The organism is Streptomyces halobius, assembly GCF_023277745.1.
GTDB classification, from domain to species: domain Bacteria; phylum Actinomycetota; class Actinomycetes; order Streptomycetales; family Streptomycetaceae; genus Streptomyces; species Streptomyces halobius.
The window spans coordinates 4,942,506-5,000,176 of record NZ_CP086322.1; the positions used below are offsets into that span (position 1 = coordinate 4,942,506).

48 protein-coding genes, 2 tRNA genes and 1 pseudogene (2 of these 51 cut by a window edge) are annotated in these 57,671 nt (G+C 68.7%); 33 read left to right on the forward strand and 18 right to left on the reverse strand.

Going from position 1 to position 57,671, the window contains the following annotated elements; translation table 11 throughout:
- Positions 1-2,040, reverse strand: the 5' portion of a protein-coding gene (locus K9S39_RS22445) for a transglycosylase domain-containing protein (RefSeq protein WP_248865138.1). 588 nt of this gene lie to the left of the window's left edge; the window shows 2,040 of its 2,628 coding nt (coding positions 1-2,040); the start codon lies at positions 2,038-2,040; its stop codon lies beyond the left edge, outside the window.
- Positions 2,041-2,400: 360 nt separating this feature from the next.
- Here K9S39_RS22445 and K9S39_RS22450 point away from each other — a divergent pair, with 360 nt between their 5' ends.
- The 4 genes from K9S39_RS22450 (at position 2,401) to K9S39_RS22465 (ending at position 6,227) form a co-directional block, all read left to right on the forward strand.
- Entirely contained in the window at positions 2,401-3,081 is a 681-nt protein-coding gene (locus K9S39_RS22450; protein ID WP_248865139.1) for a PadR family transcriptional regulator, read from the forward strand.
- Between the two features lie 46 nt (positions 3,082-3,127).
- Positions 3,128-4,210, forward strand: coding sequence for an inositol-3-phosphate synthase (locus K9S39_RS22455; RefSeq protein WP_248865140.1), 1,083 nt, complete (start codon positions 3,128-3,130; stop codon positions 4,208-4,210).
- A gap of 76 nt (positions 4,211-4,286) precedes the next feature.
- On the forward strand, positions 4,287-5,546 hold the full coding sequence (locus tag K9S39_RS22460; RefSeq protein ID WP_248865141.1) for an MFS transporter: 1,260 nt from the start codon (positions 4,287-4,289) through the stop codon (positions 5,544-5,546).
- Between the two features lie 360 nt (positions 5,547-5,906).
- Positions 5,907-6,227, forward strand: coding sequence for an LppU/SCO3897 family protein (locus K9S39_RS22465; protein ID WP_248865142.1), 321 nt, complete (start codon positions 5,907-5,909; stop codon positions 6,225-6,227).
- A 102-nt stretch (positions 6,228-6,329) separates the two neighbouring features.
- On the opposite strand, the gene K9S39_RS22470 is transcribed toward K9S39_RS22465, so the two are convergent.
- A complete protein-coding gene (locus K9S39_RS22470; RefSeq protein ID WP_248865143.1) occupies positions 6,330-7,805 on the reverse strand; it encodes a CCA tRNA nucleotidyltransferase in 1,476 nt (491 codons plus the stop codon).
- 240 nt (positions 7,806-8,045) lie between these two features.
- Between K9S39_RS22470 and K9S39_RS22475 the strand changes: the two genes are divergently transcribed.
- The 7 genes from K9S39_RS22475 (at position 8,046) to trxA (ending at position 17,645) form a co-directional block, all read left to right on the forward strand.
- Positions 8,046-10,301: a DUF6049 family protein gene (locus K9S39_RS22475; RefSeq protein ID WP_248865144.1), complete on the forward strand. Its 2,256-nt coding sequence runs from the start codon at positions 8,046-8,048 to the stop codon at positions 10,299-10,301.
- Positions 10,302-10,347: 46 nt separating this feature from the next.
- Positions 10,348-12,528 carry a murein biosynthesis integral membrane protein MurJ gene (gene murJ / locus K9S39_RS22480; RefSeq protein WP_248865145.1) on the forward strand — a complete coding sequence of 727 codons (2,181 nt, stop codon included), beginning with the start codon at positions 10,348-10,350 and terminating at the stop codon, positions 12,526-12,528.
- A gap of 107 nt (positions 12,529-12,635) precedes the next feature.
- Positions 12,636-14,351 carry a protein kinase family protein gene (locus K9S39_RS22485; RefSeq protein ID WP_248865146.1) on the forward strand — a complete coding sequence of 572 codons (1,716 nt, stop codon included), beginning with the start codon at positions 12,636-12,638 and terminating at the stop codon, positions 14,349-14,351.
- A gap of 204 nt (positions 14,352-14,555) precedes the next feature.
- Positions 14,556-15,254 (forward strand): RNA polymerase sigma factor SigM, encoded by a 699-nt coding sequence (sigM, locus tag K9S39_RS22490; RefSeq protein ID WP_248865147.1) that lies wholly within the window; start codon positions 14,556-14,558, stop codon positions 15,252-15,254.
- The gene (locus K9S39_RS22495) at positions 15,251-16,174 is read left to right on the forward strand and encodes an anti-sigma factor family protein (protein ID WP_248865148.1); all 924 of its coding nucleotides are present in this window, start codon (positions 15,251-15,253) and stop codon (positions 16,172-16,174) included. The genes sigM and K9S39_RS22495 overlap by 4 nt, the downstream gene beginning before the upstream one ends.
- 119 nt (positions 16,175-16,293) lie before the next feature.
- Positions 16,294-17,268, forward strand: a complete 975-nt coding sequence (gene trxB / locus K9S39_RS22500; protein ID WP_248865149.1) for a thioredoxin-disulfide reductase — start codon at positions 16,294-16,296, stop codon at positions 17,266-17,268.
- Positions 17,269-17,318: 50 nt separating this feature from the next.
- Positions 17,319-17,645, forward strand: coding sequence for a thioredoxin (gene trxA / locus K9S39_RS22505; protein WP_248865150.1), 327 nt, complete (start codon positions 17,319-17,321; stop codon positions 17,643-17,645).
- Positions 17,646-17,747: 102 nt separating this feature from the next.
- Here trxA and K9S39_RS22510 read toward each other — a convergent pair whose 3' ends face one another.
- The 9 genes and pseudogenes from K9S39_RS22510 to rpmH form a co-directional block, all read right to left on the reverse strand.
- Positions 17,748-18,365: a GNAT family N-acetyltransferase gene (locus K9S39_RS22510; RefSeq protein ID WP_248865151.1), complete on the reverse strand. Its 618-nt coding sequence runs from the start codon at positions 18,363-18,365 to the stop codon at positions 17,748-17,750.
- Positions 18,366-18,667: 302 nt separating this feature from the next.
- Complete coding sequence (locus K9S39_RS22515) at positions 18,668-19,768, reverse strand: ParB/RepB/Spo0J family partition protein (protein WP_248865152.1); 1,101 nt, start codon at positions 19,766-19,768, stop codon at positions 18,668-18,670.
- The gene (locus K9S39_RS22520; protein ID WP_283113532.1) at positions 19,765-20,835 is read right to left on the reverse strand and encodes an AAA family ATPase; all 1,071 of its coding nucleotides are present in this window, start codon (positions 20,833-20,835) and stop codon (positions 19,765-19,767) included. The genes K9S39_RS22515 and K9S39_RS22520 overlap by 4 nt, the downstream gene beginning before the upstream one ends.
- Before the next feature lie 307 nt (positions 20,836-21,142).
- Positions 21,143-21,868 carry a 16S rRNA (guanine(527)-N(7))-methyltransferase RsmG gene (rsmG, locus tag K9S39_RS22525; protein WP_248865153.1) on the reverse strand — a complete coding sequence of 242 codons (726 nt, stop codon included), beginning with the start codon at positions 21,866-21,868 and terminating at the stop codon, positions 21,143-21,145.
- 132 nt (positions 21,869-22,000) lie between these two features.
- Complete coding sequence (locus K9S39_RS22530) at positions 22,001-22,507, reverse strand: Jag family protein (protein ID WP_248865154.1); 507 nt, start codon at positions 22,505-22,507, stop codon at positions 22,001-22,003.
- A gap of 14 nt (positions 22,508-22,521) precedes the next feature.
- Positions 22,522-23,652 (reverse strand): membrane protein insertase YidC, encoded by a 1,131-nt coding sequence (gene yidC / locus K9S39_RS22535; RefSeq protein ID WP_248865155.1) that lies wholly within the window; start codon positions 23,650-23,652, stop codon positions 22,522-22,524.
- A gap of 3 nt (positions 23,653-23,655) precedes the next feature.
- The gene (gene yidD, locus K9S39_RS22540) at positions 23,656-23,973 is read right to left on the reverse strand and encodes a membrane protein insertion efficiency factor YidD (RefSeq protein ID WP_248865156.1); all 318 of its coding nucleotides are present in this window, start codon (positions 23,971-23,973) and stop codon (positions 23,656-23,658) included.
- A gap of 98 nt (positions 23,974-24,071) precedes the next feature.
- Positions 24,072-24,428: pseudogene (gene rnpA, locus K9S39_RS22545) on the reverse strand (ribonuclease P protein component); the annotation flags it as partial.
- A gap of 24 nt (positions 24,429-24,452) precedes the next feature.
- A complete protein-coding gene (gene rpmH, locus K9S39_RS22550) occupies positions 24,453-24,590 on the reverse strand; it encodes a 50S ribosomal protein L34 (RefSeq protein ID WP_003949374.1) in 138 nt (45 codons plus the stop codon).
- A 377-nt stretch (positions 24,591-24,967) separates the two neighbouring features.
- On the opposite strand from rpmH, the gene dnaA reads away from it, so the two are divergent.
- The 11 genes from dnaA to K9S39_RS22605 all read left to right on the forward strand — a co-directional run bounded on the left by dnaA (position 24,968) and on the right by K9S39_RS22605 (position 39,698).
- Complete coding sequence (dnaA, locus tag K9S39_RS22555) at positions 24,968-26,833, forward strand: chromosomal replication initiator protein DnaA (RefSeq protein ID WP_283112649.1); 1,866 nt, start codon at positions 24,968-24,970, stop codon at positions 26,831-26,833.
- Between the two features lie 907 nt (positions 26,834-27,740).
- Entirely contained in the window at positions 27,741-28,871 is a 1,131-nt protein-coding gene (dnaN, locus tag K9S39_RS22560) for a DNA polymerase III subunit beta (protein WP_248865158.1), read from the forward strand.
- A gap of 193 nt (positions 28,872-29,064) precedes the next feature.
- A complete protein-coding gene (gene gnd, locus K9S39_RS22565; RefSeq protein ID WP_248865159.1) occupies positions 29,065-29,943 on the forward strand; it encodes a phosphogluconate dehydrogenase (NAD(+)-dependent, decarboxylating) in 879 nt (292 codons plus the stop codon).
- Positions 29,944-30,020: 77 nt separating this feature from the next.
- On the forward strand, positions 30,021-31,202 hold the full coding sequence (gene recF / locus K9S39_RS22570; RefSeq protein ID WP_248865160.1) for a DNA replication/repair protein RecF: 1,182 nt from the start codon (positions 30,021-30,023) through the stop codon (positions 31,200-31,202).
- A 19-nt stretch (positions 31,203-31,221) separates the two neighbouring features.
- Positions 31,222-31,788 (forward strand): DUF721 domain-containing protein, encoded by a 567-nt coding sequence (locus K9S39_RS22575; protein WP_406707993.1) that lies wholly within the window; start codon positions 31,222-31,224, stop codon positions 31,786-31,788.
- A gap of 269 nt (positions 31,789-32,057) precedes the next feature.
- Positions 32,058-34,139: a DNA topoisomerase (ATP-hydrolyzing) subunit B gene (gene gyrB / locus K9S39_RS22580; protein ID WP_406707994.1), complete on the forward strand. Its 2,082-nt coding sequence runs from the start codon at positions 32,058-32,060 to the stop codon at positions 34,137-34,139.
- 50 nt (positions 34,140-34,189) lie between these two features.
- Positions 34,190-36,790 carry a DNA gyrase subunit A gene (gene gyrA / locus K9S39_RS22585; RefSeq protein WP_248865161.1) on the forward strand — a complete coding sequence of 867 codons (2,601 nt, stop codon included), beginning with the start codon at positions 34,190-34,192 and terminating at the stop codon, positions 36,788-36,790.
- 15 nt (positions 36,791-36,805) lie between these two features.
- Positions 36,806-37,471 (forward strand): DUF3566 domain-containing protein, encoded by a 666-nt coding sequence (locus K9S39_RS22590; RefSeq protein WP_248865162.1) that lies wholly within the window; start codon positions 36,806-36,808, stop codon positions 37,469-37,471.
- Positions 37,472-37,559: 88 nt separating this feature from the next.
- Positions 37,560-37,633 (forward strand) — tRNA-Ile (locus K9S39_RS22595).
- Between the two features lie 179 nt (positions 37,634-37,812).
- Complete coding sequence (locus K9S39_RS22600; RefSeq protein WP_003958712.1) at positions 37,813-37,947, forward strand: DLW-39 family protein; 135 nt, start codon at positions 37,813-37,815, stop codon at positions 37,945-37,947.
- A gap of 341 nt (positions 37,948-38,288) precedes the next feature.
- Positions 38,289-39,698 carry a hypothetical protein gene (locus K9S39_RS22605; protein WP_248865163.1) on the forward strand — a complete coding sequence of 470 codons (1,410 nt, stop codon included), beginning with the start codon at positions 38,289-38,291 and terminating at the stop codon, positions 39,696-39,698.
- 58 nt (positions 39,699-39,756) lie between these two features.
- Here K9S39_RS22605 and K9S39_RS22610 read toward each other — a convergent pair whose 3' ends face one another.
- The gene (locus K9S39_RS22610) at positions 39,757-41,214 is read right to left on the reverse strand and encodes a serine/threonine-protein kinase (protein WP_248865164.1); all 1,458 of its coding nucleotides are present in this window, start codon (positions 41,212-41,214) and stop codon (positions 39,757-39,759) included.
- Between the two features lie 84 nt (positions 41,215-41,298).
- Complete coding sequence (locus K9S39_RS22615; protein WP_248865165.1) at positions 41,299-41,847, reverse strand: helix-turn-helix domain-containing protein; 549 nt, start codon at positions 41,845-41,847, stop codon at positions 41,299-41,301.
- A gap of 129 nt (positions 41,848-41,976) precedes the next feature.
- Between K9S39_RS22615 and K9S39_RS22620 the strand changes: the two genes are divergently transcribed.
- From K9S39_RS22620 to K9S39_RS22630, 3 genes are all read left to right on the forward strand, one after another.
- Positions 41,977-42,049: transfer RNA gene (locus K9S39_RS22620), tRNA-Ala, on the forward strand.
- Between the two features lie 273 nt (positions 42,050-42,322).
- Positions 42,323-42,661: a thiamine pyrophosphate-dependent enzyme gene (locus tag K9S39_RS22625; protein ID WP_248865166.1), complete on the forward strand. Its 339-nt coding sequence runs from the start codon at positions 42,323-42,325 to the stop codon at positions 42,659-42,661.
- A gap of 286 nt (positions 42,662-42,947) precedes the next feature.
- Positions 42,948-44,636: an MFS transporter gene (locus tag K9S39_RS22630; protein ID WP_248865167.1), complete on the forward strand. Its 1,689-nt coding sequence runs from the start codon at positions 42,948-42,950 to the stop codon at positions 44,634-44,636.
- 437 nt (positions 44,637-45,073) lie between these two features.
- Here K9S39_RS22630 and K9S39_RS22635 read toward each other — a convergent pair whose 3' ends face one another.
- Both K9S39_RS22635 and K9S39_RS22640 read right to left on the reverse strand, forming a co-directional pair.
- On the reverse strand, positions 45,074-45,685 hold the full coding sequence (locus K9S39_RS22635; protein WP_248865168.1) for a LysM peptidoglycan-binding domain-containing protein: 612 nt from the start codon (positions 45,683-45,685) through the stop codon (positions 45,074-45,076).
- A 410-nt stretch (positions 45,686-46,095) separates the two neighbouring features.
- Entirely contained in the window at positions 46,096-46,815 is a 720-nt protein-coding gene (locus tag K9S39_RS22640; RefSeq protein WP_248865169.1) for a DUF5324 family protein, read from the reverse strand.
- 359 nt (positions 46,816-47,174) lie between these two features.
- Between K9S39_RS22640 and K9S39_RS22645 the strand changes: the two genes are divergently transcribed.
- Together K9S39_RS22645 and K9S39_RS22650 are read left to right on the forward strand one after the other, a co-directional pair.
- Complete coding sequence (locus K9S39_RS22645) at positions 47,175-47,708, forward strand: peptidylprolyl isomerase (RefSeq protein WP_248865170.1); 534 nt, start codon at positions 47,175-47,177, stop codon at positions 47,706-47,708.
- 180 nt (positions 47,709-47,888) lie between these two features.
- Positions 47,889-48,764, forward strand: coding sequence for a rhomboid family intramembrane serine protease (locus K9S39_RS22650; protein ID WP_248865171.1), 876 nt, complete (start codon positions 47,889-47,891; stop codon positions 48,762-48,764).
- A 291-nt stretch (positions 48,765-49,055) separates the two neighbouring features.
- Here the strand turns inward: K9S39_RS22650 and crgA are convergent, their stop codons facing one another.
- Complete coding sequence (crgA, locus tag K9S39_RS22655) at positions 49,056-49,310, reverse strand: cell division protein CrgA (protein WP_248865172.1); 255 nt, start codon at positions 49,308-49,310, stop codon at positions 49,056-49,058.
- Positions 49,311-49,491: 181 nt separating this feature from the next.
- Between crgA and K9S39_RS22660 the strand changes: the two genes are divergently transcribed.
- The 6 genes from K9S39_RS22660 to K9S39_RS22685 all read left to right on the forward strand — a co-directional run bounded on the left by K9S39_RS22660 (position 49,492) and on the right by K9S39_RS22685 (position 54,258).
- Positions 49,492-50,262 carry a DUF881 domain-containing protein gene (locus K9S39_RS22660; RefSeq protein ID WP_248865173.1) on the forward strand — a complete coding sequence of 257 codons (771 nt, stop codon included), beginning with the start codon at positions 49,492-49,494 and terminating at the stop codon, positions 50,260-50,262.
- A 37-nt stretch (positions 50,263-50,299) separates the two neighbouring features.
- On the forward strand, positions 50,300-50,992 hold the full coding sequence (locus tag K9S39_RS22665; protein ID WP_248865174.1) for a class E sortase: 693 nt from the start codon (positions 50,300-50,302) through the stop codon (positions 50,990-50,992).
- Positions 50,993-51,073: 81 nt separating this feature from the next.
- On the forward strand, positions 51,074-51,250 hold the full coding sequence (locus K9S39_RS22670; protein ID WP_248865175.1) for a hypothetical protein: 177 nt from the start codon (positions 51,074-51,076) through the stop codon (positions 51,248-51,250).
- Positions 51,247-51,885, forward strand: coding sequence for an aminodeoxychorismate/anthranilate synthase component II (locus K9S39_RS22675; RefSeq protein WP_248865176.1), 639 nt, complete (start codon positions 51,247-51,249; stop codon positions 51,883-51,885). Before K9S39_RS22670 ends, K9S39_RS22675 begins: the two co-directional genes overlap by 4 nt.
- Positions 51,882-53,492 carry a class E sortase gene (locus K9S39_RS22680; protein ID WP_248865177.1) on the forward strand — a complete coding sequence of 537 codons (1,611 nt, stop codon included), beginning with the start codon at positions 51,882-51,884 and terminating at the stop codon, positions 53,490-53,492. Before K9S39_RS22675 ends, K9S39_RS22680 begins: the two co-directional genes overlap by 4 nt.
- 25 nt (positions 53,493-53,517) lie before the next feature.
- Positions 53,518-54,258 (forward strand): class E sortase, encoded by a 741-nt coding sequence (locus K9S39_RS22685; RefSeq protein ID WP_248865178.1) that lies wholly within the window; start codon positions 53,518-53,520, stop codon positions 54,256-54,258.
- A 124-nt stretch (positions 54,259-54,382) separates the two neighbouring features.
- Here K9S39_RS22685 and pknB read toward each other — a convergent pair whose 3' ends face one another.
- Positions 54,383-56,404: a Stk1 family PASTA domain-containing Ser/Thr kinase gene (gene pknB / locus K9S39_RS22690; RefSeq protein WP_248865179.1), complete on the reverse strand. Its 2,022-nt coding sequence runs from the start codon at positions 56,402-56,404 to the stop codon at positions 54,383-54,385.
- Positions 56,405-56,550: 146 nt separating this feature from the next.
- Positions 56,551-57,671, reverse strand: partial view of a peptidoglycan D,D-transpeptidase FtsI family protein gene (locus K9S39_RS22695; protein WP_248865180.1) — the 3' portion only. Its footprint extends 352 nt past the window's final position; the window shows 1,121 of its 1,473 coding nt (coding positions 353-1,473); the start codon falls outside the window, past its right edge; its stop codon occupies positions 56,551-56,553.

Below are 57,671 nucleotides of genomic sequence, written 5' to 3' on the forward strand. Positions count from 1 at the left end.
GCCGTTCTGGATGACGTTCTCCAGGATCTCGGTCACCTTATTGGCGATGTCGCGGTCCATCGCCGTCTCCTGCTTGGGCTTCTCGAAGCCCTCCACTTCTTCACCACGGAACGTCACTTTGGTCACCGAATAGGGCTCAAGCTTCACGCCCTGGTTGGCGAAGGTCGCATAGGCATCGGCCATGCGAATCGCACTCGGTGTGGAGGTGCCCAGCGCGAAGGACGGGTTGAGGTGCTTGTCGAAGCTCTCCTCCGAGATCCCCGCGGCGTGCGCCATGTCCCGCACCTTGCTCATACCGACATCCATGCCGAGCTGAACGAACGGGGTGTTGACGGACTGCTCCATGGCCTTGGTCAGGGAGATATAGCCCCAGCGGTGATCACTCTCGTTCTCTTGGTAGAAGGGCGAGTTGTCCTTCTTCAGGACATAGTTGCCCTGCGCGTTCTTCACCTTGAGATGGTCGTTGCCGTTGTACCGGCTCTCCGGTGAGAGCGGACCATTGCTCTTGGCCGTCCCGTGCTCCATCGCCGCCGCGAGGACAAACGGCTTCCACGTCGAACCGACCGGCACACCGAAGGTGTCGGCGTTGTTCATGAAGTGCCCCTTGTTGTAGCCCTCACCGCCGTAAAGGGCGACGATCTTGCCATCTCCCGGGACCACGGACGCCGCTCCGAACTGGACGTATCTGTCCTTCGCGCGCTCCTCCGGGTCGATGTACCGCTTGTCGACCTTCTTCACCGCATCGCTGAGCTTGTCGACCTTCGACTTGTCGAAGGTCGTCCGGATCGTGTAGCCGCCCTTGTCGAACTGCCTCTCACTGAGCGACGAGTGCTTCAGCACATACTTCTTCGCGGTGTCCATCAGGTAGCCGATCTGGCCGGTCTTGCTGGCCACCGGCTTCGGCGGGTCGGGCATGGGGAACTTCTGGTACTTGGCCCGTTCCTTCTCCGTCATGAACCCCACCTCGAGCTCCCGGTCGAGGATCCACTTCCACCGTGCCTTGGCGCGCGCGGTGTTCTCCGCCTTGCTCGAATGCGGCCCCGAACCGCCGGCCGGGTCGTACAGGTCCGCACCCTTGAGCACGGTCGCCAGCATGGCGCTCTCGTCCGGCTTCAGATCGAAGGCGTCCTTCCCGTAGTACGCCTGGGCAGCTGCCTGGATCCCGTAGGCCCCGCGGCCGTAGTAGCTGGTGTTCAGATAGCCCTGCAGGATCTCGTTCTTGCTCATCTTCGAGTCGACCTTTATCGAGATGAACAGCTCTTTGATCTTGCGTTCGAGCGTCTGCTCCTGGGTCAGCATCGCGTTCTTGACGTACTGCTGAGTGATGGTCGATCCGCCCTGGGTTTCACCGCCCCTGGCCATGTTGAACAGCGCACGCGCGATACCCACGGGGTCCACACCCGAGTCCGACCTGAACGTCGCGTTCTCCGCGGCCATCGCCGCATTCTGCATCGAGGTCGGAATATCGGAGATGCTGACGTTCTGCCGGTTCGTCTTGCCGTCCCGGACCATGACTTTGCCATTGGACCAGAGGTAGACGTTGTTCTCCTGCCTGGCGGCCTCGCTCGGGTCGGGAACGGTCACCACGGCCAGCGCCACGCCGGCCGCTCCGACGATCAGGCCCATGAAGGTGATGGCCATACCGGTGACCTGTTTCCAGGACGGCACGAACCGGCGCCATCCGACACGGCCGACGCGCGGGTAGTCGATGAACCGCTTCTTGGCAGGCTGCCCACCGCCGCGACCGCGTCCTCCGTCGGGGCCGTGACCGCCACCGCCGGTGCGGCGCCCGCCACCACGTCGGCCACCACGGCCTCCGCCGGAGGCCATCGCCGCGTCCTCGGGCGCTCGCCGACGGGAGCCGCGTTGTGCGGCACGGCGCGCCTCGGCCCGCCCTCCGTACGGCCGCTCGGAGCCGGGAACAGGGCCGGCGGCGGAACCCCTCGCAGCACGGCGTCCTGTTTGCTGCTGCGCGGCGCGTCGTGCCGCTGCACGTCCGCCACCCTGCGGTTGTGGCGGTTTGCGACGGTGCTCGCTCATCGAACGGATACTCCTCGGGCAGGCGCGCTGTCACGTCGCCTGAAGGCGGCAGTTGTCTTCAGGTCCCCCGATGCACGACCCGCTCCTGACACGCGGGACGCACTACACCGAGGACGGGGACGCCACGTATCGGCCCACGGTTCCCGGCATTCTGCATGCCGCACAGACTACGCACGGCCAAAACCTGCTCAGTGTTGAAATTCACTCCAAATCAGTCAGGTTACGTCGCACGAATCGGTGATGTGACGCCGTTCACCGTCCCCCCGCTTGCCCCACCCAGGTCACCGTTCTATCGTCAGGATGTATCGAGTCGATACATCAGCACGGGATAAAGAACGCACGAGACCAAGGAGGCGGAGGGTGAGCAGACGTTCCGGCATCCTTGAGTTCGCCGTCCTCGGCCTGCTCCGAGAGTCCCCCATGCACGGCTATGAGCTGCGAAAACGACTCAATACGTCGCTCGGGGTCTTCCGTGCGTTCAGCTATGGCACCCTCTACCCCTGCCTCAAGTCGCTGGTCGCCAACGGCTGGCTCATCGAGGAGACGGGCGGTGCCCCGGAGGGCGCACCCGCCGCGGCATTGACAGGCCGCCGGGCGAAGATCGTCTACCGATTGACCGCATCGGGCAAAGAGCACTTCGAGGAGCTGCTCGCCCACTCCGGACCGGATGCGTGGGAGGACGAGCACTTCGGCGTCCGCTTCGCCTTCTTCGGTCAGACGTCGCGGGACGTGCGGATGCGCGTGCTGGAAGGCCGCCGCAGCCGGCTGGAGGAGCGCCTTGAGAAGATGCGCACCTCTTTGGCCCGGACCCGCGAGCGGCTGGACGACTACACCCTCGAACTGCAGCGCCACGGCATGGAATCCGTGGAGCGCGAAGTCCGTTGGTTGAACGAGCTCATCGAGAGTGAGCGCGCCGGGCGCGATCAACGCGCACCGGATCCCGCAGAGCAGGGCGAGAAGGACCAGTCAGGAGATACGGGCGGCCTGCCCCGGCACCGGGGTGGTTCCCGGCCGGATCCGTCTGATGACACCACCACATGAGGGCCTGCTGCGCAGGGCCTCATCGAGAACACAGGGAGCAACCGGAATGGGTTCGGTTCGCGTAGCCATCGTCGGCGTGGGCAACTGCGCCGCCTCGCTGGTACAGGGCGTCGAGTACTACAAGGACGCAGACCCGAACAGCCGCGTGCCCGGCCTCATGCACGTGCAGTTCGGCGACTACCACGTCCGTGACATCGAGTTCGTGGCCGCCTTCGATGTCGACGCCAAGAAGGTCGGCCTCGACCTCGCGGACGCCATCGGCGCCAGCGAGAACAACACCATCAAGATCTGCGACGTGCCGAACACCGGTGTGCAGGTCCAGCGCGGTCACACCCTCGACGGCCTGGGCAAGTACTACCGCCAGACCATCGAGGAGTCCGCCGAGGCGCCGGTCGACGTCGTCCAGGTCCTCAAGGACGAGCAGGTCGACGTTCTGGTCTGCTACCTCCCTGTCGGGTCCGAGGACGCCGCGAAGTACTACGCCCAGTGCGCCATCGACGCCAAGGTCGCGTTCGTCAACGCCCTCCCGGTCTTCATCGCCGGCACCAAGGAGTGGTCGGACAAGTTCACCGAGGCCGGGGTCCCGATCGTCGGTGACGACATCAAGTCCCAGGTCGGCGCCACGATCACGCACCGTGTGATGGCCAAGCTCTTCGAGGACCGGGGCGTCATCCTGGACCGCACGATGCAGCTGAACGTCGGCGGCAACATGGACTTCAAGAACATGCTGGAGCGTGAGCGCCTGGAGTCCAAGAAGATCTCCAAGACGCAGGCCGTCACCTCCCAGATCAAGGACCGTGAGCTGGGCGAGGACAACGTCCACATCGGCCCGTCGGACTTCGTGGCCTGGCTGGACGACCGCAAGTGGGCCTATGTCCGCCTCGAGGGCCGCGCCTTCGGTGATGTCCCGCTGAACCTTGAGTACAAGCTTGAGGTCTGGGACTCCCCGAACTCCGCGGGCGTCATCATCGATGCCCTGCGGGCCGCGAAGATCGCCAAGGACCGGGGCGTCGGCGGTCCGATCCTCTCCGCGTCGTCGTACTTCATGAAGTCGCCGCCGGTGCAGTACTTCGACGACGAGGCACGTGAGAACGTCGAGAAGTTCATCAAGGGCGACGCCGAGCACTGAGACGCCCGCCGAACCTTCCCGCAGGCCCCCGGTCATTTCCCCCCGGGGGCCTGCGGGCTGTGTGAGGCTATGCCTCATGCCTGCTGTGCGCGATCTCCGCGTATTACTCCAGCTACGGGACTTCCGATCTCTCCTGGCCACACGGCTCCTCTCCCAAGCCGCCGACGGCGTCTACCAGGTCGCGCTCGCCACCTACGTCGTCTTCTCACCCGAGAAACAGACCTCGGCCGCGGCCATCGCCTCCGCCATGGCCGTCCTGCTGCTTCCGTACTCACTCGTCGGGCCCTTCACCGGAGTGCTGCTCGACCGCTGGCGACGCCGCCAGGTCATCCTGTACGGGAACCTGCTGCGGACCCTGCTGGCCGCCGTGACCGCGGCTCTGATGGTGGCCAGGGTCCCCGACTGGCTGTTCTACGCCTCGGCCCTCTCCGTGACCGCCGTGAACCGCTTCGTCCTGGCCGGGATGTCGGCCGCGCTCCCCCGGGTGGTCGGCGCTGGACAGCAGCTCGTCATGGCCAACTCCATTGCCCCCACTGCCGGAACGCTCGCCGCGACCGCCGGCGGCGGGCTCGCCTTCGCCGTCCGCCTCACCGGTCCGGACGTGGATCCGGTGGCCGTCCTTCTCGGGGCGGCCCTCTATCTCTGTTCCGCCCTCACCGCCCTGCGCATGGCACCCGGGCTCCTCGGGCCCGATCCCTCGCGGCTCCAACCACACCTGTGGGAAGCCCTGGTGAGTACCGTGCGGGGGCTCGCCCACGGCTTTCGCCATCTCGCGGAGCGGCGCACCGCCGCCCGCGCGCTGACCGCGATGACGATAGTCCGCTTCTGCTATGGAGCCGTGACGGTCATGGTGCTGATGCTGTCCCGGTACGCCTGGACCGACAACGTGTCCGAGGGCCTGGCCCTGCTCGGCATCACCGTCATGGTGTCGGGAGCGGGCTTCTTCGCGGCCGCTCTCCTCACGCCGTGGGCGGTCGAACGGCTCACCGCCTTCGGGTGGATCGCCTGCTGCGCCGCCCTGGGCGCGGTGCTGGTGCCCGCACTCGGTCTGCTCTTCGCTCCTGTGCCGATGCTGGTGGCCGCGTTTGTGCTCGGCATCAGCACGCAAGGCACCAAGATTTCCACGGACACCGTGGTTCAGAGATCGGTCGACGACGCCTTCCGCGGCCGGATCTTCGCCATCTACGACGTGCTGTTCAATGTCGCCTTCGTCAGTGCGGCAGCGGTCGCCGCCCTCATGCTGCCGCCGGATGGGAAGTCGGCCGTTCTGATAATCGTCGTGGCCGCCGTCTATGCGACGGTCGTTGTGGGGTTGGTCCGCTTTGGGCGGCGTTAGGCGTCACGCTCCCCGCTGATGGGACACCCCGCCCCTGGCGAGGCGACCGGACCCGATACCTTACGGGCGTCCTACACGAGCCTGTACACATCAAAATCGGGGGAGTTCCATGACGACGCCGCCTCAAGGCCAGAGTCCGTACGGTCAGGCGCCCTACGGTCAGTAGCCGTTCGGCCAGAGCCCTCAACACCAAGCCCCCAACGCTCCGTACGGCCCACCCGTCCGTCCCAGGGCCCCGGCCCCTACGGACAGCCGCAGGGCCAGGCGGGTGCCCCGTACGGTGCGCCGCCCGCGGGACCGTACGGGCAGCCCGACGGCTACCCGGGAGCGCCGGTCCCTCCGCCGACTCGGAAGTCGGGGGTGTCCTTCAAGACCATCAAGAACATCGGCATTGTCGTACTGGTCGCCGTGATGGCGCTAGTCGGTTTCATAGCGAGCCAGGACGATGCCGACACGGCGGCGGTGGGTGACTGCCTGAAGGCGGCATCGTCGTCCACGGACCGCATGGAGGTCGTGGACTGCTCCTCCCCTGACGCGGTGTCCAAGGTCGTCAAGAAGATCGACGGCTTCTACACCCAGACCACCGCCGAAACCGAGTGCCGCAAGGTACCCGACGCCACCGGGTTCTATGCCGAGACCGGCAAGGGCCCCGACTTCCTGCTCTGCACCAAGGAAGCCTGAGCGAGCACGCACAACCGAAAGGGGCGGTGTTTCACGTGAAACACCGCCCCTCGTTTCACGTGAAACATGACGGTTCACCGTCTGCCGCATTCACGTGAAACATCAGCTCTGCTGCGCCCACCACTCCTTGAGGGCGGCAACCGCCGCCTCCCGGTCCATCGGACCGTGCTCCAGTCGCAGCTCCAGCATCTGCTTGTAGGCCTTCCCGACCTGGGGCCCCGGGCCGATGCCAAGAATCCGCATGATGTCGTTGCCGTCCAGGTCCGGACGGGTCGCATCCAGCTCTTCCTGCTCCTTCAGCCGCGCGATGCGCTCTTCAAGCCCGTCATAGGCCCGCGACAGGGCAGCGGCCTTGCGCTTGTTGCGGGTGGTGCAGTCCGAGCGTGTCAGCTTGTGCAGCCGCTCCAGCTGCGCGCCGGCATCCCGGACGTACCGGCGGACCGCCGAGTCCGTCCACTCCCCGGACCCGTAGCCGTGGAAGCGCAGATGCAGCTCCACCAGCAGCGCGACGTCCTTGATCATGTCGTTGGAGTACTTCAGCGCGGTCATCCGCTTCTTGGCCATCTTTGCTCCCACCACTTCGTGGTGGTGGAAGGAGACCCGGCCATCCATCTCGAAACGCCGCGTCTTGGGCTTTCCGATGTCATGCAGGAGGGCCGCCAGCCGCAGCACCAGATCGGGACCGTCCTCTTCGAGGTCGATCGCCTGCTCCAGGACGGTCAGCGAGTGTTCGTAGACGTCCTTGTGACGGTGATGCTCGTCACGTTCCAGCCGCAGCGCCGGCAGCTCCGGCAGTACTCGGTCGGCCAGCCCCGACTGGACGAGCAGCCGCAGTCCCTTGCGCGGGTTCGGCGCCAGGATCAGCTTGTTCAGCTCGTCCCGCACCCGCTCCGCGGAGACGATCTCAATGCGCTCCGACATCGACTTCATCGCGGCGATGACCTCGGGGGCGACCTCGAAGTCCAGCTGAGCGGCGAAGCGGGCCGCGCGCATCATCCGCAGCGGATCATCGGAGAACGACTCCTCCGGCCTCCCCGGGGTCCGCAGTACGCGGGAGGCCAGATCCTCCAGGCCGCCGTGCGGGTCGACGAACTCCTTCTGCGGCAGGAGCACCGCCATGGCGTTCACCGTGAAGTCCCGGCGCACCAGGTCCTCCTCGATGGTGTCACCGTAGGACACCTCCGGCTTGCGCGAGGTGCGGTCGTACGCCTCGGAACGGTAGGTCGTGACTTCGATGTCGAACGAGCTCTTCTTGCAGCCCACCGTGCCGAAGGCGATGCCGACCTCCCATACCGCGTCCGCCCACGGCCGGACGATCTTCAGGACGTCCTCAGGACGGGCATCGGTGGTGAAGTCGAGGTCATTGCCGAGCCTGCCGAGCAACGCGTCCCTGACCGAGCCGCCGACCAGGGCGAGCGTGAACCCGGCCGCCTGGAATCGGCGGGCCAGGTCGTCCGCGACGGGGGACACCCGCAACAGCTCGCTCACGGCACGGCGCTGTACGTGATTCAGCGCGTTCGTGGACTGCGGAGTCCGTTCGGGCTGCGGGGCGGCGATGTCATTGTTGGCGTTCGGCACAACAGAACAGAGTACGTGGCCATGCCGCGCGAAGCGTCACGTTAAGAGGGGACGGGGTCCGGCCATAGTCCGCGATCACGTGGAGCAGTCCCCGGCACCACGCCGCTGCGGGCCTCGTTACCATTCGTGGACGCACAATCCGACGACCACTGACGACGACGAGGGACGGGCGAGCGCGTGGCCGAGGCGGCAGGGTTCCAGAGCACTGAACGGCCGCGCGGCCGATGGCTGCGAAGGACCGTGGCGCTGGTCACCGGAGCGCCCCTGCTCGTAGGGCTCCTACAGCTCCCGCACGCCCCCTCCGCACAGGCGGCTCCGACCGGCTCCCGCACGGTCGACGTCACCATCGAGAAGATGTCTCCGTCCGCCCCGTCGAAGGGCGACAAGGTCACCGTCTCCGGCACACTGACCAACGACGGCAGCGCCACCATCACCGGCGCGCATGTCGGAATGAACCGTGGCTCCGCGCTCGGCGGCCGCAGCGCCATTGAGGCGGTGTCCAAGCGCACCGGCTACCTGGCGAGCCTGGACGGCAAGGAGATCGAGGATCACACAGCCGAGATCGGCAAGCTGGAGCCCGGCGCCAGCCGCCCCTTCACCCTCAGCGTGCCGGTCAAGGACCTCGACCTCGGCAACGACGGTGTGTACCCGCTCGGGATCTCCCTGTCCGGACACACCCAGGCCGCGCCCTACGAGCAGGTACTCGGAATCGAACGCACCTTCCTGCCCTGGCAGGAGGCCGATGCCGACAAGGAGACCCAGCTCACATACCTGTGGCCGCTGATCTCCACCACCCATCTCACCGCCGAGACCGACGCCGACGCCCAGCAGACGCCGGTTTTCCGCGATGACGATCTCGCAGCGGAGATCGCGCCCGGCGGCCGCCTGCAGCAGATGGTCGCGCTCGGCAAGGACCTTCCGGTGACCTTCGTCATCGACCCCGACCTGCTCGCCACCGTCGACGCGATGACCAAGGCGTACACGGTCAAGGGGTCGGACGGCCCCACGGGCAAGAACCAGGCGGTGGCCAAGCAGTGGCTGCACGAACTCGAAGAGGCGGTGAAGACGCACGAGGTCATCGCGCTGCCGTTCGCCGACCCCGACCTGGCATCGCTCGCGCACCACGGCCGGAGCGTCCCCAGCGCGCTCAGCCACCTCGGCCCGGCCACCGAGCTCTCCGCCCTGACCGTGGACACGGTCCTGGGCGTCAAGCCGCGCACGGACTTCGCCTGGCCCGCCGAGGGAGCCGTCGACAGCTCGATCGTCGACGTCGCCACCTCGGCGGGTGCGCACAACGTCATCGCCCGCAGCGACAGCCTCCGGGAGACCGGTGGACTCCCTTACACCCCGACGGCGGCCCGGCCCATCGGTGGCGGCAACACCGCCATCGTCGCGGACCGTGGGCTCTCCCGGGCGTTCGAGGGCGATATGTCGAAGCCGGGGAACGCCACCGAGGCGGTTCAGGAGTTCCTCGCGCAGACCCAGATGATCAATCTCCAGGCCCCGGACCGGCAGCGCAGCATCGTCGTCGCACCGCAGCGGATGCCCTCGGCCAGTCAGGCCCGGGCGATGGCCGCGGCCCTGCGAGCGCTGGAATCAGGGCGCTGGACACAGCCGCTGAACCTCAGCGGCGCGGCGAAGGCCGAGCCCGACCGTGCAGCCACCCGGCAGGTGCCGAGCAGCGCCGCCTACCCGGGCTCGCTGCGCAGGCAGGAACTTCCGACCGACAGCTTCCGGCAGATCAAGGACACCCAGGCCGCACTGAACGATTTCCAGGTGATCCTGGCCCAGCCGGAGCGGGTGGTGACCCCGTTCGGGAACGCCATGATGCGCGAGATGTCGACGCAGTGGCGGGGCGACGCCCTGGATGCCACCGCGTACCGCAACTCAGTGCGGAGCTACCTCAACGGCCTGACCAGGAAGGTGCATCTGATCAAGAAGTCGGACGCGACGCTCTCCGGACGCAGCGCGACGATTCCGATCACGGTGCAGAACAACCTCGTCCAAGGCGTCGAGGGCATGATGCTGGAGCTGACCTCCTCCCAGCCCAACCGTCTGGACGTGGGAGAGCCCCAGCGGATCAAGGTGGACGGCGGGCACAGCCAGTCGTTCAAGTTCAACACCACGGCGAACGCCAACGGCCGCGCATCGGTGACGGCCCAGCTCTACACCGCGGACGGCAAGCCCTACGGGGGCCCCATGACGTTCCAGGTGAACGTCACCGAGATCACCGCGACGGTGATGCTCGTCATCGCGGGCGGCGTGCTGCTGCTCGTCCTCGCCGGTGTCCGGATCTACCTCCAGCGCAAGCGGACTGCCGCGCAACGCGCCGAAGACGAGTCCGGGGGCGACGACGATCTTGCCGACGAGGACGGCACGAAGGACGACACCGGCGGCACGGACGGCGACGAGCCCGAGCAGCCGAGTGACCCCACGCCGGACACCGGTTCGGAAAACTCCGGCCCGTCCGGCTCAGGTGAGAAAGTGGACCGTTGATATTTGGCGGAGCCGGACGGCCGGCTACGGATGAGGTGGGGCAGCGATGAATGCGCCGTACGACGGTGACCGCGGCCGGGGCGCCAACAGCGACCCCACGGGGCCGGTCCCTCCGCCGCCCCCAGTGCCCACGGCCCAGGACCCATTCGTCCAGGACGCCTACCGGAGCGACCCGCACCACGCTCAGGATCCGGCGCCCGAGGAACCGGTCACCGAGGCGCTCTACGACCGCGCCGTGCCCCCGCCGCCACCAGGGCAGGCCCCGCATCCGCTCCATCAGCAGCCTCCTTCGGCGCACGCCCCCAATCCACAGTCGTGGGCCTCGCCTCCCCCGCCCGAGCCGCAGGCCCCTTCACGCGACTTTCCGTACGGTGCCACCGCCGCGACGACGCAGTTCGCGCGCGGCGACGAGCTGACGGCCCAGGCCGCCGACCAGCGTCCGGAGACCGATGCCTTCGCGCATCTCTTCCGGGATCAGCAGCCATACGAACCCCAGCGCCCCACCCCGCCGCCGCCGGGTCCCGAGGCCACACCGCAGCAGCCCGCACCGGCTCCGGAGCCCGCCCCCGTGGCGGCCGCCGGCAAACCCTCCGGCGGCCGTGCCTCCGGCCTTCTCAAGTCCAGCGCGCTGATGGCCGCGGGCACCATGGTGTCGCGCCTCACGGGCTTCATCCGCTCGGCTCTGATCGTCGCCGCGCTGGGCGGTGCGGTCCTCGGTGACTCCTGGCAGGTCGCCTACCAGCTGCCGACCATGATCTTCATCCTGACCATCGGCGGCGGTCTGAACTCCGTCTTCGTCCCGCAGCTCGTGCGGGCGATGAAGGAGGACGACGACGGCGGCGAGGCATACGCCAACCGGCTGCTCACGCTGGTCGTCGTGATCCTCGGCGCCCTGACCGTCCTTGCGGTGTTCGCGGCGCCGCTTCTGGTGAAGCTGGTCTCGTTCGACATCTCCCGTGATCCGGCGGCCAACGAGGTCGCCGTCGCCTTCACCCGGTACTGCGTGCCCACGATCTTCTTCATGGGCCTGCACGTCGTGATGGGGCAGATCCTCAATGCCCGTGGCCGCTTCGGCGCGATGATGTGGACCCCGGTCCTCAACAACATCGTCATGATCGCCACGTTCGGCCTGTTCATCTGGGTCTACGGCACGGCGAAGACCTCCGAGATCGGCGTCACCACCATCCCCGCCGAAGGCATCCGGCTGCTGGGGGTCGGCACGCTCCTGGGTCTCGTCGTACAGGCGCTGGCGATGATCCCCTACCTGCGCGACGCCGACTTCAAGCTCCGCCTGCGCTTCGACTGGCGCGGCCACGGCCTCGGCAAGGCCGCGAAGCTCGCCAAGTGGACGGTGCTGTTCGTTCTCGCCAACCAGGCGGGCGTCCTCGTCGTCACACAGCTGTCCACCTGGGCCGGCAACGCCGCCAACAAGCAGGGCTACCCGGGTACCGGCTTCATCTCGTACGCCAGCGCGCAGCTGATCTGGAACATGCCGCAGGCGATCATCACCGTCTCCGTGATGGCGGCGCTGCTGCCGCGGCTGTCGCGGTCCGCCCACGACGGCGACACGGGAGCCGTCCGGGACGACATGTCACAGGGCCTGCGCACCTCCGCCGTGGCCATCGTCCCGATCTCGTTCGGCTTCCTCTCACTCGGCATCCCGCTCTGCACGCTGGTCTACGGCTCGTCCGGCGCCGGCGTCCCGATGGGCTACATGCTGATGGGCTTCGGCGTCGGCCTGATCCCGTTCTCGGTGCAGTACGTCGTCCTGCGCGCCTTCTACGCGTACGAGGACACCCGCACCCCCTTCTACAACACGGTGATCGTCGCCGCCGTCAACGCCGTCGCATCGGCCCTGTGCTTCCTGATCCTGCCCGCCCGCTGGGCCGTGGTCGGCATGGCGGCCTCCTACGGACTGGCCTACATCATCGGCGTAGGCGTGGCCTGGCGCCGACTGGGCAGGCGGATGGGGGAAGACCTGGACACCGCGCACGTCGTCCGCACGTACGCGCGACTGGCCGGCGCCAGCGTCCCGGCCACCCTCGTCTCCGGGGCCGTGGTGTACGGCATCATGCAGTGGCTCGGCACCGGGGTTGTCGGTTCGCTCGCCGCTCTCGTCGGCGGCGGTGCGGCACTACTGGCGGTGTTCTACGCCGCGGCGCAAAAGATGCGGATCGAAGAGCTCAACGCCCTGGTGGGCATGGTCCGCGCGAAGCTGGGGCGCTGACCGAGCACAACCATCGACCGCCACCGTGTGTCGTGCATAGTGGCGGACTGTGGGCACAATTGTCTTGGCTCATTGAGCCTGCAACGGATGGGGAGGCAGGAACGACGGTGGCGGAACGGAGCACGGCTGCCGTCGACGTGGCCGACACGAGCGGTGAGGAACCGCTGACCGCCAAGGCGGGTAAGGCCACGAACGACGGTGCGGAGGCCGAGAAGGTATCCGGCAGGGAAAAGGACACCGCACGCGCCGACGAGAAGCGTGCCGAGGCGACCGACTCCCAGCCACCCGAACTGCACAGTGGCCACAAACTCGCCAGACGCTACCGCCTTGAGGAGTGCGTCACCCGACTGGACGGCTTCAGCAGTTGGCGTGCGGTCGACGAGAAACTGCGTCGGGCCGTGGGCGTGCACATCCTGCCGGCCGACCATCCGCGGGCCCGCCCCGTGCTGTCCGCCGCCCGCTCCTCGGCGCTTCTCGGTGACCCCCGGTTCGTCCAGGTCCTCGACGCGGTCGAGGAGAACGACCTCGTCTACGTGGTCCACGAATGGCTGCCGGACGCCACAGAGCTCTCCACCGTGCTCGCGAACGGCCCGCTCGAACCGCACGACGCCTACCAGCTCGTCAGCCAGGTCTCCCAGGCCATGGCCGCCGCACACCGTGAGGGCCTGGCACATCTGCGGATCAATCCCGGCTCGGTGCTGCGTACCGAGTCCGGGCAGTACCGCATCCGCGGTCTGGCCGTCATGGCGGCGCTACGTGGCATCAGCTGCGATCATCCCCAGCGCACCGACACCGAGGCGATCGGCGCGCTGCTGTACGCCGCCCTGACCCAGCGCTGGCCCTACGAGAGCGACGCATACGGTCTCGCCGGGCTGCCGAAGGGCGTCGGGCTGATCGCCCCCGACCAGGTACGCGCCGGGGTCCACCGCCGACTGTCCGAGCTCGCGATGCGCGCGCTGGTCAACGACGGCGCCACGGCCTCCCGTCAGGAACAGCCGTGCACCACCCCTGAAGAGCTGGCCAAGGCCGTCGCGGCGATGCCCCGCATCCGGCCACCGGAGACGGCCTTCACCACGCCGCCGCCGTATCAGCGCACCGGCTATCAGCAGGGCACCTACCGGCAGTCACAGGCCCACAATGGTCAGGCCGGCAGGCCGGCACAGTCCGTCCCGGCCCCGCCGCCCCCGCTGCAGAGCCGCACCGGCAGGGCGCTGAAGTGGTCCGTCTCCGCGCTGCTCATCGCGGCGCTGGGGCTGGGCAGCTGGCAGCTGGCGGACACCCTGCTTCAGGGCGAGGACCGTTCTGATTCTTCGCATTCCTCCCGGCCCAGCGGCGGAGAGGCGAACCGCGCCAGCCGTCCGCTGAAAATCCATAACGCGACGGAGTATTACCCGGACGGGAAAGCCCAGCATCCGCAGGATGTCAGCCGCACCTATGACGGCGACAGTTCCACTTTTTGGCAGTCGAAGAGTTACATCGACGGGCCGGAACTCGCACCTTACAAGCAGGGTGTGGGAATCATCTACGATCTCGGCTCCCAGCAGAAGGTGAGCGGAGCATCGCTGGGGCTGTCCTACAGCGGCTCCTACACCACCGTGACGCTCTACTCGGTGGACTCCTCGTCGACCTCGACTCCCCTGAGCTCCATGAAGAAGCTCGGCACGGCCAAGACATCGGGCACAGGTCTGAAGGTCAAGCTGAAGGAACCGGCGGAAACGCAGTATGTCCTGGTCTGGATCACGGCGATGCCGTCCAACCCCGTGGACGACCACAGCGGCGCCGGCCACAAGCAGGCCATCACAGATATCAGGTTCACAGGCTGACCCGCGAAAATAACCTCAGCCGCTGTCCCAAATAGATGAGGCTCCTGGTCGATGATTCGACCAGGAGCCTCATATCCATTCATCCCGCAGACGGCGCCCGAATACTTCGCGCGGACAATCGACCGTATATCCCGTTCACATTTACTTTCGTGGCGGGACGGGCTTCAATGGTGTCCGTCGAAGAGGGGTCACCCCGGGGGGCTTGTGTCCACAGACAGCAACAAGGCATCCACGCCACCGAGCGACAGCGACCTTCTTGCGCGCCATGTCGCCGGTGACCCCGATGCCTTCGGGGAGATCGTCCGGCGCCATCGCGACCGGCTCTGGGCGGTGGCCTTGCGCACTCTCGGTGACCGAGAGGAAGCCGCCGACGCCGTGCAGGACGCGCTGGTCTCCGCCTACCGCGCTGCCCACACCTTCCGCGGACACTCCGCCGTGACGACCTGGCTGCACCGCATCACGGTGAACGCCTGTCTGGACCGGGCCCGTAAAGCCGCCGCACGGCGCACCTCGCCGGTCGCCGAGACCGAGCGGCTGGAACAGCTCCTCGAACCGCAGGAATCCGCCGACGCTCCGGCCGAGCGCCAGGATCTGCACCGTGAACTGCTCCATGCGCTGCGCACACTCCCCGAGGAACAGCGCGCCGCTCTGGTGCTTGTCGATATGCAGGGCTACCCGGTCGCCGAGGCCGCCGCGATCCTCGATGTCCCGACCGGCACGGTGAAAAGCCGCTGCGCACGAGGCCGTGCGCGGCTGCTCCCGCTGGTCACCCATCTGCGTACGGATGACGGGGGTAGCGGACCCGCGAGCGGGGGAAGGAACCGGGCGCAGGGGACATCCGTCCCACCGACGGCAGGGCCGAACGACACAGGTGCCGTGAAGGGCGGAGGTGGGCGAGCGTGACGTCGACGACCGGCACAGGCGAGCACCCGGAGGTCTCCGAGATCTCTGATCTGACGGACGGACTCCTCTCCCCGTCCCGCACGGCGGAGCTGCGAGACCATCTCGCCAACTGCGCGCTGTGCGAAGACGTCTATGCGTCCTTGGAGGAAATCCGGGGGCTGCTCGGCACGCTGCCCGGCCCCACGCGTATGCCGGCCGATGTCGCCGGACGCATCGATGCCGCCCTGGCCGCCGAGGCGCTGCTCGACGCCACGACTCCCAGCACGGGGACGCTGGTTTCACGTGAAACAGCCCCCGCCCCCGCGTCGGTTTCACGTGAAACCGACGCGGAATGGCCCACTGTCGGCGGCAAGCCCCGTCGACCGGGCGGCCATCCCCGCGGCGCCTCCGGCCCCGGCCGCCGGACACCGGGCGGTCGCTCGTCCCGTGCACGGCGCTGGCCCCGCACTCTGCTCGGCACTGCGGCGGCAGCCGCGGTGCTCAGCGTCGGGGGGCTTCTCATCCAGAACGCCGCCTTCCACGGCGGTCAGGCTGGCACCGCGGACCGGAACACCACGGTCACCGAAAAGAGTGCGGGCGGCCTGACCCGTGCAACCCTCGGCGCGCACGTCCATGAGCTGCTCGCGTCCAAGGGATCGCAGAAATCCCCGGAGATCGGCACACGCAGCTCCCCGCAGACCCCGATGCGCGGCGCGGCCGACACCGTCCCGTTCTGTGTACGCCAGGGCATCGGGCGTACGGAGACTCCGCTCGCGGCCAGCCACAGCACCTTCGAGGGCAAGGACGCCTACCTCGTCGTACTGCCGTACCCATCCGACCCTTCGCGGGTCTCCGCGTACGTCGTAGCCTCCTCTTGTGTCTCCGCCTCTCCGCCGGTCCCCGGACAGGTCCTGCTGTCCGACTCCTACCAGCGAGACTGAGCGACGGAAATGTGCGCTGTGACACTCCGGGAATGCTCGACCCGTAGGATCCGTTGGGTGGGGTGAGAGTTCCCAGAGAGAGCCCCAGCAAGCAGTCGGCAGAGACGAGGAAGACACCCGTGAGCGACGTCCGCAACGTGATCATCATCGGCTCCGGGCCCGCGGGTTATACCGCAGCGCTCTACACCGCCCGCGCGTCCCTGAAGCCGCTGGTCTTCGAAGGTGCCGTCACCGCCGGCGGTGCGCTGATGAACACCACCGACGTGGAGAACTTTCCCGGCTTCCGTGACGGCATCATGGGCCCGGATCTGATGGACAATATGCGCGCCCAGGCCGAGCGCTTCGGTGCCGAGCTGGTGCCGGACGACGTCGCCTCGGTCGACCTCTCCGAAGAGATCAAGACCGTCACCGACAGCGCGGGCACGGTGCACCGTGCGAAGACCGTGATCGTCAGCACGGGCTCTCAGCACCGCAAGCTCGGCCTGCCCCGCGAGGACGAGCTGTCCGGCCGTGGCGTCTCCTGGTGCGCCACCTGTGACGGGTTCTTCTTCAAGGACCAGGACATCGCCGTCGTCGGCGGTGGCGACACCGCGATGGAGGAGGCCACCTTCCTCTCGCGCTTCGCCAAGTCGGTCACGGTGATCCACCGCCGCGGCGCTCTGCGGGCGAGCAAGGCGATGCAGGAGCGCGCGTTCGCCGACCCGAAGATCAACTTCATTTGGGACAGCGAGGTCGCCGAGATCCACGGCGAAAGCAAGCTCTCCGGTCTGACGCTGCGCAACATCAAGACCGGCGAGACCTCCGAGCTCCCGGTGACCGGCCTGTTCATCGCGATCGGCCACGACCCGCGGACCGAGCTGTTCAAGGGCCAGCTGAAGCTGGACGACGACGGTTACCTCCAGGTCGAGGCACCCAGCACTCGTACAAACCTGGCGGGCGTCTTCGCCGCCGGAGACGTCGTCGACCACACCTACCGCCAGGCGATCACCGCGGCCGGCACCGGCTGCTCCGCCGCCCTCGACGCCGAGCGGTTCCTCGCGGCGCTGGCGGACGGCGAGGCCGTCGCCGAGCCGGAGAAGACCCCTTCCGCCTGACCCTCGTACCCCCACAGCCTTCCCACCACCCACCCAGTAAGGAGATTGCCATGGCCGGCGCCACGGTGACCGTGACGGACGACAATTTCGAGGAGGTCGTCCTCAAGAACGACAAGCCCGTCCTCGTGGACTTCTGGGCGACCTGGTGCGGCCCGTGCCGTCAGATCGCCCCGGCGCTGGAGGCGATTGCCGCCGACCACGACGAGATCGTCATCGCCAAGCTGAACACCGACGAAAACCCGGCGACCACCGCCAAGTACGGCGTGATGTCGATCCCGACGATGAACGTCTACAAGGGCGGCGAGGTCGTGAAGACCATCGTCGGCGCCAAGCCGAAGGCCGCGATCGAGCGCGACCTGGCGGACTTCCTCGCCTGAGTCACGCCGTCGTCGTTTCACGTGAAACGGGCCCGCCCCCATCAAGGGAGCGGGCCCGTTCTCCGTTTCACGTGAAACATGGCTGCCGTGAAACGGACCGACTTACAGCGGCCGCAGAGCCGGCTCCTTCTGTACGGCGCCCAGCAGCCGGTCAAGAGCCAGCTCCACATCTTCCTTCCACGAGATCGTGGCCCGCAGCTCCAGCCGCAGCCGCGGAAAGCGCGGGTGCGGGCGTACGGTCTTGAAGCCCACTGCGAGGAGATGGTCGGCGGGCAGGACACATGCCGGTTCGGTCCAGTGGGCATCGCCGAATGCCTCGATGGCCTTGAAGCCGCGCTGGATAAGATCCTTGGCGACGGTCTGCACCATGACCCGCCCCAACCCCTGCCCCTGATAGCCGGGCGTCAGCCATGCCGTCAGCAGCTGCACCGCGTCCGGCGACACCGGGCTGGTGGGAAAGGCCGTGGACCGCGGCACATAGGCCGGCGGGGCATACATCACGAACCCGACCGGCACATCGTCGACATAGACAACGCGCCCGCAGGATCCCCACTCCAGCAGTACCGCCGAGATCCAGGCTTCCTTCTCCAGCTCGGGCCGGCCCGCCTTTACCGCGGCTTCACCGCTGACGGGGTCGAGTTCCCAGAAGACGCAGGAACGGCAGCGCTTGGGGAGATCCGGAAGGTTGTCCAGCGTGAGCGGTACGAGTTGACGGCCCATGAAGCCAGGTCCTCACTTCCCTCGCCCGCCGCACCACGGAGCGCCGTCAGCGCCGCCCGTTCCTTGAGCAGACCACCGACAAACCCTCCGACGGCCGCGAGGCTGAACCCCGCCGCCATGAGTCCGGTGCGGCTCACTGATCGCATGGCCTCTCCTCGATATGAGGTGTCTCTGCGTGATGCGCCATACCTGATCGCATCGTATCCACCCTTTACGGGCACGGGTAGCGCCAGCGAGCAAAGGGCGGACCGTGTTCCGGTAGGACTCCGGAACACGGCCCGCCACCGAGCCGAAACATCAGCTCATTCCTCGTTCTGGTTCTCCTCGGCCAGCGACTTCCCCAGAACGCGTCCTTCACCGGGGGCGAGCGTGCCCAGGATGCGCTCCAGATCTTCTATCGAAGCGAACTCGACGACGATCTTTCCCTTCTTCTGACCGAGATCGACCTTCACCCGGGTCTCGAAGCGGTCGGACAGCCGGGTAGCGAGACCGGTGAGCGCGGGGGACACCCGGGTGCCCGCACGGGGACCCTTCGCCTTGCTCGTGCTCTTGGGAGTCGAGCCCATCAGCTTCACGATCTCCTCGACCGTGCGCACCGACAGCCCCTCCGCCACGATGCGGCGTGCCAGGTGGTCCTGCTCCTCCGAGTCCTCCACGGAGAGCAGAGCACGGGCGTGTCCCGCGGAGAGCACTCCCGCCGCGAGCCGGTTCTGCACGGACGGCGAGAGATTCAACAGCCGCAGCGTATTGGAGACCTGCGGACGCGATCGCCCGATCCGGTCGGCCAGCTCGTCATGCGTGCAATTGAAGTCCTTCAGCAACTGGTCGTAGGCGGCTGCCTCTTCCAGCGGGTTGAGCTGAGCCCGGTGCAGATTCTCCAGCAGCGCGTCCAGCAGCAGCTTGTCGTCGTCGGTGGCCCGGACGATGGCGGGAATCTTCTCCAGCCCGGCCTCACGGCACGCCCGCCAGCGGCGCTCGCCCATGATGAGCTCATAGGTGTCCGGCGCCGTCTGACGTACCACCACCGGCTGGAGCAGGCCCACCTCCCGGATGGAGGTGACCAGCTCGGCCAGGGCGTCCTCGTCGAAGACCTCACGGGGCTGCCGCGGGTTGGGCTTGATCGCGGCCAGCGGCACCTCGGCGAAGTGCGCACCCGCGACGTCCGATACGGCCGCCGCCGGTGTCTCCGGCTTGGCCGGCGGTTCCGTTTCACGTGAAACATCGTGCGCCGACAGCCCGGCGACCTTGGCCGCCGCCACTCCTCGTTCCGGGGCCAATACCGGTACGGCCGACGGTGACGTCGCTCCCCGACCCACCGCGCTGCCGGCCTGGTCCGTGCTCTGCGGTGCCGCAGGGATCAGCGCACCGAGCCCACGGCCCAGCCCTCTACGTCGTTCACTCACTGAGTCCCCTCCGACATGCTGTGCTGTGCTTCGTAGGTGATGTCCAGGCCCTGGCCCGCGGTCTGGGGCGCCCCCCGCAACGCGATCTCTCTGGCGGCTTCGAGGTAGGAGAGCGAACCGCTGGATCCCGGGTCATAGGTGAGCACTGTCTGGCCGTAGCTGGGCGCCTCGGAGATACGCACCGAGCGGGGGATGCTCGTACGGAGCACTTCGCCACCGAAATGATTGCGCACCTCTTCGGCGACCTGGGAAGCCAGTCGGGTACGGCCGTCGTACATGGTGAGCAGAATCGTCGAGACATGGAGCTTGGGGTTGAGATGTCCCCGCACCAGGTCGACGTTCCTGAGCAGTTGCCCCAGGCCCTCAAGGGCGTAGTACTCACACTGGATCGGGATCAGCACCTCCGCGCCGGCGACCAGAGCGTTGACGGTCAGCAGTCCGAGCGAGGGTGGGCAGTCGATGAAGATGTAGTCCAGCGGCTGTTCATACGCCTTGATGGCCCGGTCCAGCCGGCTCTCCCGTGCCACCAGCGAGACCAGCTCGATCTCGGCGCCGGCCAGGTCGATCGTGGCGGGCGCACAGAACAGCCCTTCCACATCCACCACCGGCTGCACCACGTCGGAGAGCGGCCTGCTCTCCACCAGCACGTCATAGATCGACGGCACTTCGGCATGATGGTCGATCCCCAGCGCCGTCGAGGCATTGCCCTGAGGGTCGAGATCGATCACAAGAACCCGTGCTCCGTGCAGGGCGAGTGAGGCTGCCAGATTCACCGTGGTCGTGGTCTTGCCGACCCCGCCCTTCTGGTTGGCAACCACCATGACCCGGGTCTGTTCGGGCCGAGGCAGCCCCTCACCCGCGCGGCCAAGTGCCTCCACCGCAAGCTGAGCTGCACGACCGATCGGGGTCTCGTCCATCGGGGGCGGCGTTTCACGTGAAACGTCGTCCCCGAACGACTGGCTACGGGGACCGGGGACCGGATCGGTCATCGGTCCCGCGATGTTGGCGTCGGACCGCAAGGATTCACTCTCCTCGACATCAGGCTCGCGATGTGCAGAGCCTGCCATGCTTTCGGTGCCGTGAACCAGTGAGGCCCGTTCTCCTGTGGATGAATCCACATCTGTGGATACTTTCCTGACCCTTGTGGGTCTACGGTCGCGCGGCGCGGCAGCCGCGCGACCACGGTCGATAATCCCTTGCAGCAGAGAACGACGTTTCACGTGAAACACGATGCCAGCGTCGCGCCCGATTAAGCCGCAACACTCCGTCTTATGGCGTTTTGAGGGCGCTTTTGAATTCGCCCTTTTTGTGAATGCGTCAGTGAGACACGCACCGCATCGGCGTCGTCCGACGCACCTCCGGCCTCAGGCGCCCTCAGCGCCGACGGCCCCTCGACCCCCGGCTGACGCGGGCGGCCTTCGCCCGCTTGGCCGCGAACCGCACGCCCCCCGGGCTCTCGCCCACCTCGACCCGCACCACCGTCGAGGGCGGATCCACGATGCCTTCGCCCACATGCACCACCGAGGTCTCCACCACGCCGAGCTTGCTCAGCGCCGCCCGAGCGGCCTTGAGCTCCTCCTCCGCGGTGTCGCCCTTGAGCGCCAGCATCTCGCCGTAGGGGCGCAGCAACGGAACCCCCCAGCCGGCCAGCCGGTCGAGCGGTGCGACGGCCCGCGCGGTCACCACATGCACCTGCGGAATCTTGCCCATGACCTCCTCGGCCCGCCCCCGCACGACCGTCACATGATCCAGCCCGAGCAGCTCGACGACTTCCTGAAGGAAATTGGTACGCCGCAGCAGCGGCTCCAGGAGCGTGATCTTCAGATCCGGACGCACCAGGGCCAGCGGAATGCCGGGCAGCCCGGCACCCGACCCCACATCGCAGACCGAGACGCCCCTCGGCACCACCTCGGAGAGCACCGCGCAGTTCAGCAGATGCCGCTCCCACAACCGCGGCACCTCGCGTGGGCCGATCAGGCCCCGCGTCACGCCCGCGTCGGCGAGCAGTTCGCCGTATCGCACGGCCTCCGGAAAGCGCTCACCGAATACCTCCTGTGCCGCTTTCGGCGCAGGAGGGAGCTCCGCTGCTGCCTCCGTCACGGGAACCGCCCTTCCTCTGGACTGCTTTTCCTGCCGGGAACCCGGGATGGGCCCGGAATAACACAGAACGCTGACAAGTTTTGGCCCCGCCTGCGGGCAGACGGGGCCAAAGACAACGGAAGCTCTGAGAGATCAGGCCGGGAGGACAACCACGCGGCGCTGCGGCTCCTCGCCCTCCGACTCGCTGCGCAGTCCCGCCTCGGCCACCGCGTCATGGACGACCTTGCGCTCGAACGGTGTCATCGGGTCGAGCTTCACCGGCTCACCGGTGCCCCTGGCCTCCTCGGCCGCCTTCGCGCCGATCTTGGCAAGCTCCTCACGCTTACGCGCCCGGAAGCCCGCGATGTCCAGCATCAGACGGCTGCGGTCACCGGTCTCGCGGTGCACGGCGAGCCGGGTCAGCTCCTGCAGCGCCTCCAGCACCTCACCGTCCCGGCCGACCAGCTTCTGCAGATCACGGCTGGTCGCGTCGCCGATGATCGACACGGCGGCGCGGTCGGCCTCGACGTCCATGTCGATGTCGCCGTCGAGGTCCGCGATGTCCAGCAGCCCCTCCAGGTAGTCGGCCGCGATCTCGCCTTCCTGCTCCAGGCGGGTCAGGGTGTCGGTGCCCTTGGTGGCAGGGTTCGTGTCCGTCACGAAAGGACTCCTTCTTACTTCTTGGACGGGTGCTTGGGGCGCTGCTGGCCCTTGCGCTGTCCGGACTTGGTGTTGCGGGATCCGGAGGCGGAGCCGCCCTTCGCGGGGGTGGCGCCGTTCGCCTTGCTGTCCTGCGGGGCCTTCTTCTCCAGCGACTGTTTCTGCGAAGCACCCTGCCCGGAGCCGGCCCGCGTACGAGCCTGCCCGCCGCCGGCCGCGGCCTGCCGCTTGGACTTCGGCTGACGCTTGGGCTGCTGGCGCTGCTGGCGCGCCTCCTCGGCGGCCTGCTTCGCCGCGACCTCGGCCGGGGCCTCCACCAGCTTGCCCTTGGCACGCAGCCGCTCCTGGCGCTCCGTGAAGGCCTTGCTGCCGGGAGTCGGGTTACGACGGATGACGAACATCTGCTGGCCCAGGGTCCACACGTTGGTGGTCAGCCAGTAGACGAGAACACCGACGGGGAAGTTGATGCCGAAGACGGCGAACATGACGGGGAAGACATACATCAGCATCTTCTGCTGCTGCATGAACGGCGTCTTCACCGTGAGGTCGACGTTCTTGGTCATCAGCTGGCGCTGCGTGTAGAACTGCGACGCCGACATCAGGACGATCATGATGACCGTGACAACGCGGACGTCGGTCAGGGAAGCACCGAGGTTCTCGATCTTCCCCGCGTCGTCCATGAACTTCGCGGCCAGCGGGGCACCGAAGATGTGCGCCTTGTTGGCACTGTCCAGCAGCGACTGGTTGATGACGCCGACGGTCTGGTTGTTCGCGATGTGGTTCAGGACCTGATACAGGGCGATGAAGAACGGCGACTGAGCCAGAATCGGGAGACAGCTCGACAGCGGGTTGGTGCCCGTCTCCTTGTAGAGCTTCATCATCTCTTCGGACTGGCGCTGCTTGTCGCTCTTGTAGCGCTCCTGGATCGCCTTCATCTTGGGCTGGAGCGCCTGCATGTTCCGCGTCGCCTTGATCTGCTTCACGAAGAGCGGGATCAGGCAGATACGGATCAGCACCACCAGCGAGACGATGGCCAGACCCCACGCCGCGCCACTGTTCTTGTCGAAGATCAGGCTGAAGAACGAGTGGAACTGGACGATGATCCAGGAAACAGCGATATAGAGAGGATTCAGGATCGTGTCCACGAATCAGGCTCCTTGGGCGTTGGGCTGAGTCTCGGGCGGGGCGACAGGCTCAGGGACGGTGGGCCCGCCCAGGCGGCTCCTCAGCCGCTGATGCCAAACCGGACGCTTCCGGGGTGGGACGTGGTCGACGCCACCGAGCGACCACGGATTGCATCGCAGGATGCGCCAGGCGGTCAGCGCGGTCCCTTTCACCGCGCCGTGCCGGTCGATGGCGGTATAGCCATAGTGCGAGCACGACGGGTAGTACTTGCAGACCGGGCCCAGCAGGGGGCTGATGGTCCACTGGTAGATCTTGATCAAGAGAAGCAGCGGGTACTTCACTGTGCGCTCCCTCCCGGGTCCCGTCCGGGGTTCCGGGGGCCCGCGGCGCAGCGGCCGCCGGTCACGGCCCCCGAGGAATCGCAGCCTTTCGGCACCCTTCCCAGCAGCCGTTGGAGTGCGGCATCCAGGTCACGGGCCAGCTGATCGTGATCCGCGGTGCCCGCGCCCGGCAGGGCCCGTACGACAACCAGGCTACCGGCGGGCAGCCGGTCCAGCCGGTCGCGCACCAGATGCCGCAGCCGCCGCCGCACCCTGTTACGGACGACGGCGACACCAACGGCCTTGCTCACGACGAAACCCGCACGCGCCGGGGGAACACATTCCCCCGCTGCGTGCGGGTCCGTTGCACCGCTACGAAAGTGGACGACGAGGAGCGGGCGTCCGGCCCTGCGTCCCCGGCGTACCGCGGCCGCAAAGTCCTCGCGCCGCCTCAGCCGATGCTCGGTAGGCAGCACGTCATGGACCTTGGGTCAGGCTGCTCAGGCCGACAGGCGGGCGCGACCCTTGCCACGACGGGACGCGAGGATGGCGCGGCCGGCGCGGGTCCGCATGCGCAGACGGAAGCCATGGGTCTTCGCGCGACGGCGGTTGTTCGGCTGGAAGGTGCGCTTGCTCACTCGGGGGCTCCAGGAATGCTTGGTGTCTCAAGCGAGACAGATGTGGGGCGTCGATTGGCTGTCACCGTGCGCCCACGAGTAGCTCGCAACGCCCGAGTGCACCGCTTCACGATCACCCAGAGCGCGATCTTTGCCCATCGGAGGCAGGCGGCAGCAGCCATCGACAACTCGACCTGGTCACGGTACGCGGGGCCGCCGCATCCGGTCAAACCGGCTCCTTGACAGCACGGGGGAGCCTTGCCAGGGCACACTATGCACAGGCTGTGGACAACGACTTGAATCCCCAGACCCGGCCTGACTACCGTGGCCGAACTCCGATTCCTTCCCGCCCGTCCTGAGAATCACACATTCGTGGGACTGCTGAGAGAGCGTGCCCTGTGGCTGATGTACCTGCCGATCTTGCCGCAGTGTGGCCGCGCGTACTCGACCATCTCCTCAGGGCCGAGGCCGACGGGCTCAAACCCAAGGACCAGGACTGGCTCAAGCGCACGCAGCCGCTGGCACTGGTCGCCGACACCGCGCTGCTTGCAGTCCCCAACGAATTCGCCAAGGGTGTGCTCGAAGGCCGTCTGGCGCCACTGATCGGCGAGGCCCTCAGCCATGAGTGCGGCCGCCCGGTCCGGATCGCGATCACCGTGGACGACTCCTCCGAGGAGCCTCCGGCTCCGTCCGGGCCGCCCGTCCCTCAGCAGCACCAGCAGGCACAGCACCAACCGTCGCATCAGTCTCAGCAGCAGCACGATGCGTACGACGGTTACGACAGCCGCCACGACGGCCGGCAGGGCTACGGACGCCAGGGCGACGAGCTGCCCAGCGTCCGGCCCGCCTACCCGGATTACCAGCAGCACCGGCCCGAGCCCGGAGCCTGGCCGCAGCACTCCGCCATGGGTCCCGGCCCGCGCGACGACTACGGCTGGCAACAGCAGCACCTCGGCGGCTTCCCCGAGCGCGATCCGTACGCCTCTCCGCCGCCCTCCCACGTATCGCAGCACCAGCAGGCGCAGAACGACTACCGCGCGCAACCCGCCGAGCGCTCCGGGCCGCCGCAGCACCCGGACGGCGCGCGCTCGCCCTACGACCAGTCGCGCCGCGAGCTCCCCGAGCACCAGCCGCCGGGGCGGTCCGGTCCCGGCCCCGCGCTGCCCGCGCCCAGCGGGGCGCCCGGCCCGCTCGCCGCGCAGCCCGCGCCGGCGCCGGGCCCCGGTGAGCCGACCGCGCGGCTGAATCCCAAATACCTCTTCGACACCTTCGTCATCGGTGCCTCGAACCGCTTCGCGCACGCCGCCGCGGTCGCCGTCGCCGAAGCGCCGGCCAAGGCGTACAACCCGCTGTTCATCTACGGCGAGTCCGGCCTCGGCAAGACCCACCTGCTGCACGCGATCGGGCACTACGCGCGGAGTCTGTACCCCGGCACCCGGGTGCGGTATGTGAGCTCGGAGGAGTTCACCAACGAATTCATCAACTCCATCCGCGACGGCAAGGCGGACGCGTTCCGCAAGCGCTACCGCGACATGGACATCCTGCTCGTCGACGACATCCAGTTCCTGGCGAGCAAGGAGTCGACGCAGGAGGAGTTCTTCCACACCTTCAACACGCTGCACAACGCGAACAAGCAGATCGTGCTGTCCAGCGACCGGCCGCCCAAGCAGCTGGTCACCCTGGAGGACCGGCTGCGCAACCGCTTCGAGTGGGGTCTGATCACGGATGTCCAGCCGCCCGAGCTGGAGACCCGGATCGCGATCCTCCGCAAGAAGGCGGTGCAGGAGCAGCTGAACGCGCCGCCCGAGGTCCTGGAATTCATCGCCTCCCGGATCTCCCGCAATATCCGCGAGCTGGAGGGCGCGCTGATCCGGGTCACGGCGTTCGCGTCGCTCAACCGGCAGCCGGTGGACCTGGGGCTCACCGAGATCGTGCTGAAGGACCTGATCCCGGGGGGCGAGGACGCCGCACCGGAGATCACCGCGACCGCGATCATGGCCGCGACCGCCGACTACTTCGGGCTGACCATCGACGACCTGTGCGGGTCCTCGCGCAGCCGGGTCCTGGTGACGGCCCGCCAGATCGCGATGTATCTGTGCCGGGAGCTGACCGACCTCTCGCTGCCGAAGATCGGCGCGCAGTTCGGCGGCCGGGACCATACGACCGTGATGCACGCCGACCGCAAGATCCGCGCGCTGATGGCCGAGCGGCGCTCCATCTACAACCAGGTCACCGAGCTCACCAACCGCATCAAGAACGGCTGACGGCAGGCCACCGCAGGCGCCCAGGGCGTTCCGGGACGTGCTCCCGGGGCGCCCTTCGCCGTAGGGATACCCCGCACGTCCCGCCCCTCCGCGCCGCTCCTGGACCGGGATCGCCCGCTCCCCGTCCCACTCCGCCGCCCTCCCCAAACCTGTGGACCGCACCGGCTCTGTTCGAATCCGTGGCCGGTTACGGCCTCTCTCCACAGATTGGGCAAGAATCTTCCGTCCACACCCTGGGGACTGGAAAGTTATCCCTGTGGGATCCACAGGCCGGTGTGCTGACGGGGCATCGGACGAGGTCAGCAGCGTGTGGATTTGTGGTCAACCGAAGTCCACAGGCTGTGGACGGAGGATTCGTCCACAGGAGGGCGTTTGTCTTGTCCACCGGCTGCCCACAGGAAAGGCTGCGTTGTCCCCAGCTTCTCCACACCTCTGTCCACTGTTCGGCAATGCGACACCCGTCCTCACCGCGCCGAGTGAAAGCGGTCACACCAAGGTGATGGGTTGGGCTGTGGGGAACGTGGGTAAAGCTGGGGACGGCACTGGGGAGAACTCCCCCTGCCCTGTGCATTGGGTGTGCAGAACTTTGGGCGGTCCACAGGGACCCCGGCTTATCCACGGCCGCCACCCACAGGACCGGTGGACAAAAAATCCGCGTTGACCTGCGAGAAAGCAGTTGTCCACGGTTTCCACAGGCCCTACTACTACGACCACAGATAGCTACCGGGGAACTCGTTTCGAAACGGGGCCTGTGCACAAGGTGGCCGGCCGGTGTCCGGCCTCGGCCGAGCCGACTTGACCCCGAGCCGCACCGACTGTCGGTGGCGTACGTCAGACTGGTCTCCGGCGAATCAGCCACGAGAAGGCCAGCAGGGCGAGAGCCAGCAACAGCAGGAGGCGGTTTCCGGTGAAGATCCGGGTGGAGCGCGATGTACTCGCGGAGGCGGTGGCCTGGGCGGCCAAGAGCCTCCCGGCCCGTCCGCCGGTGCCCGTCCTCGCGGGCCTGCTCCTGAAGGCGGAGGACGGCGCCCTGAGCCTTTCCGGCTTCGACTACGAGGTCTCGGCGCGGGTGTCGGTGGAGGCCGAGGTGGAGGAGGAGGGCACCGTCCTCGTCTCCGGCCGGCTGCTCGCCGACATCTGCCGTGCGCTCCCCAACCGCCCGGTGGAGATTTCCACCGACGGTGTACGGGTGACCGTCGTCTGCGGCTCCTCCCGGTTCACACTCCACACCCTGCCTGTGGAGGAGTACCCGTCGCTGCCGACGATGCCCACCGCCACCGGCACCGTCCCGGGTGAGGTCTTCGCCGCTGCCGCCGCCCAGGTCGCCATCGCCGCCGGCCGTGACGACACGCTCCCCGTGCTCACCGGCGTACGGATCGAGATCGAGGGCGACACCGTCACCCTGGCGTCCACCGACCGCTACCGCTTCGCGGTGCGCGAGTTCCTGTGGAAGCCGGAGAGCCCGGACGCCTCCGCGGTCGCGCTGGTCCCCGCCAAGACGCTGCTGGACACCGCGAAGTCGCTGAGCAGCGGCGACACGGTCACGCTGGCGCTGTCCGGCTCCGGCGCGGGCGAGGGGCTGATCGGTTTCGAGGGCGCCGGGCGGCGTACGACGACGCGTCTGCTGGAAGGCGACCTGCCGAAGTACCGCACGCTGTTCCCGACCGAGTTCAACTCGGTCGCCGTGATCGAGACCGCGCCGTTCGTCGAGGCGGTCAAGCGTGTGGCGCTGGTGGCCGAGCGGAACACGCCGGTCCGGCTGAGCTTCGAGCAGGGTGTGCTGATCCTGGAGGCCGGCTCCAGCGACGATGCACAGGCTGTGGAGAGGGTGGACGCGGATCTGGAGGGCGACGACATCTCGATCGCCTTCAACCCGGGCTTCCTGCTGGAGGGCCTGTCCGCCATCGACTCCCCGGTGGCGCAGCTGTCCTTCACCACTTCCACCAAGCCCGCGCTGCTGAGCGGCCGCCCGGCCAAGGACGCCGAGGCGGACGACGCGTACAAGTACCTGATCATGCCGGTGCGGCTGAGCGGCTGAGCGGCTGGGCTCCAAGCGGGGCCGCTGGGCCGGCCGGGAGCTCCCCCACTGCCCGGCCGGACCCGATGGCAACCGCCTGACCTGCGGTTTCGTCGCCCTCCTGATGAGCGCCCGAGTCCACAGGTGTGCACGCACCTGCGGGCGTAGGCTCGGTCTCGGGTACAGCAACGACTATGTGCAAAGAGGGTCTCTGATGGAGCTCGGTCTCGTCGGTCTCGGCAAGATGGGCGGCAACATGCGCGAGCGCATCCGCCGCGCAGGCCACACCGTCATCGGATACGACCGCAACCCGGAGCTGGCCGATGTGGACAGCCTCCAGGAGCTCGTGGAAAAGCTCAGGGGTCCGCGGGTCGTCTGGGTCATGGTGCCGGCCGGCGCCGCCACCCAGTCGACGGTCGACGAGCTGGCAGGGCTGCTCTCGCCCGGCGACGTCGTCGTGGACGGCGGCAACTCCCGCTGGACCGACGACGAGAAGCACGCCGAGGAGCTCAAGGCCAAGGGCGTCGGCTTTGTCGACTGTGGTGTCTCCGGCGGCGTCTGGGGCCTGGAGAACGGCTATGCGCTGATGTACGGCGGCGACAAGGACGACGTCGCCAAGGTGCAGCCGGTCTTCGACGCGCTCAAGCCCGAGGGGGAGTTCGGCTCGGTGCACGCGGGCAAGGTGGGCGCCGGCCACTTCGCGAAGATGGTCCACAACGGCATCGAGTACGCCATGATGCAGGCGTTCGCCGAGGGCTGGGAGCTGCTGGAGAAGGTCGACTCGGTCACCGACGTCCGCGAGATCTTCCGCTCCTGGCAGGAGGGCACGGTCATCCGCTCCTGGCTGCTCGACCTGGCCGTCAACGCGCTGGACGACGACGAGCACCTGGAGAAGCTGCGCGGTTACGCACAGGACAGCGGCGAGGGCCGGTGGACCGTGGAAGCCGCCATCGACAACGCCGTGCCGCTGCCCGCGATCACGGCCTCGCTCTTCGCCCGCTTCGCGTCCCGTCAGGACGACTCCCCGCAGATGAAGATGATCGCCGCGCTGCGCAACCAGTTCGGCGGCCACGCGGTCGAGAACAAGAAGTAGCGGCACGACGCCGCAGCAGGCGTCAACAGGCAAGCAGTACACCGTAGTTGAGCAGCCGGGGAGGTCGGCGTTCGGTCATGCACGTCACGCATCTGTCGCTCGCCGACTTCCGCTCGTACGCCCGGGTCGAGGTTCCGCTCGATCCGGGCGTGACGGCTTTCGTCGGGCCCAACGGGCAGGGCAAGACCAATCTCGTCGAGGCCGTCGGTTATCTCGCGACGCTCGGCAGCCACCGGGTCTCCTCGGATGCCCCGCTGGTACGGATGGGCGCCGAGCGGGCGGTCGTCCGGGCCGCGGTGGTCCAGGGCGAGCGGCAGCAGCTGGTGGAGCTGGAACTCAATCCGGGCAAGGCGAACCGCGCCAGGATCAACCGGTCGTCTCAGGTCAGGCCGCGCGATGTACTGGGGATCGTCCGGACGGTGCTGTTCGCGCCGGAGGATCTGGCGCTGGTCAAGGGCGATCCCGGTGAGCGCCGGCGGTTCCTGGACGAGCTGATCACCGCGCGTGCGCCGCGGATGGCCGGGGTGCGCTCCGATTACGACCGTGTCCTCAAGCAGCGGAACACCCTGTTGAAGACGGCGGCCCTGGCACGGCGACACGGTGGGCGCCAGATGGATCTGTCGACGCTCGACGTGTGGGATCAGCATCTGGCGCGCGCGGGTGCCGAGCTGCTGGCCCAGCGGCTCGATCTGATCGCCGCGCTGCAGCCGCTGGCGGACAAGGCGTACGAGCAGCTGGCACCGGGCGGCGGACCGCTGGCGCTGGAGTACCGCGGGTCGGCGGGCGGGGCGATGGCCGCGGCGTCGACGCGCGAGGAGCTGTACGGCGTGCTGCTGGCGGCGCTCGGGGAGGCCCGGAAGGGCGAGATCGAGCGCGGGGTGACGCTGGTCGGCCCGCATCGCGACGATCTGGTGCTGAAGCTGGGGCAGCTGCCGGCGAAGGGGTACGCCAGTCATGGCGAGTGCTGGTCGTATGCGCTGGCGCTGCGGCTGGCCTCGTACGACCTGTTGCGGTCCGAGAGTTACTCCGGGCCCGGAGGGCCCTCCACTGAGGGCGGTGGCGGGCGACGGGCGGGCGAACCGGTGCTGGTGCTCGACGACGTCTTCGCCGAGCTGGACACGCGGCGCCGGGAGCGGCTGGCGGAGCTGGTGGCGCCGGGTGAGCAGGTGCTGGTGACGGCGGCGGTGGCCGACGATGTGCCGGGAGTGCTGGCCGGGGTGCGGTACGCGGTCTCGGACGGCGCGGTGACGAAGGTATGAGCGTGACGAAGGCCCACCCGTGAGCGAGCGAAGCGAACTTCCGGAGAGCCCCGGAGAGGGCGCGTCCGGCCTGCCCCGACCTTCCCCGGAACTCTCCGGTGTGGATCTCGCCCGTCAGGCGCTGGTGGCCGCCAAGGAGCAGGCGCGTGCGCGGGGCGCGGCCGCGCAGCAGAAGAAGCAGGCACGGCGCGGCGGGCTGCGCTCCGGCGCGCGGGCGGACGGCCGTGATCCGCTGCCTCTGGGGGCGGCGATCAACCGGCTGATCACGGAGCGCGGCTGGGAGACCCCGGCGGCGGTCGGCGGGGTGATGGGGCGCTGGCCGCAGCTGGTGGGTCCGGACGTGGCGCAGCACTGCGAGCCACAGAAGTACGACGAGGACGCCCGGGTGCTGACGGTGCAGTGCGACTCCACGGCCTGGGCGACCCAGCTGCGGCTGCTGGCGCCGCAGTTGGTGGCGCGGCTGAACCAGGACCTGGGGCAGGGCACCATCAAGCTGATCAAGGTGCTGGGGCCCGGTGGTCCGGGGCGGCGCTACGGCCCGCTGCGGGCGCCCGGCAGCAAGGGGCCGGGCGACACCTACGGGTGACCTGCGGCACTGCCGGAACGGGTGTGACGTATGAGACTCCGCTCATGGTAGCCGGCGGTTGACAGCCCGAAGCGCTGAGTGCCCGTGTGAGCGTCTTGGGGCCCCTTCTCGGATATGGGGAGTCGGCGGACGCCAGTTCAGGGCGGCACGTGACGACTCAGGTGCCTGCAAACCCCCATCAGTGTCGGCGCCACCGGTACACTGGTACGCAATCCCGCCCACTCGCGGAATATGTCGAACGACGCAGCCGCTCCCGCCTGCCTCATGGGATGACCCGCGCAGGCGCGGAAGGGCTTGTGCTGTGCCAGAAAGGGCGCTTCGTGGCCGACTCCGGCGACCTCAACGAGATCAACAAGGCTTCTACTGAAGAGGGGGTTCCGGCCGGCGCCATGGGCGACTCCTTGGTGGAGCAGTTGTACGACGCCAGCGCGATCACCGTCCTCGAAGGCCTGGACGCGGTGCGCAAGCGTCCCGGCATGTACATCGGCTCGACAGGCGAACGCGGTCTGCACCACCTCGTGCAGGAAGTCGTCGACAACTCCGTCGACGAGGCGCTGGCAGGTCATGCCGACACCATTGATGTGACGATCCTGCCCGACGGCGGGGTCCGGGTGGTCGACAACGGCCGCGGTATCCCCGTCGACATCGTGCCGTCCGAGAACAAGCCGGCCGTCGAGGTCGTGCTGACGGTCCTGCACGCCGGCGGCAAGTTCGGCGGCGGCGGCTACGCGGTCTCCGGTGGTCTGCACGGTGTGGGTGTCTCCGTCGTGAACGCCCTGTCGACCCGGGTGGCCGTCGAGATCCGCCGGGACGGCTACCGCTGGACCCAGGAGTACAAGCAGGGCGTGCCGACCTCGCCGCTGGCCAAGCACGAGGCCACCGAGGACTCCGGCACCTCGGTCACCTTCTGGGCCGACAGCGAGATCTTCGAGACCACCACCTACAGCTTCGAGACGCTGTCCCGGCGCTTCCAGGAGATGGCGTTCCTCAACAAGGGGCTGACCATCGCGCTCACCGACGAGCGCCCGGACCACGTGGACGAGGACGGCAAGCCGCTCTCGGTGCGGTACTGCTACGAGGGCGGCATCGTCGACTTCGTGAAGTACCTCAACTCCCGCAAGGGGGAGCTGGTCCACCCGACGGTCGTCTCGGTGGAGGCCGAGGACAAGGAGCGGATGCTCTCCATCGACCTCGCGATGCAGTGGAACACCCAGTACAGCGAGGGTGTCTACAGCTTCGCGAACATCATCCACACCCACGAGGGCGGTACCCACGAAGAGGGCTTCCGTGCCGCGCTGACCGGCCTGATCAATCGTTATGCCCGTGACAAGAAGCTGCTGCGGGAGAAGGACGACAACCTCACGGGTGAGGACATCCGCGAGGGTCTGACGGCGATCATCTCGGTCAAGCTCGCCGAGCCGCAGTTCGAGGGCCAGACCAAGACCAAGCTGGGCAACACCGAGGTCAAGACCTTCGTCCAGAAGGTGGTCCACGAGCACCTCAACGACTGGCTGGACCGCAACCCCAACGAGGCCGCGGACATCATCCGCAAGGGCATCCAGGCGGCGACCGCCCGGGTGGCCGCCCGTAAGGCGCGTGATCTGACCCGTCGCAAGGGGCTGCTGGAGACCGCGTCGCTGCCCGGCAAGCTGAGCGACTGCCAGTCCAACGACCCGACGAAGTGCGAGATCTTCATCGTCGAGGGTGACTCCGCCGGCGGCTCGGCGAAGTCCGGCCGCAACCCGGAGTACCAGGCGATCCTGCCGATCCGAGGCAAGATCCTCAACGTCGAGAAGGCCCGGGTCGACAAGATCCTGCAGAACAACGAGGTCCAGGCGCTGATCTCGGCGTTCGGCACGGGGGTGCACGAGGACTTCGACATCGAGAAGCTCCGCTACCACAAGATCATTCTTATGGCGGACGCCGATGTCGACGGCCAGCACATCAACACCCTGCTGCTGACCTTCCTGTTCCGCTTCATGCGGCCGCTGGTCGAAGCAGGCCATGTCTTCCTCTCCCGCCCGCCGCTCTACAAGATCAAGTGGGGCCGGGACGACTTCGAATACGCCTACTCCGACCCGGAGCGGGACCACATGATCGAGCTCGGCAAGCAGAACGGCAAGCGCATCAAGGACGACTCGGTGCAGCGGTTCAAGGGTCTCGGTGAGATGAACGCCGAGGAGCTGCGCGTGACGACCATGGACACCGACCACCGGGTGCTCGGCCAGGTCTCCCTGGACGACGCGGCCCGTGCCGACGACCTGTTCTCGGTGCTCATGGGTGAGGACGTCGAGGCACGCCGCTCCTTCATCCAGCGCAACGCCAAGGACGTCCGCTTTCTCGACATCTGAGCCCTGTCGGCCCTCACCACAGCCGCGGCTCGAAAGGACTTTGAACAGCAATGGCCGACGAGAACCCCCCTGTGACCCCGGACGGTGTGACCGCCGAGGGCGCGCCCGCCGCCATCGAAGGCGTCGGAATGCGCGTCGAGCCCGTCGGGCTCGAAACGGAGATGCAGCGCTCCTACCTCGACTACGCGATGTCCGTCATCGTCTCGCGTGCGCTGCCGGACATCCGGGACGGCCTCAAGCCCGTCCACCGCCGCGTCCTGTACGCGATGTACGACGGCGGGTACCGCCCCGAGAAGGGGTTCTACAAGTGCGCCCGCGTCGTCGGTGACGTCATGGGTACGTACCACCCGCACGGCGACTCCTCGATCTATGACGCGCTGGTGCGTCTGGCGCAGTCGTGGTCGATGCGGATGCCGCTGGTGGACTCCAACGGCAACTTCGGCTCCCCGGGCAACGACCCGGCCGCGGCCATGCGGTACACCGAGTGCAAGATGGCGCCGCTGTCGATGGAGATGCTCCGGGACATCGACGAGGAGACCGTCGACTTCCAGGACAACTACGACGGCCGTAACCAGGAGCCGACGGTCCTGCCGTCCCGCTTCCCCAATCTGCTGATCAACGGCTCGGCCGGGATCGCGGTCGGTATGGCCACCAACATCCCGCCGCACAACCTGCGCGAGGTCGCGGCCGGCGCCCAGTGGGCGCTGGAGCACCCGGAAGCCTCCAACGAGGAGCTGCTGGACGCGCTGATCGAGCGGATCAAGGGCCCCGACTTCCCCACCGGCGCGCTGGTGGTGGGCCGCAAGGGCATCGAGGAGGCGTACCGCACCGGCCGCGGTTCGATCACCATGCGTGCGGTGGTCGAGGTCGAGGAGATCCAGGGCCGCCAGTGCCTGGTGGTCACCGAGCTGCCGTACCAGGTCAACCCGGACAACCTCGCGCAGAAGATCGCCGACCTGGTGAAGGACGGCAGGATCGGCGGCATCGCGGACGTCCGCGACGAGACGTCCTCGCGGACGGGCCAGCGTCTGGTCATCGTGCTCAAGCGGGACGCGGTCGCCAAGGTCGTCCTCAACAACCTCTACAAGCACACCGATCTGCAGACCAACTTCGGCGCGAACATGCTCGCCCTGGTGGACGGTGTGCCGCGCACCCTCTCCCTGGACGCGTTCATCCGCAACTGGGTCAGCCACCAGGTCGAGGTCATCGTCCGCCGGACGAAGTTCCGGCTGCGCAAGGCCGAGGAGCGGGCACACATCCTGCGCGGTCTGCTCAAGGCGCTGGACGCGATCGACGAGGTCATCGCGCTGATCCGACGCAGTGACACGGTCGAGGTGGCGCGTGAGGGCCTGATGGGCCTGCTGACGATCGACGAGATCCAGGCGAACGCGATCCTGGAGATGCAGCTGCGCCGGCTGGCCGCCCTGGAGCGCCAGAAGATCACCGCCGAGCACGACGAGCTGCAGCGCAAGATCAACGAGTACAACGCGATCCTGGCCTCGCCGGAGCGGCAGCGGCAGATCATCAGCGAGGAACTGACCGCGATCGTCGAGAAGTTCGGCGACGACCGGCGCAGCAAGCTGGTGCCCTTCGAGGGCGACATGTCCATCGAGGACCTGATCGCCGAGGAGGACATCGTCGTCACGATCACCCGTGGCGGCTATGTGAAGCGGACGAAGACCGACGACTACCGCTCGCAGAAGCGCGGCGGCAAGGGCGTCCGCGGCACGAAGCTGAAGGAAGACGACATCGTCGACCACTTCTTCGTCTCGACCACGCACCATTGGCTGCTGTTCTTCACGAACAAGGGCCGTGTCTACCGCGCGAAGGCGTACGAGCTGCCCGACGCGGGCCGCGATGCGCGGGGGCAGCATGTGGCCAACCTCCTCGCCTTCCAGCCGGACGAGCAGATCGCGCAGATCCTGGCGATCCGGGACTACGAGGCCATGCCGTATCTGGTGCTCTCCACCAAGGGCGGTCTGGTGAAGAAGACGCCGCTGAAGGATTACGACTCGCCGCGCTCCGGCGGTGTGATCGCGATCAACCTGCGGGAGCAGGAGGACGGCACGGACGACGAGCTGATCGGTGCCGAGCTGGTGTCGGAGACCGACGATCTGCTGCTGATCAGCAAGAAGGCGCAGTCGATCCGCTTCACCGCGACGGACGAGGCGCTGCGGCCGATGGGCCGGGCGACCTCCGGTGTGAAGGGGATGAGCTTCCGCGAGGGCGATGAGCTGCTGTCGATGAACGTGGTGCGCGCGGGGACGTTCGTGTTCACCGCCACCGACGGGGGTTACGCCAAGCGGACCTCGGTCGACGACTACCGGGTCCAGGGCCGCGGTGGTCTGGGAATCAAGGCCGCCAAGATCGTGGAGGACCGTGGTTCGCTGGTCGGCGCGCTGGTGGTCGAGGAGACCGACGAGATCCTGGCGATCACGCTGAGCGGTGGCGTGATCCGTACGCGGGTCAACGAGGTACGGGAGACCGGCCGTGACACCATGGGCGTCCAACTGATCAACCTGGGCAAGCGGGATGCCGTGGTCGGCATCGCACGGAACGCCGAGGCCGGTCGTGAGGCCGAAGAGGTGGACGGGGTCGAGGGGCCCGACGAGACTGATGCGGCCGAGGGGATCGAGCCCGCGGCGGATTAGCACAAGGAGTAGGTCGTGAGTGGAGCCACGGGCGCTGCGGCGGGTGGACCGGGAGACAGGAAGCGTCCCCCGTCCGGACCCGCGACCGTGACAGATGTCAGCGCCCGTGGTTTCGCCGCGTCCGACGGCCCCCGGGACGAGGGCTCCTACGAGGGGGGAACCGTGACCGATACGCGGCAGCCGCAGCCCCAGCCGTGGGCACAGGGCGGCCAGGGGCAGCCACCGGGCGGGCATCAGCCGTACCAGCCGCCCCAGGCGTACCCCACGCAGTCGGTGCGCAAGCCGCGTACGGGGGCCCGTACGGCACCACGGACGCGCAAGGCCCGGCTGCGGGTGGCCCGTGCCGATCCGTGGTCGGTGATGAAGGTCAGCTTTCTGCTCTCCATCGCCCTGGGTGTCTGCACGATCGTGGCGGTTGCGGTGCTGTGGATGGTGATGAACGCGATGGGCGTGTTCTCCACGGTCGGCGGGACGATCAGCGAGGCGACCGGCTCCGGCGACGGCGGCGGCTTCGATCTGCAGTCGTTCCTCTCGCTGCCGCGGGTGCTGCTGTTCACCTCGATCATCTCGATCATCGATGTGGTGCTGGCGACGGCGCTGGCGACGCTCGGGGCCGTGATCTACAACCTGTCGGCGGGCTTCGTCGGCGGGGTGGAGCTGACCCTCGCGGAGGATGAGTGAGCCCCTGGTGGGAGGGGGGTCCGGGGGCCCCCGGAACCGATTTTGGGAACGCCTCTGAAGTGCGCTAATCTTTCGGTGCAGCGAACGCGCGGCTATAGCTCAGACGGTTAGAGCGCTTCCCTGATAAGGAAGAGGCCCCAGGTTCAAGTCCTGGTAGCCGCACCGCACGCATCGGCCCGGCCGGAGACTTCTCCGGCCGGGCCGATGCGTTGTACGGGGAGGGAAGTCGGTGCGCGGGTCAGGTCGTTGCTGAGTTCGGCCTAGATAACCGATCGGTATCGGCCGGTGTGTATCATCGGCCGACATAGGTCCCCTACGTCAACGAAAGACGAGGTCGCGCGGTGAAGAAGCTTCTCCTGGTCGCACTGGCCGCCATCGGCGGGCTCCTCGTGTACCGCCAGATCCAGGCGGATCGCGCCGAGCAGGATCTGTGGACGGAGGCGACCGACTCCGTGCCCGCAGGTTCGGGTGTGTGAGACCAAACGCACAGCATTCCGTACGGACCCCGGCTGCCTCCCAGGTGGCCGGGGTTCCGTGCGTCCGGGGGGTCCCTTGTGTTTGCTATCGCACATTATTTAGTTGCAATAGCAATGTTGTTGTTCTTGTTGTTGCTGCTGCGGCGGCGGTTTCTGTGTGGCGTGGCTTATCGGCAAGCGCACGCCCCTGGTAACGGGGCGGTGTGACGACGCTCCTGACGCCGCGTCGCTCGCCCGGCAGCCACAGCACGCGGGTCGACTGTCCGTGGACGGCTACCGTTTCAAAGCCCGCAGAAGCAGCAAGCGGGCGAGGGGAATTCGGATCCGATGAGGGGGTCGTGGTGACGGGGCGCACGACGAACAGAGGGCTTGCCGCGCTGGCGGCGCTCGCGCTGGTGACCTTGATGCCGGGGACGGTCGGCGTGGCCTCGGCCGGCACCATCCCCGGCTACCTGCCGGCGGACGGCGCGACGACGATAGAGGGCGCCTCCAGTGCGATGGACCCGCCACGGCTCAAGCCCGGGATGTACCGCGACAGCATCAAGCGCGGTGAGCGGAAGTTCTACGCCGTCTCCCTGGACGCCAGGACCAGCGCCTACTTCTCGGCGGTCGCCGCGCCCGCGCCGGACACCAAGGTCGGGAAATACGGCGACCGGCTGAAGATCAGTCTCCAGGACAGCAACGGCAACACCTGCGGCTCGCAGGCAGCGCCGTCCTTCCACAGCGGGGGCACCGCGTACCCCATCGCCGACTACGCCGCCCGCGTCATCGGCGGCAACGGCTCGTACTGCCAGAAGGCCGGGGTGTACCACCTCGTGATCAGCCGCGAGGGCCCGGCGGCCTCGGGGCCCGAAAGCTGGCCGATCGAGCTGGGCTATGTCGAGGAGCCGCCGCTCAAGGGCAGGGCTCCCGCCCAGCCGGCCGCGGGCAGCTGGAGCACCGTGACGCCGGAACCGCGTACGGATCCCACCAAGCGCAGCGCCGAGGGAGGCACCGGCTTCAACGACGCGGGCATGGTCTCCACCGGGGTCTGGAAGGACCGGATCACCCCGGGCGAGACCCGCTTCTACCGCGTACCGGTGGACTGGGGACAGCGGCTCAACCTGAGCGCGGAGCTGCCGAACGCGTCGCCCGGAGCCACCGGCTATGTCTTCCACGCGCTCGGGCTGGGCGTCTACAACCCGGCGCGCGGCGCGGTCAGCGACAACAACTTCGTCTCGTACACGGGAAAGGCCGCCGTTGCCAAGGAGTTCACTGCTCCCGTCCACTACGGCAACCGCTTCAACGTGACCCAAGAGGTCAGTGCGATGCGGTTCGCGGGCTGGTACTACCTCGACGTCACGCTGAACGCCGATGCCGCGAAGTTCTTCCCCGAAGGCACGGAGTTCACGCTCCGGGTCGATGTGCGTGGCGACGCCAAGGCCGGGCCCGGCTATGCCGAGCCGACCAGCGTCTTCTCCGTGACGTCCGAGGACCGGGAGGTGGCGCGGAAGGGCCGGACCGCACAGGAGGCGGCGACGAGCGGCACCCTGACGACGGTGGGCTACGCCGGGATCGGCGCGGGTGTGGTGCTGCTGGCCGGTCTGGGGGCGTGGACGGTGGTCGCGCGGCGCAAGGCCGGGGCTTCAGGGGCCGCCGGGCCGGATTACGTCCTCCCGCAGGGGCAGCGGCCGGCGTCCCGGGGTTCTCAGCCCACCCTGCCGCCCCAACAGGACCAGCAGCCGCCGTTCAGGCCGCCACAGGGCCGGTAGCGGGCGGGGCGGCGGGCCTCAGTCCCCATGGGCCCGCCCGCAGGCCCGCAGCGGCGTCTCAGGCGGCCGTGAGCGCCCAGACGCCCACCGCGATGCACAGCAGTGCGACGATCAGCACCGGGACCGCCACCTTCGGGGGCGGTCCCGGTTTCCGGTGCGGGACGATGGCGGGGGCAGCGGACGGCACGGCCGTGGGCGGTGTCGCCGGTGCGGCGGCCATCGGGGTCACCGGGGTCACCGGGGTCACCGGGGTCATCGGGGTCGGTGGGCCCGGTTGGCCCGCCTGACCCGATGCGTCGACCGGAGGCTGTCCCGGGACGGGGTGCGGCCCGGCCGTGTACGGGCGGGTGCCGCCCGAATTCCGCTGGACGGGGGCCGTCGGGTGATACGCGGGCATCGGGGCCGCCGGGGTCGACGGCGGGGCGGCCGGCGCGGGCGGGAGGCCCTGGTCCGGAGGCGTACTGCCGGGCGTCGGTGCCGGGGGCGGCGTCGGCGGGGCGCTGGGCTGCCCCGGCACCGGGGCGCTCCGCTCCGGCGGCGCCAGCTGGAAGCTCCCGGTCTCCGACAGGGACACCGGCGGTGCCGTCCCGGCTGTCCCGGCCGCTGCGGAGGGCCCGGCGGGCGGCTGTCCCGCGGTCAGCGGCCCGTTCGGCCCGTACCCTTTCGGCAGCGGCCCTATGTGGTCGAAGACCTCCACGGTCTCTTCGTCGAGCGGGTCGTCGGGCAGCATCTCGGCCGCCGCCACGAGCGCCTTGCGCGCGCCCGTGGCCGTCTTGAACCGTGACTCCGGATCCGGGTGCAGCAGAGAGGCCAGCACCTGCCACAGCGGCTCGGGCACGTCCTCGGGCGCGTTCGGTATGCCGTGCTCCTCGAAGAGCCGGACCAGTGCCTCGGTGTCGGGCTTGTTGCCGGTGACCAGATAGAGCGCGACCAGGCCGACCGCGAACAGGTCCGCGGGGAAGTCCGGTTCGGCGCCCAGCATCTGCTCGGGCGCGAAGTAACCGGGCGTTCCCACCACGTAGTTGGCCTCGGTCAGCCGCGGCTCGCCCTTGCGCATCGCGATGCCGAAGTCGGACAGCCGCAGATGCGGCCGGCCGGTGCCGGTGGCCTCCAGCAGGACGTTCGCCGGCTTGATGTCGCGGTGCACCACGCCCTCCGCGTGCACCGCGGTCAGCCCCGCCAGCAGCTGGTCCAGCAGGATGCAGACGTACCGCGGCGGCAACGGGCCGTAGTCGCCGATCAGATGCGCCAGCGAACCGCCGTTCACCAGGTCCATGGTGAACAGCACCTTGTCGTCGTTCGCCGCCCAGCTCGCCGGGGCCAGCACATGCGGATGGTCGATCCGCATCGCCTGTTCGCGGACGAAGCGCAGCAGGGTGTGGGCATCGCTCTGCTGCAGCACCTTGGTCGCGACATAGCGCCGGCGCCGGTGGTCCCAGGCGCGCCAGACGGCGCCCACACCGCCCCGTCCGATCGGGTCGATCAGCTCATACCGACCGGCGAAGATCTCACCCATGGCGCCCCGTCCGCTTTCTGAACTCCACACGCCCCGCTGTGGCCGTCGCCGCTGTGGCCGCAGTGGCCGCTTGGCCGTCCGCCGCTAGCTCTGGTGCGCCTCGTAGTGCGCGACCGCGTCCGCGGTGCGGCCGGCACCGTAGACCCGGAGAAACTCTGCCAGTTCAGGGTGCGTGGGGGCGAGGGTGTGCGCCGCGTCGATGATGTCGCCCGCGTCCGAGACCGAGCGCAGCAGCGACTGGATCTCCCGCACCACACGGCGCACCGTGGTCGCGCCCGTCGACGACGTCTGCTGTGTGGTGTTGTTCAGCACCGAGCCGCCGGCCGTCTTCTTGATCTCTTCCATCCGCTCGGTGGCCTCGGCGGCGCTGACGCTGCCGTCGGCGACCTGACCGGCGAGCTCCTGCAGTGCCTGGACCCGCTGCACCACGGCCGGGTTGCCTATCTTCGCGCGCTGCCCGCTCATCAGCTGGGACAGCATCGGCGCGGACAGCCCGAGCACGGCGGCGAGCCTGGCCTGATTGAGCCCGAGATCGTCTATCAGACGGCGGAACAGGGCGCCCAGAGGCTCCCCGTACCAACTGCGCTGCAGCTCCCGGGCCCGTGCGGTGGCTTCCTGCTGTGCTGCGTCCATGCCGTCTCCCCAGTCTCCCCGGTGGCGCTTCGCTGCCGCGAATCTCGCGAAGCATCCTACGGAGAGCGACCTGGTGCGGCGATACCCGGTCGGGAAAGCGGCCGGGTACCGGGTACCCTGTTCGGCGAAGGGGCCTTAGCTCAGTTGGTAGAGCGCTGTCTTTGCATGGCAGATGTCAGGGGTTCGACTCCCCTAGGCTCCACGGCGAATGTCTCCGACCTGCGGAAACGCGGTGTCGGGGGCATTTTTCGTGCGCTGGGTGCCGTTGGCGGTTCGTCGGCGGCGCGATGGGCACGGGCGATGAGGAGGGTGCAGCGGGCGCGGTCCAGCGGGGACAGCGTCGCGCGGCCGGCCGCAACGGCGGCGGCGTGTGCCAGGGCGCGCGGCGTGTCCTGCGCTTGCAGGCTCGCCACCGTCTCCAGGGCGGCGATTCAGGTGGAGACCGTGGAGGTGGACAGCAGCGCCGCCCCCCCGCATGCCGCCCTCGCCGACGCACGGGCCGCTGCTCTACGTCGTGCTCGACAACGGTGGCTACGGCTGGCTGCAGACCGACCTCGACCGGATGTCGGGGACCGGTGTGTGCTTCGCGTTCACCGCCGACCGCCCCACCGCCACCCGGAGCCTCGCCGACCCATATGGCCTGCGTCACTGGAGAGTTGACAACCCCGAGGACCTGGACCGCGTCCTAGGGCATGCGTGGCAGTGCTGTGCCTCCGGTACCGCGGCTGTGGTGGAGGCGGGGTGTCCCTCGCCGACAGCCCGCCGGGGATGGCCGGGGCCGACGGTGACTTCACCGTTGCGCGAGGACGCATGAACGACCGTGAGTGAACGACCGTTGGACACGTGAGACAAGGACGACGCATGCCCGTGGCGCTCTTCTTCCCCGGACTCATTCCCAGGGCGCGGCGTCGCGGTCGAGACGGACTTCTTCGACGGGCCGGCGGAGCCGCTGGGCTGCCACTTCTTCGACCGGCTCGGCCACGACTGCGTACGGCAGAGGTGGGTGAGGTGTGGATTCCGGGCCCGCGCAACATGTTCGCCCGTATCACCAACAACTCCTTCCCGACCAAGGTGATCACGCCGAAGCCGGCGCTCGAAGGGTGAGCGCCACGACCGGGACCCTGCGCGACCCCGCCGGGAAGCGGGTGCTGTCGGCGGCCATGTTCGCCGGCGCCCCGGCGGAGGTGCTGGATTTCCTGCTGCCGCTGTGGGCCGGTTCGACCCTGAAGGCGGGCGCGTCGGTGGTCGGCGCGCTGGTCGCAGTCGAGGCGGCGCTGTCGCTGCTGGTGCGTCCGCTGGCCGGGGAACTGTCCGACCGCTTCGACCAGCGGCGGGTGGCCGCGGCCGGCGCGGGGCTCTACGCCCTGTCGTTCGCGGGCTATGCGCTGGCCGGTTCGCTGCCCCTGGCGTTCGCCGCGGCGGCGCTGGGCGGGGCCGGCGGCGCCCTGTTCTGGGTCGGGCTGCGGGCGTGGACCGGCGAGCGGTCCGAGAACCACACCAGCGCCTACGGGAAGCTGCTGTCGGCGGAGGGCCAGGGCGCTTTCATCGGCTATCTGGTGGCGTTCTCCCTGCTGGAACGGGGCGGCTATGCGCTGCTGTTCTGGCTGGGCTGCGCGGCGTGTGTGACGGCGATGGCGACGCTGCTCCGAGGGAGCGGGCAGGGGCGGTCCGTGGCGCCGCGGGCGGTCGACGGCTCCCGTGGTCCCCTTGATTCCCCTGATTCCTCTGAGTCCCGTACCGACCGGCGCGGGCCGGCACAGCGGCTGCTGCCGCTGATGGTGGTGTCCGCGGTGACGGCGGCGGCCGAGGCGGGGCTGTGGATGCTGCTGTTGCTGCGCCTGCAGGGTGAGTTGGGGCTGTCCCCGAACGAGATCGCGATGGTCTTCGCCCCCGGCTTCCTGGTGTTCATCCTGCTGCCCGAGCACACCCACCACCTCACCGACCGTCTGGGCCGCACACCGACCATGGTCGCCTCGTTCGTGGCCGGCGCGCTGTTCGCCGGAGGGCTGGCGCTCGTCGCCACCCCCGTTGCGATCGCCGTCTTCTGGGCCGTGGCCGCCGCCTGTTTCGCCGCGCAGATCCCGGTGGAACAGGGGACCGTGGCGGCCGCGGCGGGCGGACGGATCGGCCGCGGCATGGGCCTCTACGAGAGCGCGCGGCTGGCCGGGGTCATGGTCGGGCCCGCGCTGATGGGCGTGGTCTACGAAGAGCTGGGGTGGGCCGCTGCCTGTGCCGCGGCGGCCGTCGCCTCGGTGCTGGGCGCCGTCCTGGTGCCGTACGCGATCCGGACGCTGCGCCTGCCGGAGGTGACCGGGTCCGGGAAGGCCGTGGGGGCCGGGATGGATGCAGCTGAGATCACCGGGAGCGCCGAGAGCACTGCGTTCGCCGAGCCCACCGGGATTGCCGAAACCACCGGGATTGCCGAGACCGCACAGACCAGCGACAGAACAGAGGAAGAAGAGGGCAAGGGCACCATGGACATGGAGAAGAACGAGTCGGTGCAGCCGGTGCCGTCGTCGGGGCCGAGCCCCGCGGCGAAGGAGCATGCCCGCAAGGAACGGCGGGACTGGTTCCTCCACACGGGCGCGTTCCTCGTGGGGCAGGTGGTCCTGTGGGCCCTGCAGGCGAACTGGATCGTATGGCAGTTCACCGAGGGGAGCGTGCCCGACGAGCACCGGGGGCCCTTGGTGTGGGTCGGCCGGGTGTGGCTGACCATCTGGGTCATCGACACCATCTGGTCCTGGTCGTACACCTTCTGGCCAAGGGAGAAGAAGCCCAAATCGGCTTAGAGGAGGGGATTTCGGCAGTGCTGGCAGGGGGTATACGGCTGTGAGGCCCTGGACCGGGCCCGTCCTCAGGCCGGCGCCAGCGGCAGCCGGTCGTACCCGCGCAGTGAGGTGATCCGGTACGCGGCGTGGCGGCGCTGGCGTGGGCGATCTCCGGGGGCCGCGCCGGCAGCCGGGGGAAGGCGATCTGGGCCTCCAGTTGGGCCGGTGCGGCGCCCGGGCAGTAGTGGGCCCCGCCCCGAAGGCGAGCGAGCCGCCGGCGGGCCGGTCCGGCAGGAAGGCGTCGGGGGCCGGGAACCGCTCGGGGTCGCGGTCTGCGCTGGCGAGCAGGGCGACCACCTGGGTTCTCCGCGCCATGTGCTCCCCGGCCAGTCCGGTGTCCCATCCCGTCGAGGTGAGGCGATTCGGGCTGTGCTACCCGGCCGTCCGGCCGCCCCAGGTCACTTGCGCAGACGCAGGCGCTGCCCCGGGTAGATCCGGTCCGGGCCCTCGGTGAGCCGCTTCTTGTTCAGCTGGTACAGCTTCCGGGCCCCGCCGCGGACGCCGGTGCGTTGCGCGATCACGGAGAGGCAGTCGCCCCGCCGTACGACGTAGGTGCGGGCTTTGCCGCCCGAGGTGTGCGGGGTTACGGAGGTTCCTGACGGGCGCCGGTGCGCGGCGTCGGCCTCGTCCTCGCCGTCGCCGGATCCGGTGGCGCCGAGGTACCCGCAATTCGGCCACGGGGCCAGACCACGGGCCTGGACGATGCGCTCGCCCACGGCGATCTGCTGGGCCCGGGTGGCGAGGTCCGGGCGGCGGGCGTAGCGACGGCCGCCGTAGGCCCGCCAGGTGGCTGGTGAGATCTGCAGGCCGCCGTAGTAGCCGTTGCCGGTGTTGATGTGCCACCGGCCGCTGCTCTCACAGGCGGCGATCTTCGCCCAGTTCGTTCCGGCGGGAGGAGGCGTAGTGGTGGTCGCCGCGGCGCTCTGGTCGGCGAGACCGACGCCGCTCAGCAGGACCACCACCATGGACAGCATTGCTTCGACGGACCGTTTTGCATGACATAACGACATGACGGACTCCTCAAGCTGTGCCTGGCAGCGCCGTGCCGCGGGATGCGGCACGACCGGTGGGCACGGACCAAGTAACCCGCCCATATGGTTTTCGGCATGTCCGGCGTGTCAGGGGTGGGCGTGTTTCACCCGAACAGCGGCATGTCGCTGACGCCTTGTCAGCCCTCCGGTGTGATGCATGGACGGCGGCCACGGGACCGGCCGCCCGGCCGTCGCGCATCAGGGAGGACCGGTGTCGCGTACGGCTGCCCCCGGGAGGCCGACCGGAGTCCAGCCGAGGTCCGGCCGGGGGCCAGCCGGGGCCCAGCCGACGGCCGGCCAGAGTCCTGTCGGCGCCCGAGGAATGCAACGGCCGTGCCCGCCGTCCCCGTTGGGGACGGCGGGCACGGCCGGTCGCTGTCCGGCCGACGTCAGGCGGTGTCGCCCTTGCCGCGCTCCTCGGCGTCCGCTTCCGCCTCGGCCTGCTTGGCCTGCACCTCGGGGTCGAGGGCGGCGCCCTCGCTGCCGTCGACCGCGCTGAGGTGGCGCTCCCTGACCTCCGTGGGTGCCGGCGGCTCGACCAGCCAGTCCGGGTTGGCCTGCCTGTCCCACCACTTCCACGCGGCGACCGCGCCGCCCAGCAGGACACCGATCACCGCGGTCCGGGTGGCGACCCTGCGCCGCCGCGCCCGGCGGGCCTGCTTCGCGACCAGCCGCTCGATCTCCTCCGCTGTCACATGGCTGCGCAGTGCGGCCAGTGCGGCGCTCCCGCGCGCGACCGCCTCCTCGCGGACCGGCTCGGCCGCGGTTCGCGCGGTGACCACGGCCTGCTCCAGCCGCGGCGCCGCGTACTCGGCGGCGTGCTTGGCGGCCGCCCGGCTCCGGCAGGCCGCCCGGTGCGCCGCGGCGTCCACCTTGGGCGGCAGCGCGCCCCGCGCGTGCTCGACACGCGGGTGCAGATGGGCCTCGTACTGGGAACGGACCTGGTGCGCGGCCTCGGCCAGCCGGGGCGCGGCACGGGTGCGGGCTTCATGGGCGAAGTGCGCGGCGGCGTCCTTGGCCGTACCGGCATAGGGAGCCACCACCTCCGCGGCGTGCCGCACGCTGTCCTTGGCCGCGGTCGTGGCGCGCACGCTGTCCTTGCGGGTCACGGGATCCTCCTCCTCGGTGGCACGTCCGGGGCTGGGGGCTCGGTCCCCATATGCGTTCGGTCCCCATATGTCTGAAGTGTCGCCTGTCCACCCGTTTCAAGATCATGCCTGCTCACGCCGCGTACGGCATGTGCGAGCGGGCATCCGGGTCATCGGGGACCTTCCGGAGCCTTGTGACGACAATGCCACGGTTTGCGGCCCGCCGCCCCGGTTCCATGGGTTTGCGCGGGGAGGCGTCCGGTGGCCGGACGACGCAGAAAATGCACGCGAACCTCGCCGGAGGGGTGGTGGCCGGGCGACGGAGGCGCCGCTCCATGCGAGGATCGGGGACCGTCAGTGAAACTTATGGAAGGTAGATCGTGGCTGAGCAGCTCTACGCCACCCTGAAGACCAACCAGGGCGACATCGAGATTCGGCTCCTGCCGAACCATGCACCGAAGACGGTCAAGAACTTCGTCGAGCTCGCCAAGGGCGAGCGGGAGTGGACCCACCCGGCGACCGGCAAGACGTCGACGGACCGCCTGTACGACGGAACGGTCTTCCACCGCGTCATCAGCGGCTTCATGATCCAGGGCGGCGACCCGCTCGGCAACGGCACCGGCGGTCCGGGCTATGAGTTCGGGGACGAGTTCCACCCGGACCTCGCCTTCAACAAGCCGTACCTGCTGGCCATGGCGAACGCCGGTCCGGGCACCAACGGCTCGCAGTTCTTCATCACCGTCTCGCCGACCGCGTGGCTGACCGGCAAGCACACCATCTTCGGTGAGGTCACCAGCGAGGCGGGCAAGAAGGTCGTCGACGCCATCGCCAGCGCCCAGACCAACCCGCGCACCGACCGCCCGGTCAACGACATCGTCATCGAGACGGTGGAGATCGAGACCCGCGAAGGGTAGCCGCGGCTTGCCCCTCGGCGGGGCCGAGGGAACCATTGCGCCCCGCCCGGTCGTAATCCAGGCGGGGCGCGAAGCTCGTTCAGGGGTGGGGGCCGGGCGACGGGCGGGAGGAGCGGTGTGTTGCTCCGCCCCGGACGGAGAACCGGTGCGCCCCCAGACCGAGAAGAGGACGAGGGACCGATGGACCAGGTGCCAGGCAGCCCGCAGGAGCCGCGGGACGCACACAGCGACAACGCCCTGCCGGGCTGCTATCGCCATGCGGACCGCCCCACGGGCATCCGCTGCACCCGCTGTGAGCAGCCGATCTGCCCGGACTGCATGGTCAGCGCCTCGGTCGGCTTCCAGTGCCCGGAGTGCGTACGCGGCGAGAAGAACGGCCCCGCAGCGCGGGCGACGGCGCCGCGCACGATAGCGGGCGGCGCGATCGCCGCTGATCCGCGCCTGGTCACCAAGATTCTGCTGGGCATCAACCTGGCGGTCTTCATCGGCGTCCAGCTGGCGGACCCTCGGTTGGTCCTCGACCTCTTCCTGTACGGCGGCAGTGTCGCGTACGGGGAGTGGTACCGCCTGCTGACGGCGATGTTCCTGCACCAGCAGATTCCGCATATCGCGTTCAACATGCTGTCGCTGTGGTGGCTGGGGCCGCCGCTGGAGGCCGCGCTCGGGCGGATACGGTTCCTCGCGCTCTATCTGCTCGCCGGCCTGGGCGGCAGTGCCCTGTCGTATCTGCTCGCCGCGCCGGACCAGCCGTCGCTGGGCGCCTCCGGCGCGATCTTCGGGCTGCTGGGCGCGACCGCCGTGCTGCTGCGCCGGCTGAGCTACGACATGAAGCCGGTGCTGATCCTGCTCGGCCTCAACCTGGTCTTCACGTTCCTGTGGCCGAACATCGCCTGGCAGGCCCATGTGGGCGGCCTGGTGGTCGGCGCCGCGGTGGCGTTCGGAATGGTGCACGCGCCGCGCGACCGGCGTACGGCCGTGCAGATCGCGACCTGTGCGGTGGCGCTGCTGGCGATCGTCGCGGTGGTGTGGGTACGGACCCTCCAGCTGGTGGGCTGAGGGGCCCGTACCCCGGCCCTGCACCCTCCGGAGGGTCGGTCCCGTCCTCTCCGGAGGATGCGTCCCGTCATGTTGTCCACAGTGTGTGGCGGATCTTGTGCATGCTGTGCGGAACCTCCGTTCCGCCGTGCACCGAGCCGCGTTTCCCCAGGAGGGACGGGGGAGACGAGGTCGGGAAGGAGCGCTGGCGCCGATCACACCGGCGTCAACGTCCGGAGGGTTATCCACAGATCTTCTGAAGTTTTCCCAGGCTGTGGATAACTGTGTGGATGGCCTTGGGTAGAGCTTGCGCTACTTCCACTGAGTGGATACGCCGAAGCCCACCGCGATGAAGCCGAAGCCGCAGACGATGTTCCAGTTGCCCATGGCCTTGATCGGGAGATCGCCCTCCGACACGTAGAAGAGCACGATCCAGGCCAGCCCGATCAGGAACATCGCCAGCATCAGCGGCGCGACCCATCCACGGCCCGCGCTCATCTTCAGGCTGGTGGTCTTCGCCGGCGGCGGCGTGAAGTCGTCCTTTTTGCGGATCCGTGACTTCGGCACGAGGAACTCTCCTGTCGCTGCGCTGCTCCCCCACTCTCGACTTCTCTTGAGCGGGCTGCGCCCCCGACCGCGCGGGGGCCTTACGGGATGGGAGCCGGGCGGAGAACCGGCGGGGAGCGGATCCTCACCCGGGCGTCCGTTAGCGTAGTGCTTCCGCGGCGTCGTAAGGAGTAAGGGTACGTTGAGCAATTCCGCTGACTCCGCCGGCCGCCCCACCCGCTCCCACCTGCGGCCGGTACGGCTTCTCACCCTCGCCGTCTTCGCGCTCGCCGGGCTGCTGTTCTGGGTGAGCTTCCAGACCGCGCGCGGCACCAATCTGCGCTCGGACGATTCGATGCTACGTCTGTCCGACCTCATCCAGGAGCGCAGCAAGAAGAACGGTGTGCACGACGAGACCAACGCCGCGCTGCGGGAGGAGGTCGACGCGCTCGCGCAGCGGGACAACGGCAGCTCCAAGGCCCAGGACGCCAAGCTCAAGGCGCTGGAGAAGAGCGCCGGCACCAAGAAGCTGGCCGGGGAGGGCCTGACGGTCACCCTCACCGACGCTCCGCCGAACGCCACCGCCAGGATCCCCGGGGTGCCCGAGCCGCAGCCCAACGACCTGGTCATCCACCAGCAGGACCTCCAAGCGGTGGTCAACGCCCTGTGGCAGGGCGGCGCCCAGGGCATCCAGGTCATGGACCAGCGGCTGATCTCCACCAGCGCGGTGCGCTGCGTCGGCAACACCCTGATCCTCCAGGGCCGGGTCTACTCGCCGCCGTACACGGTCACCGCCGTCGGCGACCGCGACGCGCTGAACAGGGCGCTGACCGCCTCCCCCGCGATCCAGAACTATCTGCAGTATGTGAACGCCTACGGCCTGGGCTGGAAAGTCGACCAGCAGGATGCGGTGACTCTGCCCGGCTACTCCGGCACAGTGGAGCTGCACCACGCACAGCCTGTGAAGCCGTAGCCCGCACGCCGCGGGGGGCAGGGAGGGGCGGGGCCGGATGACGGTGCGGTGGATCGTGCGGACGCTCAGCGAAGTCTGCGTCACTGTCGGCACACTGATCGTTCTCTTCGTCGTCTATGTGCTCTTCTGGACCGGCGTACGGGCCGACAGCGCGATGGACGGCGAGATCGGCGAGCTGAAGGACCGGTGGGCGGCGGCGCCGGTCACCACACCCGGCACGGCCTCCGCGCCCACCCGCGCCGAGCGGCCCCGCCCCTACGAAGCGGGCCGGGCCTTCGCCGTCATGCACATCCCGCGCTTCGGGGCGGACTGGGCGAAGCCCGTCCTGGAAGGCACCGCTACCGACGTGCTCAAGCGGGGCCTCGGCCACTACGACCGCACCGCCCGGCTCGGCGAGGTCGGCAACTTCTCCGTCGCCGGGCACCGCCGCACCTACGGCGACCCCTTCAAGGACTTCCCGCGGCTGCGGCCCGGGGACGCGGTGGTGCTGACCGACGGCGCGACCTGGTTCACCTACCGCGTCGACAACCGGCCCTACACGACGCTGCCGGGCGACATCGGGGTGATCGATCCCGTACCGCGGAAATCCGGCTTCAACGGCCCGGGGCGCTATCTCACGCTGACGACCTGCGAGCCGGAGTGGGGCCACAGCCACCGGCTGATCATCTGGGCCCATCTGGACTCCACGCAGCCCGTGGCACGGGGAAGGCCATCGGCTTTGACCGGCTGACCCACCAGCCGCCGCCCTCTCCCCTTACTCTGGTGGGGGAATCGACATCGTCATCGGCATCGGCAAGGGGACAGCGAGCGCATGTACGGCTGGATCTGGCGGCATCTGCCGGGCAACGCATGGGTGAAGGCGCTGATTTCAGCGGTGCTGGTGTTGGCTGTCGTCTTCGTACTCTTCCAGTACGTCTTTCCGTGGGCGGAGCCGCTGCTCCCCTTCAATGACGTCACGGTCGATGAAGGGATGGCAGCCACCCGATGAGTGCCCGGATTCTCGTCGTCGACAACTACGACAGCTTTGTCTTCAACCTCGTCCAGTACCTCTACCAACTGGGTGCCGAATGCGAGGTGCTGCGCAATGACGAGGTCGCGCTGAGCCATGCTCAGGACGGTTTCGACGGTGTGCTGCTGTCGCCGGGGCCCGGCACCCCCGAACAGGCCGGTGTCTGCGTCGACATGGTCCGGCACTGCGCGGCCACCGGCGTCCCGGTGTTCGGCGTCTGCCTGGGCATGCAGTCGATGGCGGTCGCCTACGGCGGTGTGGTCGACCGCGCGCCCGAGCTGCTGCACGGCAAGACCTCACTGGTGACGCACGAGGGCAAGGGCGTCTTCGCCGGTCTGCCCTCGCCCTTCACCGCGACCCGCTACCACTCGCTCGCCGCAGAACCGGCCACCGTCCCGGACGAGCTGGAGGTCACCGCCCGCACGCACGACGGCATCATCATGGGGCTGCGGCACCACGAACTCCTGGTGGAGGGCGTACAGTTCCACCCCGAGTCGGTGCTGACGGAGTGGGGGCACAGGATGCTGGCCAACTGGCTGGTGGAGTGCGGCGACGCCGGAGCCCTGGAGCGCTCGACGGGGCTTGCCCCCGTGGTCGGCAAGGCCCGCGCGTGACTTCCCTGCGCCCAGAGCGTGAAGGGAGGTCCCACGATCCGTACGAGTCCTCGCACGGATACGAGCCCCAGAGGGACCGGCAGCGGCCCGGCTACCAGTCGGCCCCGCACGGGGCACCGGATCCATACGCTCACCCCGAGGTGTTCGAGGCGGCCGTCGGGCAGCTCGACGACCCGCTGAACGATCCGCTGCCGGGCCGGGCGGTACCGACGCCCGCGCCGGAACGTGGGAGGTACGAGCAGTCCGCCGGGGCGTACGGGCGGGCCGCCCAGCCTGCCCAGGAGGCCGGAACGCAGGGATCGCCCTGGTTCCGGCCGCATCTTCAGAACACACCGCAGCAGAACACACCCCAGCAGAACGCACCGACGCGGAACGCGCGGCATCGGGGCGAACGGCCCGGCCCGTCGAAGCCGCCGGCCGCCCCCGCCCCGGAGTCCTACGAGCCCGCTCCGGCCGCGTACGACGAGGTCTACGGCGGCCTGGGCCAGGGCACCGGCTATGAGCCCTACACCCCGGCGTCCGAACCGATACCCGACCCCCTCGCCGCCCCGCGGATCCCGGTTGCGTCCCCGGCCGCTCCGGCTCCTCCGGCCGCCTCCGAGCCGCGGCCGGACGAAGAGACCATGGCGCTGCGCCAGGCCGAGGAACCCGGTGCCGCAGAGGACGGGGACGATGTTTCACGTGAAACCGGCGCGGAATCCGGCACGGATACCACCGCTGTTTCACGTGAAACCGAGCTGCCGCCCGCGCCCGGCGGCCGAGCGGCCCGGCGCAAGGCCGCACAGCAGGCCGCCAAGCGGGGCGGCAGACGCGGCAGGCACAGCGGCGCGGCCGTTGCCGCCTCGGCGGCCGCGTCCGCCGCCTCCGCCGACGAGGAACCGGCCGCCCCCCTCTCCCGGGTCGAAGCCCGGCGTGCCGCACGCGCCGCCAAGGACAGGCCCAGCCTGATCGCCAGCCGTGCCGTGGGCGAGGCGTTCATCACCCTTGGTGTACTGATGCTGCTGTTCGTCACCTACCAGCTGTGGTGGACGAATGTGCTGGCCCACAAGGAGGCGGGTGGCGCCGCCAACACGCTCCAGCACGAGTGGGACAAGGGTGGTCAGGAGAAGAAGAACCTCACGGCGGGCGAGCGCTTCGCGATCATGTATATCCCGAAGCTGGATGTGAAGGTGCCCATCGCCGAGGGCATCGACAAGCACGCGGTGCTGGACCGCGGCATGGTCGGTCACTACGACAAGGACAGCGGGATCAAGACCGCGATGCCCTGGGACAAGAAGGGCAACTTCGCGGTGGCGGGCCATCGCAACACCCACGGTGAGCCGTTTCGCTATGTCAACAAGCTGACCAAGGGTGACAAGATCATCGTGGAGACCCAGCGCGCGTACTACACGTACGAGATGGCGAGCATTCTCCCGCAGACCTCGCCCAGCAACGTCAGCGTGATCGGCCCCGTTCCGCCCGGCTCGGGATTCACCGGCCCGGGGCGCTACATCACACTGACGACCTGCACCCCGGAATTCACCAGTACCTACCGGATGATCGTGTGGGGCAAGATGGTCGACGAGCGGCCGCGGAGCAAAGGCAAGCCGAAGGCGCTCATCAGCTGAGTGAACGTTAGAGGGGTATGACGCGGTGACTGCCACGGGATACGACAAGGACACCGACCGGTCCGTGCCGTCACCGACATCGCGCCGCGCGCGGGGGATCATCGCCTCCGTCGTCAGCGTCGTCGGCGAGCTGCTGATCACGGCCGGGCTGGTCCTGGGCCTGTTCGTCGTCTACTCGCTGTGGTGGACCAACGTGCTCGCCGACCGCGAGGCGGGCAAGCAGGGGGACGAGGTGCGCAAGCACTGGGCCAGCCCCGCCCCCCAGGGCCCCGGCGAGCTGGACACCAAGGACGGCATCGGTTTTCTGCACGTACCGGCGATGAACAGCGGCGAGGTGCTGGTCGAGAAGGGCACCGACGACGAGGTCCTCAACAAGGGGGTGGCCGGCTACTACACCAAGCCCGTCGCGTCGGATCTGCCACAGGACAAGAAGGGCAACTTCACCCTCGCCGCACACCGCGACGGGCACGGCGCGAGGTTCCACAACATCGACAAGATCAAGGACGGCGACCCGATCGTCTTCGAGACCAAGGACACCTGGTACGTCTACAAGGTCTACGCGATCCTGCCCGAGACATCGAAGTACAACGTGGACGTCCTCGACGACATCCCCAAGGAGTCCGGCAAGCGCAAGGCCGGCCGCTACATCACGCTCACGACCTGCACCCCGGTCTACACCTCGAACTACCGCTACATCGTCTGGGGCGAGCTGGAACGCACGGAGAAGGTCGACGCGGACCGGACGCCGCCGAAGGAACTCCGCTGAGCCCCGCGTACAACGCCCTTCGTGCAACGCTCCTCATAAACCGCCCGCAGACGACGGAGCCCCGGCCGCCCACCAAGGGCTGCCGGGGCTCCATCATGGACCTCTCAGGCGCTGCGGCGGGCCGCTAGCCCCACGGGCCGCCGAAGATCCCGCCGTCGTCCTCGCCGCCGTTACCCCCGTCGTTACCCCCGCCGTTGCCGTTGCCGTTGCCGTTGCCCGGCACGGTGGCCAGCACCACGGTGGTGGTCGCGGGGTCGACCGGGGTGCCGTCCGGCGGCGGGCTCTGGTTCTGCACCCGCGCGTTGTCGTCCTGCGGGCTGCCGCCGGCGAACTGGATGTTCGTGAAGCCGGCGTCCTGCAGGATCTGCTTCGCTTCCTTCACCGTCTTGCCGATGACGTTCGGAACCGGCTTCTGCTCCGCTGCCTTGCCGACCGTCAGCGTGACGGTCGAGTTCTTCTTGACCGGCGTCTGTGCCGTCGGGTTCTGGGCGGTGACCTTGCCGACCTGGTTCGGGTCGGACACCTCCTCCTCCCGCTTCTCCACCGTCAGACCGAGGCCCTCCAGCTGCGCCTTCGCCGCGTCGAAGTCCTGGCCGACGACGTTCGGGACCGGCTGCCGGCCCTCCTTGGCGATGGACAGGGTGATGGTGGCGCCCTTGGGCTTCTTGGCGCCCCTCTGGGGGTCCTGCTTGGCGACGGTGCCGGGCTCCCGTTCGGAGACGATGCTCTTGACCTCGACCTTGAAGCCCTTGGCCTGCAGCTCCGACCGCGCGTCCTCCTCGGTCAGGCCGATGACGCTGGGCACCGTGAACCGCTCCGGACCGGTGCACAGCGTGACGGTGACCGTGTCCCCCTTGTCGATCTCGCCCTTCTCCGGGTCCTGCGAGGTGACCTGGTCCTTCTTGACGTTGCTGCAGGCCTTGCTGCCACCCTCGGTGACCTCGAAGCCGCCGTTCCGCCCGGCGTCCTTGGCCTCTTTCAGCGTCTTGCCGACGAGGTTGGGCACCGGCACCGTCCCGGAGTCGGTGCCGCCCGTGAACATCGCCTTGCCGATGAAAATCGCGCCGACCAGGACGAGGATGCCCGCGAGCACCAGCAGGATCGTCGAGGTGTGGCCCTTCTTCTGGCCGCCACCGCCACCGCCCCGGCGCCGGTCGGGCCGGTCGTCGTAGCCGTAGCCCCCGTCGTCCGGGTTCATCGGCGGCAGCATCGAGGTCTGCCCCGCCGGGTCCTGCGGACGCAGCATCGCGGTCGGCTGGTCCTTGTCGAAGCCCACCGCGCCCATCGCGGACGTGGCCGCGACCGGCTGGCCCTCCAGCGCCGCCTCGATGTCGGCGCGCATCTCGTCCGCCGACTGATAGCGGTAGTCAGGGTCCTTGACCAGCGCCTTCAGGACGATGGCGTCCATCTCGGGGGTGATCTCGGGGTCGAAGTTGCTGGGCTTCTGCGGCTCCTCGCGGACATGCTGATACGCCACCGCGACCGGTGAGTCACCGACGAACGGCGGCCGCACGGTGAGCAGCTCGTAGAGCAGACAGCCGGTGGAGTACAGGTCGGAGCGGGCGTCGACCTGCTCGCCCTTGGCCTGCTCGGGCGAGAGGTACTGGGCCGTGCCGATGACCGCCGCGGTCTGCGTCATCGTCATCCCGGCGTCGCCCATCGCGCGTGCGATACCGAAGTCCATGACCTTGACCTGGCCGCTGCGCGTCAGCATGACGTTCGCCGGCTTGATGTCGCGGTGCACGATGCCGGCCCGGTGTGAGTACTCCAGCGCCTGGAGGACGCCGATGGTCATCTCCAGGGAGCGCTCGGGCAGCAGCTTGCGCCCGGAGTGCAGTAGCTCGCGCAGGGTGGAGCCGTCGACGTACTCCATCACGATGTACGGGATCGAGACCCCGTCGACATAGTCCTCGCCGGTGTCGTAGACCGCGACGATCGACGGATGGTTCAGCGAGGCGGCCGACTGGGCCTCACGGCGGAACCGGGCCTGGAAGGACGGGTCACGGGCGAGGTCCACCCGGAGCGTCTTCACCGCTACGGTGCGGCCCAGGCGGGTGTCATGGGCGAGATAGACCTCCGCCATGCCACCGCGGCCGAGCACCGAGCCCAGCTCGTACCGGCCGCCGAGGCGACGCGGCTCTTCCATAAGCTTCTCCAGCCCTCTCCGTCAGTCCCGACCGCACCCGTGTGTGGTCCGGCGGTGTGCTGTTCGGGCATACGGTACCCGGCACGCCGCAACGGGCCGGGCCGCTGCCGCAACCTGATATCCGACCGGTATGGGTACGGCCCGGGTCACTTCTCCCCTTCGAGTACCGCCTCCATGACGTCCTTCGCGATGGGAGCGGAGAGCGCGCCACCGGCGATGTCGTCGCGGAGTGTGTCGGATCCCTCAATGACCACGGCGACCGCGACGGGGGTGCCCTTGGCGGTCTTGGCGTAGGAGATGAACCAGGCGTAGGGGTTGTCCTTGTTGTTCTCGCCGTGCTGCGCGGTACCGGTCTTACCGCCGACTGTGACGTTGGAGATCTGGGCCCTTTTCCCCGTGCCGTGTGTGACCACGGTCTCCATCATGTCCTGGAGCTTCTGGGCGTTCTGCGGAGTGAGCGGCTCGCTCATCTTCTCCGGAGTGTGCTGCTGGACGACATTGAGGTTCGGCGCCTCCAGCTTCTCGACCATGTACGGCTTCATCAGCTTGCCGCCGTTGGCGATCGCCGAGGCGACCATGGCCATCTGCAGCGGGGTGGCCCGGTTGGACGCCTGCCCGATACCGGCCATCGCGTTCTGCGGCCGGTTGTCCTTGGGGTAGATGCTCTCGGCGGCCCGGACCGGGGTGTCGATCTTCGGGTTGTTGAAGCCGAACTTCTCCGCCTCGGCCATCATCTTCTTGTTGCCGAGATCGGCGCTGATCTTGCCGAAGACGGTGTTGCAGGACACCCGCAGCGCCTCGCGCAGGCTGCCGTTCTTGCAGGAGGGGAGGCTGCCCTCGTTTTTCAGCTCGACGCCGGCGGTGTCGGGCAGCGTCCAGGGCAGCGGCGAGTTCGTCTTGGCGTCGATATCGGTGTAGAGCCCGTTCTCCAGCGCCGCCGCGGCCGTGACGACCTTGAAGGTGGAGCCGGGCGGGTAGGTCTGGCGCAGCGCCCGGTTCAGCATCGGGTCGTCGGGGTTGTTCTTCTTCTGGAGCGCGTTGTACGCCTCGGAGTCCTTGTCGCTCATCCCGGCGAAGGTGGACGGGTCGTACGACGGGGTGCTGGCCAGCGCCAGGATCGCGCCGGTCTCCGGGTTGATCGCGGCGACCGCGCCCTTCTTGTCGCCGAGCCCCTCGAAGGCGGCCTTCTGCGCCTTGGCGTCGAGGGTGGTGACCACGTTGCCGCCCTTGCGCTTCTCGCCGGTGAACATGTCGACGGTGCGGCTGA

Bases quoted from the DNA above. Each gene is read 5' to 3' on its own strand.
- K9S39_RS22665 (WP_248865174.1), top strand. From the start codon at position 50,300: ATGACGGTGCGGTGGATCGTGCGGACGCTCAGCGAAGTCTGCGTCACT.
- K9S39_RS22635 (WP_248865168.1), bottom strand. From the start codon at position 45,685: ATGTCGTTATGTCATGCAAAACGGTCCGTCGAAGCAATGCTGTCCATG.
- K9S39_RS22520 (WP_283113532.1), bottom strand. From the start codon at position 20,835: ATGGCAGGCTCTGCACATCGCGAGCCTGATGTCGAGGAGAGTGAATCC.
- K9S39_RS22675 (WP_248865176.1), top strand. From the start codon at position 51,247: ATGAGTGCCCGGATTCTCGTCGTCGACAACTACGACAGCTTTGTCTTC.
- K9S39_RS22510 (WP_248865151.1), bottom strand. From the start codon at position 18,365: ATGGGCCGTCAACTCGTACCGCTCACGCTGGACAACCTTCCGGATCTC.
- K9S39_RS22610 (WP_248865164.1), bottom strand. From the start codon at position 41,214: ATGGGTGAGATCTTCGCCGGTCGGTATGAGCTGATCGACCCGATCGGA.
- recF (WP_248865160.1), top strand. From the start codon at position 30,021: ATGCACGTCACGCATCTGTCGCTCGCCGACTTCCGCTCGTACGCCCGG.
- gyrB (WP_406707994.1), top strand. From the start codon at position 32,058: ATGACCCGCGCAGGCGCGGAAGGGCTTGTGCTGTGCCAGAAAGGGCGC.
- gnd (WP_248865159.1), top strand. From the start codon at position 29,065: ATGGAGCTCGGTCTCGTCGGTCTCGGCAAGATGGGCGGCAACATGCGC.
- K9S39_RS22650 (WP_248865171.1), top strand. From the start codon at position 47,889: ATGGACCAGGTGCCAGGCAGCCCGCAGGAGCCGCGGGACGCACACAGC.
- K9S39_RS22455 (WP_248865140.1), top strand. From the start codon at position 3,128: ATGGGTTCGGTTCGCGTAGCCATCGTCGGCGTGGGCAACTGCGCCGCC.
- K9S39_RS22615 (WP_248865165.1), bottom strand. From the start codon at position 41,847: ATGGACGCAGCACAGCAGGAAGCCACCGCACGGGCCCGGGAGCTGCAG.
- K9S39_RS22670 (WP_248865175.1), top strand. From the start codon at position 51,074: ATGTACGGCTGGATCTGGCGGCATCTGCCGGGCAACGCATGGGTGAAG.
- gyrA (WP_248865161.1), top strand. From the start codon at position 34,190: ATGGCCGACGAGAACCCCCCTGTGACCCCGGACGGTGTGACCGCCGAG.
- trxA (WP_248865150.1), top strand. From the start codon at position 17,319: ATGGCCGGCGCCACGGTGACCGTGACGGACGACAATTTCGAGGAGGTC.
- K9S39_RS22460 (WP_248865141.1), top strand. From the start codon at position 4,287: ATGCCTGCTGTGCGCGATCTCCGCGTATTACTCCAGCTACGGGACTTC.
- murJ (WP_248865145.1), top strand. From the start codon at position 10,348: ATGAATGCGCCGTACGACGGTGACCGCGGCCGGGGCGCCAACAGCGAC.
- K9S39_RS22625 (WP_248865166.1), top strand. From the start codon at position 42,323: ATGCCGCCCTCGCCGACGCACGGGCCGCTGCTCTACGTCGTGCTCGAC.
- pknB (WP_248865179.1), bottom strand. From the start codon at position 56,404: ATGGAAGAGCCGCGTCGCCTCGGCGGCCGGTACGAGCTGGGCTCGGTG.